The following is a 57671-nucleotide window of genomic DNA, read 5'->3' as shown; positions in this document are numbered from 1 at the left end:
GATTATGAATTACTGTTTACCGTTCGGCCGCAGGCGTTTGAGAAGCTGGCCACCAATGCCCGGATCACCGCTATCGGCTACCTGACGGCCGATCCAGCGCAGGTTGTTCTGGCCACGAAGGCGGGGCAGCAGACGCCGATCCGTGCTCAGGGCTGGCAAAATGCAGCGCAGCAGTAATGGCGATGGCATAAGGTTGCTACCGGACGCGTAACAGTTTCAGGTAGTAGCCTTCGTCGCATTGTCCTTCGGCACAGCGGGGCAAAATGACCAGCGTATCCTTTCTGAATGCTATCGTCTGGCGGAACGGGACATTGGCCCGATTGGTACTGATGAACAACGTAACACCCAGCCCATCGAGACTGGTTGAATCGACTCGGAAGTACCGGATTGGGTAATAATAGGTCATTTCGGAGCCGGATGCAGCCAACTTACCGTCTGCGCTGAACGTTAGGGTTTGCGCATTGATGGGCGTATACCGTTTGAGGGCGTAAAAGCTGGTGTCGCGCGGGGTGTTCAAGCTATCGACCCGAACCGTGTAGGTCGAGTCTTTAATGAACCGGCGTTCCAGAAGCTGCCATGTACCGGTAATGCGCGGATCACCCGCTCCGGGCGAAAATTCAGCCTGATCATCTTTGCAGCTGGCGAGTAAACCAGCCGTGAGTACCGATGCTAAAAGGTAAAGGAAAACGTTCTTCACGGGTTATGCCACCAATTCATACAGCCAACGAATATACGGCTTCGTAGATTGTCCTCCTACGTAAGCTTATGGGGCCAGCCTTCTTAAACAGATGGGCTAGCCCCATAAAGGCTACACAAATTGTGTGCCCTGTTCTTTCGCATCGGCCACAAACGCCTTCACTTTCTGCTCGTCTTCTTTGCGGCAGATCATGAGTACGTTGTCATATTCGGCGACAATAAACCCATCGAGCCCGTTGATGGCTACTAACCGATCTTTCGGGGTTTTGATGATGCAGTTTTTAGTGTCGTACAGCAGGACGTGCCCATCAACTACGTTCTGATCGCTATTTTTGGTTGATACTTCATACAGCGATTTCCACGTACCCAAATCCGACCAGCCGAAATCACTCAGTACGACGTAGACATTGTCGGCTTTTTCCATAACCCCATTGTCGATCGAAATACTTTTCGTGAGTGAATACGCTTTCTCAATAAAGGCCTCTTCGCGGTCGGTATAATAGGCGCCCTTACCTTCTTCGAAAATTTCGGCTACTTCGGGCAGATAGGCTTCAAACGCTTTGATAATGGCCTGCACATTCCAGACGAAGATACCGGCGTTCCAGACAAACTCACCACTCTCGACAAACTGCTGCGCCAATTCAAGATGAGGCTTCTCAGTAAAGGTTTTTACCCGCAGTGGAGCCTGACGTAGCGATTGCTGGCTTTTGCCTTTTTTATCCTCTTCGGGAATGTACTGAATATAGCCATAGCCCGTATCGGGGCGGCTCGGCTGAATACCAAGCGTTACCAGAATATCCTGCCCGTTTGTTGCGTCGAGGGCAACCTGGATGGTCCGTTTGAACTCGTCTTCCTTTAAAATGATATGGTCGGCCGGGGCCACAACGACGTTTGCCTCCGGATCACGCTGCGCAATTTTGTAGCAGGCGTAGGCGATGCAGGGCGCCGTGTTACGGGCAATCGGTTCACATAAAACCTGATCGTCGGTGAGCTGAGGTAATTGCTGCTGACAAAGGTCTTTGTAAAGTGCACTGGTAACGATAAAGATATTTTCGGGCGGGCAAACCCCGTCAAACCGATCGGCCGTTTGTTGGAGCAGGGTCCGGCCGGTACCCAATACATCGTGAAACTGCTTGGGGTAACTCGTCCGGCTGAACGGCCAGAATCGCGTTCCAACCCCTCCAGCCATTATAATAACATACGTGTGATTCATTGGCATTAATCAAGTAGAATAGAGAATGCTACAGCAAAGTTGCCATATTCTTACTGATTTAAGCCAGAAAAGTTCAGGAAAGCTATCGAGCTGTAGCCTAATTTTAGCACCTAGTTTACTGACATCCAGCTTTACTTAATAATCGCCCCCAATTGCCCGAAGCAGAGCGACAGCGTACTGCGCTTCCTGGCTGCGAAGCTGCACCAACTGCTGTTCGGTGGTCAGGATGGTTCGCTGGGCGTCGAGCACTTCCAGGTACGTAGCCAGTCCCCGCACATACAGCTCCCGGTTATACTGCTCCGTCCGGCGGGCCAACGCCAATGTCTGCTGCTGGAGATCGATCTGCTGACGTAATAGCGTGAGGTTATCCAGAGCGGTTTCGGCGTCGCGCTGGGCCAGTTGTATGGCCTGCTGATACGTTTGCTGGCTCGTTTGGGCCAGTTGTTTCGACAAGGCAATGTTCTGACGAGCCCGGTGTCCTTCATAAAGCGGCACCGAGGCATTAACGCCTACGATGTACGTAGCACTACTTGGCGTAAACCAGGGCCCGATACGTCCCGACAGGACGCCCCCCGATCCAACCAGCGTTACTCTGGGCTGGGTGCTGGCCTGCTGGAGGGTAACCTGAGCCGCAGCAATCTGATTTTGGCGAATGAACTGAACCAGATCCGGCCGACGCTGGAGCTGCTCAACCGATACGCTGGCATAAGGATACGTTAATCCGGCGGTTGGCAGCGTTCCGGATGGTACGTTGAACTGAGTCGGGTCCTGAGCGCAGAGTTGCGCGAGTCCGTTTACCAGTTCTACGCGGGAGCGTTCAAGCCCTTTCAGAGTAACCTGTAACCCGGCATAATCGGTTTCCGCGCGCTGTACGTCAATCTGATTGATAAGTCCAACCCGAAAGCGTTCGCGAAGAATCGACAGCGTAGTGTCTCTGGCTTGGATATTCCGCCGAAATACGGCCTGCTCAGCGTCGTTACCCCGTATTAGCAGATACGTACGGGCAATGTCAGACGCGAGTGTCAGCCGAAACGACTGAAAATCGGCATCACTGGCCTGCGCCTGTAGGTCGGCCACCGCAATGCTGCTCCGAATGCGTTTGAACAGATCAAGCTCGTAGCTGGCGTCGATCGGCAAAAACTGGAACGTATTCAATTGAAATCGGGGCAGTAAATCGGCCTGGTTCGGCACGGACAAGGGTCGGCGCTCCGACAGGCTCTGCGTGGTTACCAGCACCGAGCTACGTAGCGATGGCGACAGGAACGACTGCGCTACCCGCACGCGGATGCGGGCTTCTTCCAGCCGACTCAGCGCGGCTTTTAGGTTCGGACTGTTAGCAAGCCCAAGCTGAATCAGTGATTCAAGCATGGGATCGCCAAAGCGTCGGAAACCACTAATGGTCAGGGCCGGAGTTGATTCGTTTGGGTTAACGGCTGCGCCTGTTACAGTAGTCGGCGATGAACTCGTTCGGGATGGCTGCGGCTGAACCGTACCTGTTGCCCCAGTCGGAGCAGCTCCCGGCTGAACCGTTACGGCTCCCCCCTGCGCATTCAGTGGGGTCGTCTGCGCCATAGCGCATACGCTAAGAAACAGGAAAAAGGCACTCGATACTATACGGTGTTTCATCGTTGAGCTACGGTTTTCTGGGCATTCACCTGACGGATACGCACTTTCTGCCCATCGCGCAGGCGATCAATCGGATTGGTTACAACGCGCTCCTGACCAGTCAGGCCCGTCGACGCTTCGAGGGTTGTGCCATAGTCGCGGCCAATGGTGATGGGAACGAATTGAATCCGCTCATCCGCTTTGACAACCACAACGCGCGGTCCCTGGGGGGTTATCTGTAAGGCATTGGCCGGTATCAGCACCGGAGCGTTCACAGCAATCATGTTGAATTTAACCTGGCTGTACAGACCAGAAGGTATTTCCTGTTTAGGGTTCGGAATGGCGACTTCGGCGAGTAACGTCCGCGATTCACTCCGCAAGGTACCAGAGGTCCTGACAACTTTGCCAGTAAATAGTCGATTTTTCAACTCAGGCACCACCACGGTAGCCGGTAAGCCAATTTTTACGTATTGAAAATACGTTTGCGGTACGTCGACAAACACACGTAACGTGCCCAGTTCGGAGATGGTGAACAAAGGCTGACCCGAACCGGGCGACACCAGCGCGCCGTTCTCCGCCGTACGACTCGTAATGACGCCACTAAACGGAGCCCGGATCTGCTGTAGGTCTTTTAGGGCAGCCAGTCGACCCAGATTCGCCTTAGCGACAGTTAAGGCGGACTGCCGCGTATCGATATCCTGTCTGGCCACGGCACCCGGCAACTGAACACTTTGCAGCCGGTCGAGATTCGTTTGCGCCAACTGGACATCGGCCTTAGCACGCGCAATGTCCTGATCCAGTTCCGGGGCATCAATCGTAGCCAGTAATTGACCCTGCTTTACCTGAGCGCCGATATCGACGTACCAACGACGCAAAAATCCCTGCGTGCGGGCATAGAGCGGGGTTTGGCGATACGGCTGAATCTGACCGGGCAGCGTTAGACCCGTTGTATCCGATGCGTATTTCAGTGGAACGGCATTCACTATGGGCAGGCGGTTCCGTTCGCGGTCAGCAGCCGCTTTTAGCTCCTGCGTGTTTTTGATGCGCGGCAACACGCCAAAAAATACGAATAGCGCAATCAGCAGCCCAATTGGAATGATCACTCGAAGCGATTTCATAGTAATGCTCTAAAATCAGTTAAGTCAAACGTTGTACCGCCACCACGGCGTCTTTATTGATGGGTCCGTACAGGTGCGGGAATCGCTCGTTGTTCGTTGCCACTTCGTATATTAGTTCGGGGGTTAATGTATCCGCGTCAATGTGAAGCAGCAACAAATCCGGTACACCTTGATAATACCGGCTTAGGACGCCTTCGATCTGTTCGTGCCGGGAGAGGTGGATAAAGCCCTCGGTCTGTAAACTCCCGGCTTCATAATAGGCCTGTTCATTAAACTTTTCCCAGTCGGCATCCGGGACTATGTGATAAATGATGTCCATTATACGACTTCAACAGGTTGATGATCAATCTTCTTTTCGCGGGCCAGGTAGCTGAACACAACTGGTACGAACAACAGAGTCGTAAATGTCGCTAACAGCAATCCGCCGATTACAGCCCGGCCGAGGGGTGCGTTCTGTTCACCGCCTTCGCCCAGCCCTAACGACATAGGCAACATACCGATAATCATGGCAATGGCGGTCATCAGAATGGGGCGCAGGCGCGTTCGACCTGCTTCGAGGGCAGCTTCATACGCGTTGCCACCCACCTCGGGCAGATGATCTTTGGCAAAGCTGACCAGCAGAATGCTGTTTGCCGTAGCTACGCCTACGCTCATAATGGCACCCATCAACGACGGAATACTGAACGTAGTACCCGTCAGGAATAGCATCCACACCATCCCGCATAAAGCACCGGGCAAAGCCGTGATAATAATAAACGGATACCGGAAGGACTGAAAGTTCACGACCATCAGCAGGTACACCAGCAGCGCGGCAAAGGCGATGCCTACCCCCAATCGATTAAAGGCGCTCTCCATGCTGGCGACTTGTCCGCGAATCGAGATTACATTACCCGGCTTCAGCTGATCTTTGTATTCAGCCGTCAGCTTTTCCAGCGCTTTAGCCACCGAGCCCAAATCCGTCCGCTCCACGGAGGCATAAATATCATAGCTCGGCTGCGTATTAACCCGGTTAATGATTACCGGCGCGGTGGTTCGTTTTACGGTCGTTACGTTGCTCAGCAACTGGGGGGTGACCTGACCCGGCACAATGGGGGTACGTAACAGTTTGTCGTATGAATCAAGCTTGTAGGGTGGTGTCTGAACGGCGATCAGGTACGGAAAACCGGTTACCGGATCAGGCCAGAAATTCGGCCGCGTTTGGCCAGTTCCGCTCAGCGAGATGTTCATGTTCGTCGCCACCCGCTGCTCGGTCAGGCCGAACTGGGCAGCCCGTTCCCGGTTAATGTCCAGAAACAGCTCTGGTGCATCGAGTACCTGATGCAGGTGCACATCAACAGCCCCTGGAATCTGCGCCATTTTATCCCGCAGTTCCCGGGCAACGTTGAGGTTGTTGGCCCGGTCGAAACCCGACACCTGTACATCAATAGCCGAGGTCAGGCCGAAGTTGAGAATCTGACTCACAATGTCGGCTGGCAGAAAGAAATACGTAACGTCGGGCATTTCCTCCTGCAACCGCGCCCGAAGCTCCCGAATGTAATCGTCGGTTGGGTGCGACCGTTCTTCGTTCAGCGAAATGAGCAGTTCCGCATCAGCAATACCGGCGGCAGAATTATCGGTGAAAAAGAAGTTATACCGCTCCGAGGTTAACCCGATGTTGCTGATAATCGAGCCGACCTCTTCTTCGGGAATCACCTCGCGGATAATTTCAGCAGTTTGGGCCGCTACTTGTTCGGTAGCTTCCACCCGCGAACCCACGGGTGCCCGCAGGTGCAATTTGATCTGTCCGGCATCGACCCGCGGGAAGAAGTCACGACCAACAAACGGCACTAGTCCAGCCGTAAATACAATAATAACCAGGACCCCCCCCAGCACTACCCGCCGGTGGTTGAGCACCCACTCCAGCGCCCGGACGTATCGAGCCTGAAACCGGTCAAAAACGGCATTAAAACGCGCATACAGCGAAGGCCGCGACGTATGTGAAGTAACCTCGGTGTTATGCTGTCCCTCGCCTTTCAGCATTAAATCGGCCAGCGTCGGCACGAGCGTTCTGGACAGCAGATAAGACGCCAGCATGGCAAACACCACCGCTTCGGCTAAGGGACCGAACAGAAACCGGGCCGGGCCTTCCAGAAACAACACGGACGTAAATACGATACAGATGGTTAATGTCGACACCAAGGTTGGGGTCGCGATCTGCTGAGCCCCTTCCAGAATGGCCCGCCGGAGCGGCATACCCAGCTCTTCGTTGCGGTGGATGTTCTCAATTGTCACTGTGGCATCATCGACCAGAATACCGATGGCCAGGGCCAACCCATCCAGCGTTTGAATGTTGAGGGTTTCTCCCAACAAATACAAAATGGTTAGCGACGCCAGAATCGACAGCGGAATAGATATGGCCACAATCAACGTACTGCGCCAGCTTCCTAGAAACAGCAGAATCATGGCGGCCGTCAGCAAGGCGGCAATCAAACCTTCAACCAATACGCCTTTGATCGAAGCCCGTACAAACACCGACTGATCAAATAACTCCTGAATCCGGAGATTGGAAGGCGCAGCAGCTCTAACTGTAGGTAATATCTGATTACGTATCTTATCGACAATTTCCGTAGTCGACGCATTCCCCGTTTTCACAATGCTCATCAACACACCTTTACTACCGTCCTGCTTTACGATATTGGTTTGCACCGCTGACCCGTCGTGCACATTAGCTACGTCGCGCATGTGCACGGTGGTGCCACCGACCGTTTTGATCGGTACGTCGTTTAACGTAGTAATAACATCGGGTTTGGAGTTCAGCCGGACGTTGTATTCACGCTCGGCCAGGCGCAGGGCTCCGCTCGGTAAGGTCAGGTTCTGGGCGGTAACGGCATTGAGGACTTCCTCGGGCGTAACGTTATAGGCCACCAACTGCTCTGGCTCCAGGTCCACTGTAATCTGGCGGGTTTTTCCGCCAAACGCCTGCGACAGCCGACTACCCGGTACGGTGGAAATCTGCGGACGAACGCGCGTCTGGGCGTAGTCGGTTATCTGAGGTTCGGTCAGGCTATCGGACGATAACCCTAGCTGCAACACGGGTACGTCCGTCGCATTGTAGCGAACAATCAAGGGCGGCTGCGTACCGGGCGGCATCCGGGTCAGAATAGTCTGCGAAATCGCCGTCACCTGTGCAATGGCTTCTTCGATCCGTACACTCGGTTGAAAGAAGATTTTCAAGACGGCGGTGCCGTTATAGGTCTGGGATTCGAGCCGCTGGATGTCGCCAACGTTGTTGATGATCGACGTTTCGGAGAAGTTGGTAATCATTTTCTCCATCTCGTTCGTCGAAAGCCCGGTATAACCCCAGATGACGGAAACGACCGGGATATTAATACGCGGGAAAATATCGGTTGGCATCTGCGATACCGACAACCCGCCCATAATCATAATGAGAAGGGCCATTACAGCAATCGTATATTTCTTCTCAAGCGCTAAGCGAACAATCCACATGATGAGCGTGGTAAGTAGTTAATAGCTACAGATTTACACGTTGACAAATCAGGCTAACGTGTCAAAATTAGAAAGCTATTCAGCGCTGGAACAGGTACGTTTTAGAGATTCACTGGTAGAAAGTGCAGATTACGTAAATAAGTATGTAAAAATTACCAGTTCTTTTTGACTTGTTGAGATTCATGCTGCCAAAGCGAACAGCTGATCGCGGTACGCGCGGGGAGTCACTCCCGTCATGCTTTTAAAGAACTTAGTGAAATTGGATGGGTCCTCGAAATGCAGCAGGTAGCCAACCTCCGCTACGGTCAACTCCGTATTTCGAAGCAGGTTCTGGGCTTCCATCGCCGTTCGTTCGCGGATGTGCTGGAGTGCGGTCTTACCCGTGTATTTCTTAAGAATGTCGCTCAGGTAGTGCGGATGAATCCGTAACCGTTCGGCGGCTTCGTGAACTGTCAGTAAAGTCAGCGTCTGCTGCGCATCTGCCAGGTAGTACGTTTGCAGCAGACTCTGAAAGCGCTCAACCAGCGATACGGGTTGCGAGTATTCGGTAGCCGACAAGGTCTGGCGGTAAACTGTTCGGCCTTTTATGAGCAGGGCCTGGAGTAAATGGTACGTTAGGTCCAGCCGGTCGGCTTTTGACCGGGTCGGGTGCGCAAATTCAGTGGCAATCAGTTCAAACTGCTTATGCAGCTCACTTACCTCTTCCGGCCGGATATGAATGAGGGGCTGCGCGCCTTTCCGATAAAACGGGTACTCACGCATCGGATCCGAAAGAACCGAACGCTTGGTCACGTACTCCGCCGTAAACATGAGAATAAACCCTTTCCATTGATCTTGTTTATGCAGCGCCCGCACTGTCCAGGGCCGCAGGAAATACAACGTTCCCGGACGAACCTGGTACGGTACGCCATCCAGATCAATCGTGCCGCAGCCTTCAGTAACTAAAGCCGCTACGTACATACTGCTTCGAAAGGGCGGTATCAGCTCACCGGGGCCACCGAACTGCTCAAAGGCGAAAATGGCAAAGCAACGGTTTGTGGCATCAATAGACTTCACCGCCTTCAGAAAGTCGGGCAGGTTATCGTAGTAGGGAATTGCTTGATTTTCCACGGTGACAAGACGTAAAGGGCGACTATTCGGCGTAACAACGGGTAAGTTAGGAAAGGTTTCGATACGTCTTTCAAGGCCTCTTCGCGCTATTATCGGTCCCTGTGCCTAAGTCTTAGCTGACCTTTGCCGTAAATCGTCGTAATTTTGTATCCATACTCAAATCGAGCGGACAGTCGCTGCTGCCCGCTCAAAAAACAAGTCAGCTATGCCAAAGGCACAAATGAACACCGATAAGGGCACAATGCTCATCGAATTTTTCGACAAAGACGCGCCAAAAGCGGTTGAGAACTTTATTTCACTCGCCAAAAAAGGCTTTTACAACGGGATCAGCTTTCACCGCGTGATTCCGAATTTCATGATCCAGGGTGGTGACCCGACCGGAACCGGTGCGGGTGGCCCAGGCTATACCATTGATTGCGAATTGACCGGCGATAATCAGTACCACGACCGGGGTGTGTTGTCGATGGCGCACCGCGGCCGTAACACGGGCGGGTCTCAGTTCTTTATCTGCCACAACCGCCAGAATACGCAGCACCTCGACCGCAACCACACGGTTTTCGGAAAAGTCGTTGAAGGTTTGGACGTGATCGATCAAATCCGCCAGGGCGATAAGATCAACAGCATCACAGTACTGGAAGACGAAGCGTAATACCAGCTTCACCTTAACGTAACGCGTCAACGAGGGGATCTATGCACAATCCAGGATTGTGCATAGATCCCCTCGTCAAGTTTATGCCATCTACGAATAAGCTGGCGTCTTGCGCGCTATGAAACCACTAATTGCCAGCAATACAGCAACAATGGCTCCGGCACCGGCAATCACCTGTATCTGGCTATACCCCTGGTGTTCGACCGCAATGGCTACGTAAGCCCAGGCAAATGCAAGAATATAAGCAACGCTGCGGTACCGATTAAACACGAAAGCAGCCACCATCAGCCCAACAACCAGAACGGCCATCGCCCAGGTTGGTTCACTTAATCCCATCAGGCTAAAGTTGGTCGCTTTCAGATAAACCGATGCGTTCAGAATAGTGGCCACGGTTACCCAACCGAAGTAAATGGAGAACGGAATACGTGCCAGCCAGGTCTCGGTTGCCGTAGTTGGCGACTCGGGTAACGTAGCGTCCAAATCCGGCGCAACGACGGGCACATGGCGCTGAGCCAGCAACCGCTGCTCAATAATAACCAGTGTAAACAACATCAGCAGGATCACGAGCAGGGCTAAGCCGATCTGTTCGTTATTGAAAATCGGGCTCCAGATTGCGTTACAAACCGCATTTGCGACCACCCACCACCCGACAGCCCGAAAACGCGGATTTGTTCGTTGCGAAGGCAGGGCCTGGTACACGGCGAAGGCTAGCAATCCCAGAAAAATAATTCCCCAGATAGAAAAGGCATAACCGGCTGGCGTAACCAACGTATGGTATTTGTCGGATATATCGCCGTTCGTTCGGCCACCAAACGCACCTGCGTTCGACAGGTAGTTCATTACTATCAGTGATACAACGCCGAAAACGACGAAGAACTGGCGCAATTTGTCATTGTTCATATATACAAAAAGGCTTGGTGTCTCTTCAACAACCAAGCCCATTCGTATAGTGTTTTCGCGCGATCAGTCCGTTAGCAAATTACTGACTGCCAGCTGCACTCTTATAGCTCAAGAATCTTAAATTCGGTACGTCGGTTCCGCTGGTGCTCTTCCTCCGTCTTCGCGTTTTTAACAATCAACTGCGTTTCGCCGTATCCTTTAGCCACAAGTCGGCTGGCATCAACGCCCTTCGAGGCAATGTACTCGACGGCTGATTTAGCCCGGTTTTGTGATAGACGCATGTTATACGCATCCGGAGCCCGAACGTCGGTATGGGAGCTTAGCTCTATTTTCAACGTCGGATTGTCTTTCAGAATAGTGACCAGTTTGTCCAGCTCTTCGGCCGCATCCGGACGAATGTTAAACTTATCGAGATCATAGTAGATGTTCTCCAGCACGAACGTCTTGTTGAGGGTTGCTCTATCCAGCAAAATGGCCACATTGAACGTAGTATCCGTTTGGGATTTCGTCAGGAAAATCTGTGGAATGCTTTTACCCTGCATCGTGAATGGTTCCCGACGCGTCAGGTAACCTTTCCGCTCGGCCAGAATTGTATAGTCTTTACCTTCCTGTAAGGGGTATTTGCCGAATGTACCCGGCTGGCCCGTCGTTACCTCGGCAATCGGCTGACCGCTTGCATCGTCAATGATCCGCACTCTGGCCGAATCAAGCGGAGCCACAGGCGTTTCGTTGGCCGAAACCGTTCCGGCTAAGAAATACCGGACTGTCTTGGGTGCATCTTTTGGCGTATTCTGCGCAATCGTTGTTGTATCGCTGGCGGGGCCTTCCTGGAAGAAGTAAATGTCATCGTCGCCTTTACCACCCGGACGGTTCGAGGCCAGATAGCCTTCGTTAGGCTTCGTATAGATCAGCCCAAAATCGTCGGCCGGGGAGTTGATCGGTTGACCCATGTTCGCTACCCGCGTAACGCCACCTGAGCGCGTCGCCACAAATACGTCCAGCTTACCCAGACCCGGATGCCCATCGGAAGCGAAGTAAAGCTTAGCATCAGGTGCTACGTAGGGAAACATCTCGTCGCCGGGTGTATTGATATCACGACCCATATTCACTGGACGGCTAAAGCGGCCCGACGCATCGATACTCGTCCGATACAAGTCAATGCCCCCCGCTCCACCAGCGCGGTTCGAGGCAAAGTACAAGGTTTTGCCATCACCCGAGAAGGCCGGAGACCCGTCCCAGGCCGTTGAATCGCTGATCGGCAACCGCAGTGGCTGGCTCCATACATTTCCTTCGCCCAGTCGGCTGAGATACAAATCGACATCCAGACCACCTTTGCGCTTCCCGTTGTTGCCGCGGGCAAACACCATCATCTTCCCGTCCTTCGAGAAAGCCGGTGTTCCTTCGTTCACATCTCCCTGAAAAACGTTGGTACTAAACGGCTCAGGCGGTCCGGCGCTACCGGTTTCGTCCGGAGTCTGGTTCAGCTTGGTCTTGTATAAACCGAGCATCGGTAAGCCGTTATTCTTATAAACCTGTTCTTTGCGCGAGGCCGTAAAGACAAGCTCCTCCCCTTTTATCACCGGCGCAAATTCGGTTCCGGGCGAGTTCAGGTTGCTCATGTTTTTCAACGTAATGAGCGCCTTATTCTTCGCAATGACGTCGATTGCTTTCAGCGTTTCAATCTCGCGACGAGCTTTGTCCAGCACGGTCTTAGGCGTCGTTTTGGGCGCACTGGCTACGTACTGCTGAAGCTGGTCGAGCGCCCCGGCATAGTTTCCCTGCGATTTTAGGGCGTAGGCATAATTAAAATGCGCATCAACTTCTTTCGTATCAGCCTCAATGGCTTTTTGATAATAGGGGGCCGCTTCAGCGAACCGATTCGATAAGCGGTAGGATTCAGCAACGTAATAGTTTAAACGGGCGGGGTCGATGTCGCCCTTGGTAGCTTTCTGAAACTGGCCAAGGGCCATATTGTACTCCCCGGCGTCGAAGTGACGAACTCCTTTTTTGTACGCCTGCATGGCCGAGTTACAGCCCGAGAGTCCAAGGGCTACACTCAATACCACCAGCAGCGCAGACGACGTATTGATTTTCATAGATAGTAATGAGCAGAAACCGACATGACCGCCAAGATATGAAGTTTTTTGGCGGGTCTAATTTTTAACGAATACAATTCGTTTTTATTGAGGATTGTTTAAACGTAAAGTGGACGGTTAGCTAAGCCGACCGTCCACTTTATAAATTCACAAATGGCTGCTACGCCTGCTGTTCCATACCCGCTTCCTCGGCCACTTCCGTTGCATAGGCATCGGTTGGCACACAGGCACAAACGAGGTTACGATCGCCGTAAGCAGAGTCAATCCGACTGACACTCGGCCAGAATTTACGGGCACGAACGTAAGGCAGCGGATAGACTGCCTTCTCACGGCTGTACGGCCGATCCCAGGCGTCGGACAAGGCTATATTGGCGGTGTGAGGAGCGTGCTTCAATACGTTATTAGCCCGATCAGCTTCGCCGTTCTCAATCTCACGAATTTCGTTCCGAATCGCAATCAGGGCGTCGCAGAAACGGTCAAGCTCAGCTTTCGATTCTGACTCGGTTGGCTCGATCATCATCGTTCCGGCTACGGGGAATGAAACGGTCGGCGCGTGGAAACCATAGTCCATCAACCGCTTGGCAAGGTCTTCAACCTCAATGCCAACCGATTGCTTGAACGGGCGGCAGTCAATAATCATTTCGTGCGCGCAACGACCGTTCGTACCGGTGTACAACGTATCATAATGCCCTTCCAGCCGCGCTTTGATGTAGTTCGCATTCAGAATTGCCCGCTTCGTTGCGTTCGTCAAGCCTTCGCCCCCCATCATGGCTATGTATGCGTAGGAGATGGTCAGGATGCTGGCCGAACCGTACGGAGCCGCCGAAATAGCATGAATAGCCTGCTCACCGCCCGTTGACACGAGTGCGTGCCCCGGCAGAAACGGAACCAACTGCGGAGCGACGCCGATAGGTCCCATACCTGGGCCACCGCCACCGTGCGGGATACAGAACGTTTTGTGCAAATTCAGGTGACACACATCAGCCCCAATGTTAGCGGGAGAAGTCAGTCCAACCTGTGCGTTCATGTTCGCGCCATCCATGTAAACTTGTCCGCCGTGCTGGTGGATGATGTCACAAATTTCTTTAATGCTTTCTTCGAACACACCGTGCGTTGATGGATACGTTACCATCAGGCATGACAAGTCGTTGCTGTACTGCTCGGCTTTAGCTTTCAAATCTGCTACGTCGATGTTACCCCGTTCATCGCACTTTACGATAACCACCTTCATACCGGCCATAACAGCACTGGCGGGGTTTGTTCCGTGTGCCGACTGCGGAATCAGCGAAACATTCCGGTGATGATCACCGCGGCTTTCATGATATGCCCGGATAACCATTAAGCCCGCGTATTCACCCTGTGCGCCGGAGTTCGGCTGAAGCGACATAGCCGCGAAGCCCGTAATTTCACAAAGCCAGTTGTTGAGGTCAGTAAATAACTGCTGATAACCACCCGTCTGGTCTTTCGGTGCAAAGGGATGAATTTTACCAAACTCCGGCCACGTTACCGGAATCATCTCGGCCGTAGCGTTTAGTTTCATCGTACAGCTACCCAGCGGAATCATTGAATGAACCAGCGACAAGTCTTTCTCTTCCAATGATTTGAGGTAGCGCAGCATTTCATGTTCCGTATGGTGCGTATTGAACACCGGATGCGTCATGTACTCAGACTGACGAACGAGCCGCTCAGGCCACGTAATTTCCAGTTCTTCAATGATCGTATCGAGATCCGTCTTTACGTTAAAAACGGTCAGCAGTTCCGATACGTCGTGGAGCGATTTAGCTTCGTCGAACGAAACGCCAACATGTTCGCCATCGGGCAGGTACCGCAGGTTAACCTGAGCGGCCTTAGCCGACTTTTTTAGGGATTCGGTATCGTTAACCTTAACTGTTACAGTATCGAAGTAATTTTCAGTGCTAACCTCGTAGCCACACCGACGTAACGCCGTAGTAAATACTTTGGTCAGACCATGCACTTGTTCGCCGATAGTACGAAGCCGCTGGGGGCCATGATACACCGCGTAGCTGCTCGCCATAACCGCCAGCAGTACTTGCGCCGTACAAATATTCGATGTCGCTTTCTCACGTCGAATGTGCTGCTCACGCGTTTGGAGCGCCATGCGTAGAGCTGGTTTGCCTTCCGAATCAACCGATACCCCAATGATACGTCCCGGAATTTGGCGTTTGAAGGCATCGCGGGTAGCAAAGTAAGCTGCGTGCGGACCACCAAAGCCCATGGGTACACCAAACCGCTGTGCTGATCCAACCACTACGTCAGCGCCCATTTCACCTGGAGAGGTTAACAGGGTCAACGCTAACAGGTCAGCGGCCACCGCTACGGTAATGTTTAGTTCGTGCGCAGCAGCGATAAGGTCGGTATAGTCAAATACTTCACCGTCCGAAGCCGGGTATTGCAGCAACATGCCGAAAACCGCCCCGCTGGTCAGATCAACCGTACGGTGATCACCGATCAGTAACGTAATGCCGATGGGTGTAGCCCGCGTTTGCAGCAGATCAATCGTTTGCGGGTGACACCGTTCAGACACAAAAAACGTATTCGCCGATTTCTTCGCGGCCGGGCGCATAGCGTACAACATGTGCATCGCTTCGGCTCCAGCAGTCGCTTCATCCAGCAGGGACGCATTGGCCAGATCCATACCTGTCAGGTCAGACACCACAGTCTGGAAATTCAGGAGTGCTTCTAGCCGTCCCTGTGCAATCTCGGCCTGATAAGGCGTATAAGCCGTATACCAGGCTGGATTTTCTAGAATATTCCGGAGAATTACATTCGGGGTAATGGTATCGTAATAACCAGTTCCGATGTACGATTTAACGACTTTGTTCTGCTCGGCTAGCTTTTTGAAGTCAGTTAGAAACTGCATCTCTGACTTAGGAGCCGGTAAGTTTAGCGGATGATCGAGCCGGATCGCTTCCGGCACAGTCTGATCAATCAGTTCGTCAACGCTGGTAACGCCTATAGTTTGAAGCATCTCGGCCTGAGCCGCTTCTGTCTGACCGTGATGACGGTCTTCAAATAAGTCTGTTGGGTGAAGATTGAGTTTCATGCCGGGATTAACCCACGTTTCGTTTTTTTTAGAAACTCAAATTTACGGCAGAAGGTGCGATATTGAGTAAAAGTTACGAGTATTATGGCCTGATAATTGTCCAATCTACAGTGATGGTTAACTCTATTACTCCACTTGTATCCGTAATCATGCCTGTTTACAATGGGGAGCGGTATTTGGCGGAAGCAGTTGAGAGTATATTGACACAGACATACACTCATCTAGAACTTATCATACTCAACAATGGCTCTACGGATAGAACAGCTGCAATTCTGAATGAGTATGCCCAACGCGATAAACGAGTCAAAATTATTTTTTTTCCTGAGCCATTGGGTCACGCTGGAGAAGCTGCTTCTAACGTAGCTTGTCGCCATGCTACAGGTAAGTATATTGCCAAACTAGATGCAGACGATGTAGCCATGCCTGATAGGATCGCGAAACAGGTGAATTTCTTGGAACTTAATCCGTCTGTGTTTTTAGTTGGGAGCTATTTGGGGCTTATCGACACTAATGGTCAGAGTAAAGGCGTCAGGACGTATCCTTTGTCAAACGAAGCAATCTACCGTGAATTTTATTTGCGTTTTCCAGTGGCCAATCCAGCTATCATGTATCGCAATGGCCTTATTAAAGGCGACTTTTATATATTAAGACATAAGTTATTCACAGATGATTATTATAGCCTGTTTATCCACATTCATAATGGTTTAGTCTTTGCCAATCTGCCGGAGCCTCTTACTCGCTACCGGATTCATGACAGCAACACTGTCTTTACTAATTTACGGAAAAAGTGGGCTATCAATATGGAAGTTAAGCAGATTTTCGTTCGTGACTTTGCCTATACGCCCTCTATTTTTCATAAGCTAATGATATGGTCTATTTCCACTGCAATTAGATATGTTCCAGAATCGACCCTAATCTACTTTATGAATAGAATGCGCAAAATTTTAAAAGCTTAATCATTTATGATTGGACGTATCATTAAAATTGGTTTACAAATCGTTTGGGGAGGTATAAAGGCAACACCTGACTACATAAACGACTATTTTACGCTCAAAAATCAGTTAAATGGCCATTCTGATTTTCCAATCCGAAGTTATTACCCCGCTATTTTTGACCGCTATGCAGAAAGCGGTGAATTAGTAAAGCACTATTTCCTTCAAGATTTATATGTAGCCCAGCGCATTTTTAAAAACAATCCGATTAAGCATGTAGATATTGGTTCTCGTATTGACGGTTTCGTTGGTCATGTTGCTTCATACAGACCTATCGAAATTATTGATATTAGACCTTTGTCCCGATTAATTCCTAATGTTAGCTTTCGTCAGGCGGATTTGATGAATCTACCAGCGGATCTTGTTCATTCAACTGACTCTATTTCTGCCCTACACGCTATTGAGCATTTTGGCCTCGGTCGTTATGGAGATCCAATCGATGCTAATGGCCATATCAAAGCCTTAGATAACATTCGACAAATCATTAAACCGGGTGGCACATTTTACTTTTCGTCTCCGATTGGTCCTCAAGGAATCGTATATAATGCTCATCGAGTATTCTCAATTAACTACTTAGTTAATTTGTTTACTCCAGACTATGCCATAAAACGTTTCTCATATATTGATGACAATGAGCAATTTATAGAAAATGCAGATTGGTGCTCAGAGGCAGCTCAAGCTAACTTTGGCTGTAACTATGGATGCGGTATTTTTGAAATGGTTAGGCGATCTGATTAAAAGCATGCAGAAGTCTTCTAGATAATAACAGCTTTTAAATGTGAATAAAAGGTTGATTCACATTCTTAAGACCGGTTTACGAGAATACAAGCCAGCCGTTTGGTATGGAGAAGCAAACAATTCAGACGTTGGCATTTAAACTATCCACTCGGATTCGAAGTATAAGCACTTATGGTTATCTCTGTACTTGCGGGAGGGTTAGGTAATCAATTATTTCAATACGCCTTAGGTTTTAAAGTGTCCCAACAGCTACAAACCGAGCTACGATTGGAGCACCGCCTTCTAGAAAGTCAGATTGTAGCCAGACTCCGAAACTATACGCCTAGGCAATACGAATTAGACATTTTTGGCATACCACCTATAAAAGCTTCCGTGTACGACACACTCCGATGCCTAAGCCGCACCTTACTACCTGGCCGACAAGCTGTTTTACTACATGAGTCTGCTCGATCAACCCAAATGTATTTTGACGAGCAAACAAAGGACGCTTTGTGCTTCGGCTACTGGCAATCTGAAGAGTATTTTAAGCCAGAAGCAGATGCCTTACGAAAACAATTAATTTTCAAGAAACCGCTCACCAACCAGACTGTAGCTGTTGCCGAAAGCATCATGAGGGGCAACAATGCCACATTTGTACACATACGTCGGGGGGATTACGTAACCAACCTTAAGGCGAATCAACACCACGGCGTTTGTGATAAGACGTATTACCAGCGCTCAGTCGAACACGTCCGCCAACGGGTATCAGGGCCTCAATTCTTTGTGTTCTCGGATGACCTCGATTGGGTCAAACAGGAGTTAGGAGATTTATTTCCCGCAGCGACGTTCGTTAATCACAATAAGGGGGCTGATAGCTGGCAGGATATGTATCTGATGAGCTTATGTCGCCATGCCATTGTAGCAAACAGCTCCTTTAGCTGGTGGGGTGCCTGGCTCAATCCAGTAACCGATCGTGTCGTTACCGCCCCTCGGCAGTGGTTTGCAAATCAGTCTCCTTCCAACGAGCGGATTGCGCCTTCCTTTTGGACTCGTTTGTAGGATTAAATATTTTATCTCGCAGATCACAGGAATTTTACTTCGCTCTCCCTTCAGTGCTTACTAGTTTGGCGTGGGCTTTTGTGGTTCTTAATCGCGTTTTGTCGTATAATTTGTGTGAGAATGACGTCGTGTTGCAGAAGCCGGCGATACAACACGGCAATCAAGAGCAAGAAACCGGTGAAAAGCAAATAGAATACCAAGTCAACACCACGGCCAACTCCTAATCGATTCGCTAGGTAATATGGCAACTCGGGGACAGCGACAAACAGAATACCCGTTAATACAATAGCGACAAAAAATAACCGATAAAGCAGGCGATTTCTAAAAAGCCTCAATGAAGCTACGGCTACAACCAGCAACAATACAGACAGCAGCAGCTGAATTGGTGTGAAAGTGATATGAAGGTCCGTAAACATTAGCGGAAGTATTTATTAATAAACACATCAATTAAAATATCGATCGCCCCCTGCCAACGCTGCCCTTTCACCTGCGAGTATTCGGTGTATACTATGTGGGTCGGGTATTCAATATATCGTAATTGTTGCCGTCTGATCTGCATTAATATTTCGGTAGCGTGAGCCATCCTATTTTCTTTTAACTGGATAACCCGCAACGCCTGTCGGTTCATAACCCGAAAGCCGTTATGAGCGTCAGACAGCCATAGCCCCGTGAGCAACCCGTTGATAATTCGCGCAATACGTAACAACAAGCGCCGTAAACGTGGTATAGCTAGCAAATCCTCTTGACGCATGAATCGAGAGCCTAATACAACGTCGACTTTCTGAGTTTCTAAAATAGTAATGAACCGGTCAATGTCAGCTGCATTATGTTGTCCATCGGCGTCGAAATGCACTACAACGTCAGCCCCTTGCTGAAGGGCAAAATCCATTCCAGTTTGTAGAGCGGCCCCCTGGCCAAGATTGATGTCGTGACGCAGATAATAAATAGGTAGATCACGTACGGCTCCGGCAGTGTCATCAGTAGAGGCATCATCAATGAGTACAATAGAATATTGCTCCCCTAACGACCGGATTGTCTGGCGAATGACTTTACCTTCATTGAAAGAAGGAATCAGAATGAAAACTTTATTAGTCATTAGTCCGATAAATTTCGATGCTACCCAATTTTGCAACTTGCTTCATGCATCGGATTTCAACCGGCTGAGGAGTACGATCAAACATGACATATCGTACGTTCAGCTTCCTGAGTTTCGGAGAACAAGGGTCGAGTGCTACCTGGTAACCATCCTCAAATCCGTTTTGTATAATAACAGTATCAGGATGAACAGGATCTATGTATGTATTATATACCGTATGAGCATACCGGTTGTAGGCCGAATCGCGTTTAGCCGTTGGGTCTAATACACGCATGGTCTTAAAATCGGGTTGATTCTTTACACCACTTAATTGATTAACCCCCGTTGCTGTCACCAGATACGTAATGTACTGGTTACCAAGCACTACCCACCGAGCCTCAGGTTCTTGTAAGTGTAATTCCCGTACTTTCTGGTACAGTACATTTTCTGTGATAGGAGCCATGCCTTTACCAACCGGATTGATCTTTAAGTTGGGCAGTGTAAAAAGCGCTATTGCGCCAGCAACAGCCACTTCTTTATACTGAAAGTTAACAATCGGCAACAGCATAAAATTTAACCCCATGAAAAAAAGTGTAGGCAGAAACAGCTGGTGAGATTTATAGAAGCCTTGTGCATCTTCTAGATTTAACCAGGCTGCATAGACCATAAACCCAACAACGCCCACACTAAGGGAAGCTGCCACGGTTCCACTAACCTTGATCTTTTTAGAATGTATATAGCCTAGATACAGAACTGCCAGCACTACGTTACCAATACCAAAAGGAATTTGAGTACGGCGCGTTGGACTAACGTCGAGTAAGGTTGCTTTTGCCAGGAAAGCCGGAAAGCCAACTTCAATCCAAACCAGCAAAATCAAAACATAGCCTAGGGTAATAGCTAATAGCGGATCAACTTTTCGGGTACTGACAAAATAGATTAGTGTGCAAACAGCAATGACGGGCGTGAACGTAATAAAATGTGATAATTCACATATATTAAGCCAGCTTTTCGGGAACAGTTGATCATTGAGCAGCCAGCCTGAATAATACTCCGAGAACCAGTTTGCAATAAACCCAGTACCACCTGTTTCACTACGTTTACCGGGATAAACGGTATTAGACATGACGTCGATCGTTGATTTTGCATCCAGGTAATAAGCATAAAAAATAGCACCCATTGCTAAAAAAGCCACCGCAAAAACGCCCAGCTTCAACCACAATTTATTTAACAGAAGCTGTTTGTTAAAGTGCTGCCAAGTATACCCAGTCAACAGAAACAAGAGCAGATAACCCAAGGGTACCTGATAAGGCGGGTACAGCGTTAAAGCAAACATAGCAAAGCACCAGAAAAACAGGACACCCGCAATGAGGATGCTTTTAGTTTTAGTAGAAAAAAACATGTAAGCCGAAGCGACTAACATGCCAAACCCGGAGTAAATACTTGTCAGGAAGAAGAACGACCACCACGCTAGACCCGGCGAAAAAACTAACCAGAAGGCCCCCAGCACAGAAAGCCAGAACTGATTGCGAGTTAGAAGCATAAAAGCCAGCATAACGGAAACTAGTCCAAAACACAGAATGAAGTTCCAGCGCCAGGCAAAGCCGTGTTCAACATCAAATAGATAAAATCCCCAATAGTCAGGTCTGAAAAAGGAGACAAAGTGCTTTATTGGAAAATAACCAACTAAGGCCACTTTTTCGCCACCAATCGCCGGGTTCTCAAGTGGAAAGCCTTGGTGCGCTTGTGATAACATAAATGGGGTAAGGACCCCCCATTCATCAATCCGTATAGGCCTCGGTTTACCTGATATTATACCACGTTTGGCGTCTGAACCATCAGGCATAACGGTATTCCACATACCTATTGACGAGTAATTGATCTTGAGCAACGTCAGCACCACAAACAATCCTACACAAATACCAATAAACCACTTGACTCGTCTATCAAAGTGAATTAATTCGAATAATTCTTTGGTCTCAGATTTATCGTTTTGTTCAAGCTTAGCTGCCAATAAGGTCGAAGCGGAAGCTGATTGCTTTTTTTCTATACTGGATGTTATAACTGTAGGCTCGCCTTTCTTTTTCTTTGACATGATTGAGGCTATGGGTAAACTATTTATGGGTCAGTATTTGCTCGATGATCTACTCAATCAAACTTACTAATACCGTGCCAGTCTGGCAAGGCAAGGTGGTTTCATTTCTAAATTTAGTTAATTTGCCCGTATGAATAAGGTGTTTGCCCGACAGGCCCTGCCGATTCTATTGGCGATTGGACTGTTATGGTACGTACTGAAAGACGTACCTCTAACTCAACTCGCAGGGCAGTTTCGTCGGGCAAATTACCGCTGGCTATTCATTGTCGCGGGTCTTACATGCCTATACTTTATCGTTCGGCCCATTCGCTGGCGGCTTACTCTTCAAGCGCTTGGCTATCGCCCGTCTCTTTTTCGTACGACCGTTGCCCTGCTGGCTGGCACGATGGCTAGTATGATCGTGCCAGGCGCTGGTGAGTTAACGCGTTGCGGTACGTTACAGCGTACCGATGGCGTTCCATTAGCCCAAAGCCTTGGTTCGGTTGTAGCCGAACGCGTCATTGATGTAATAATGTTAATTGTTCTGGTTGGCTTAACTTTTTTATTTGAGTTTAAACGCGTTGGTCAGTACATCACAAACCTTCTCACTCCGGTTGCGAGCAGGTTTATACCTGAAGGCAAGTCAGGTGCGCTGCTTATAAGCGGCTTACTTCTGTTGGCAATCAGTATTGGCCTTGTATCCTGGCTACTAAAAACTAAAGCGTTTCAAGAACACCGATGGGTTATACGTGCAGTAGCCATTGGACGTAATATTGGGAAAGGTTTTTTAAGCATTCGTCAGCTCAATCAACCGAAGTTGTTTATAGCGCTAACGATAAGTAGCTATGTCTTATCGTTTAGTATTACCTACGCGTTGTTCTTTGCATCGGCTCAAACGGTTTTTTTACCGCCAACAGCCGCGTTGACCGTTCTGACAGTTAGCTCCCTGGGCGGTTTGGCCGTACCGACACAAGGTGGCTTAGGTACGTATCATTTCTTAGTCAGCCGGGTATTGATCCTGTATGGAATGAAAGAAACGGATAGCGTTATTGTAGCTACATTTATGCACGCTATTGGCTTTGGTATAAACCTACTATTGAGCAGCGTCAGTTTTTTGATTATCCCCTTTTTGCTTAAACACCGGGCTGCGCAACTCGATAAGCAAACAGCCTAAACTACCCTACTAAATAGCTTGTGCTATTCGTTATTTGATTAGGGCTTAATATTACTTCCAAAGAAAATAGACAAACTAAAAACAGTTTAATAATCTGATTCATTACCTAAATGAGATTTTCAAAACTAGTGGGCATAGCAGGTTTAGTTAGCCTGCCTTTAGTAAGCCATGCACAACAGAAGTTTGCCGAAACCATTACGGCCACTGATCTTGAAAAACACCTTCGCATTTTGGCTGCCGATGACATGCAGGGCCGCGAAACCGGGACACCCGGTCAGCGTAAAGCGGCAGAGTACATCTCGGCGCAGTTTGCTGCCAATGGCCTAAAACCGATCGTTAAAACCGCCGATGGCAAAACAGGCTATCAGCAGCCCTTTACACTTTACAGGAAAACATGGGGCGATTTTTACGTTACCGCAGGTGGTAAACGCTTTTCCTATCTGAAAGATTTTACGACCAACGGCCTGCTAAACGTACCAACGGAGACCGCCTACGAAACGGTGTTCGTTGGCTATGGTATCGGTGACGCGAATTATGACGATTACGCCAATCTGGACGTAAAAGGCAAAGCGGTCGTTATGCTGGAGGGTGAACCTACAGCCCTCAGCAGCTCGGGAGCAAATTCAAAGTGGAGCGGCCCGAACGGCTGGCGGGCCAAGTCTACACTGGCGAAAGAAAAAGGAGCCGCCCAGATTTTTATTGTTTCGCCTGAATCCGAAGAAAATTTTAAGCGCTTACTCTCCGAACGGAGTGCGTTACAAGGCCGGTTTAACCGACTTGGGTTAAAATCAGGGAATGAAAACGTTGGGTCGGTTGGCATTTTCCTGATCAACAATGAAACCGCTGCGGCTTTATTGAACACGCAGGCCGCTACGTTGAAACAGACCGCAGATCAACTTGCCCAGGCCGCCAAACCAACGCCATCGTCACTAACGGGTAAGGTCAGCGTAAAAGCCGAACGTACTGAAGATCAGGTGCAGTCCTCCAACGTTCTGGCCTACATTGAAGGCACCGACAAAAAAGATGAGGTGATGATTATATCGGCTCATTACGATCACATCGGTGTCAATCCGGATGGTCAAGTCAATAACGGTGCTAATGACGATGGCTCTGGTACAGTCTCGGTGCTGGAGATCGCCCAGGCGTTTTCCAGAGCGAAAGCCGCAGGTCAGGGTCCGCGCCGGTCTATCTTGTTTCTGACCGTAACCGGCGAAGAAAAAGGCTTGCTAGGCTCAGAATATTACGCCGACATAAACCCGGTTTTACCACTGGCGAATACGGTCTGTGACCTTAACATCGATATGGTAGGTCGCGTAGACGATTTGCATCAGGGAAAGTCAGATAACTATATCTACGTAATCGGCTCTGACAAACTTTCTTCGGAACTGCATAAGATTAGCGAGGATGTGAACCAAAAACACATCAAAATGGAGCTGGATTATAAGTACAACGATCCGCAAGATCCACAGCGAATCTATTACCGGTCGGACCATTACAACTTTGCGAAGCACCGCATTCCCATCATCTTCTATTTCAACGGACTGCACGCCGATTACCATAAACCGACCGACGATGTCGAGAAGATTGATTTCAAGTTAGCTGAACGTAGCGCCCGGCTGGTATTTTACACCGCCTGGGAGGTCGCCAACCGCGAACAGCGACTAGTGGTGGACAGCAACAAGCAATAAGAAATGTGTACAGAAAGAGGCCGGACATTACGTAATGTCCGGCCTCTTTCTGTGTATAAGCTCATCGTTGATGAAGCTTACATTGCGGATTAGTTTCCTCCGCCAACTTTACCGGCTTTTGGCGCAACGCCCGGCTGAGTGATCTCAAAATTTTCCTTCTGCTTTGCGTCGGCGACAAGTTTACGAACATCGGCTAACAGCTTTTTAGCCTCGTAGACAACCCCATCCTTCACCGTATACGTTACGCCACCTACCCGTTCAACCTGGTTTTTCTCATTCAGGTGAATAGCGCCCGTCCCGTACAGCACTTTCAGATTCGCCAGCGGATTCTGATCAACAATGACAAAATCGGCCAGTTTGCCCACCTCAACCGAGCCGATCTGATCCGACATTCCGAGGGCTTCAGCCCCTTTTAGCGTTGCCGCCCGAATTACCTCTAGCGGATGAAAACCAGCTTCGCGCAGCAGCTCCAGCTCACGAATGTACGCGAAGCCATAAAGCTGATAGATAAAACCTGAATCTGACCCGGCTGTAACGCGCCCTCCCCGATTCTTGTATTCATTGATGAAGGCCATCCAAAGCTGATAGTTCTTTTTCCAGGCTACCTCCTGCTCAGTACCCCAGTTGTGCCAATAGGATCCGTGCGAAATTCGGCTGGGGCCGTAGAATCGCCAGAGGCTGGGCAGGGTGTAATCGTCATGCCACTCGGCCCGTCTGGCCAGCATCAGCTCCCGGTTCGCTTCGTAGATATTAAAGGTTGGATCGAGCGTAAAATCCAGTGCGATCAACTCGTCCATCACCTTATTCCAACGATCGGTACCCGGTTTAGCCGCCTGCTGCCAGAGATTGCCCGCTTCCTCGAATCGGTTCTGCTCATTATTGTAATTATAGTTTGCCGGATAGTTTTGAATGGTTTTATCCTCGAACAAGGCTTCGGGCAAACCATACCAGTGCTCCATGGTGGTCAAACCCGCTTTAGCCGTAGCCAGCGCATTCATTCGGGCCACCTCAAGCTGGGCATGATGGCAAGCCGACCGCAGACCTGCCTTTTTATTCTCGTCTAAAGCCGCCCGAAATACGGTGGGTTCGGCCCCGAAAAACTTAATGCCGTCGGCTCCTTTCTTGGCATTCTGCTGAACCCAGGCCCGCGCTTGCTCTGGCGTATTGATCGGCTCTTTTGCGCCTTGACCGAACACCGTATACGCTTTGATTCGCGGAGCTGTAATTTCATTCCGTTCGCTTTTGGCCCGGTGTTCCAGCACCCAATCCAATCCGTTCCCACACGACGGATCACGAATGGTGGTGATGCCGTGACCGAGCCAAAGTTTGAATACATACTCAGCGTTCGCGCCCTGCGCCTGGCCGCCAATATGGCCATGCATGTCGACAAAGCCGGGCATCAGATACATCCCTTCACAGTTGAGTTCTTTATCGCCAGCGGCAGCCTTTGGGCGGCTTTGCGGATCGATAGCCACACCGGGATAGCCAACCTGCCGAATCTGGGCAATGCGGTTTTTCTCGACTACAATATCGACGGGACCGATTGGTGGTGCCCCGGTGCTGTTAATCAACGTAACACCCCGAATGATCAGCTGCCCAAACGGCCCTTCGCCTTCATGGCGCAGGGGCGCTTTCTCAACCTGAGCGGTTGCCAGGCTACAGCACGTAATCAGGAAGAACCAAATAAAAGGTAATCGTAAATGCATCGTAAGAAGATCTGGGTGCTAAATAGTTGTAAGATAAATGAAACTGCCTGACTTTTGTCCGGTTGAATTTGCAAGCGCTCTATGTTTATCCAAAAAAATTTCCTGCTCATCGTGTTGGCTCTCGCTACGGTGTTTGCGTTCGCTCTGAAAGCAACCGTCTTTCAGAACAACTCATCCGCAGCGTCGACTACGCAGGCGCCCGCCCCGGCCAAGTTCGCCAAGTACTGGTTCACGGGAAAAGCGGAAGTAAATACGTATACGCTTGCACAATCTGAGTCTGGTACCTTACATTCCGGCGAAGCTATACTAATCTTTGCCACCGAAGATTTCCGAACCGATAAGCAGGTAAAAGCTCAAACACCAGAAGGCCGCGACCGATCAATACCCGTTATGAAGGCCAACATTTCTAAAAAATTCACCGCTGGCCTCTCCGATTACTCGCTCTTCACCTCTGTGTTTACGCCCATCAGTATTGGTCAATCGGCATTATATTCAAATACGTTGAAAGTTAGTACGTCGGGACAGGATTGGGATGGCCACAGCTACATACAGCTTAATTACCGTAATAATGGCTACCAGGTAAGCAGTAAGTCGTATGCTGAGAACGAAGCGGAAGAAGCGTACACGCTGGAAAAGGCAACGCTGGAAGACGAACTCTGGAACCGCATTCGACTCAACCCCGACAAATTACCCACGGGCGAAATTCAATTAATTCCGGGTACTATAACGGCCCGGTTACGTCACAAACCGCTTCATCCATTGGTGGCGAACGCTAAAGTAGGCCCCTACCAGGGGATCTTGTATCCGGGTAAAAAACTTAGGGCCTACACCATCTCGTACCCTTCCGACGACCGTACACTGATGATTGTCTTTGACGATCAATTTCCACACAAGATTGTGGGCTGGGAAGAAACCTATCGGAGCAAAGACAACCTTCTGACCTCGCGCGCGGTTTTAAAGAAAACGCTTATAACCGACGATTGGAATCACAACGCGCCTACGGACAGTATGTTACGGGCGAAAGTAGTGAAGTAAACGTATGCAACTATTCCATCTAATATCGAAAAATCCAGCAACGTATCGTTCAGCGAACCACGTTCATTCGCTAAGGGCGGTGTGCGTCTTCGGCATGCTGCTGTGCAGTATTCTTCTGCAATCCTGCTCATCTGATAAGGACAAGTCCGCAGCAGCCGACGAACCAACCTACACACTAATCTTCCTGGATAAGACACGTAGCGTGAATGTCAACAAAGCGTTCGTTGCGCAGAAATATCAGCAGGCTATTACGGATATTATTGAGCAGAATATCCGGCAGAAAGGCGATAAGCTGGACGTCTATTTCATCCACGAAAACACCTCGAAAGCGCGGGCGTTGAACGTAACAACACGTACTGAACTGGAGGACGTCAGCGCAGCCAGCCCAACCGACCGCGAAGCCGCCGAAACAGAATTCAATCTGATGTTAAGTCGGGAGAAAGCGCAGATTCGGCAACGGGTACTGCAGCAATTAGTGGCCCAGAATACGGGGGCATCGAATCAGGAGACGGATATATGGGCCAGTCTGCCCGTCATTGCCAAGGCGAACGAATCTGGGGCTACGGTAAAAGTATATTACCTAAGCGACATGATCGAGAGTGTTAAAGGAACCGACCGCCGGGATTTTCAGGTAAAGCCACCGAAAGATAACCCCCAGGCTGATGAATGGGCGAAGGCCGACGCCGAACAACTTAAGCGGTATACCATTGGGAGCCCTGAGATTACTCTCGTTTTACCGTTTGAGCCAAACGCATCGGTAAAAGAGAATAACCCGGCTGTAACCCAATACTGGCAGACCCTATTTTCGGAACTTGGCGCGGGCACTATCGACGAACAATAATGCCGCGCGTAAACATCAGAGGTTAGTAACCGGAACCGATTTTTTGGTCAGGTAATACTCAGCCTCCTGCAAAGCTCTCTTGATGTGTCTATTGAGGTAGATACGTTGCTTGTCCACGAAAAAAGCAACCTCCCCATCGTGGTCAACCGTAAAGAACACGCCATTGGCGAAATAACCCGTGCCTGCGTTATGATAGCAATTAAACTGGCTTATGGAACCGGTATTCAGGGCATTTTTCTCAGCAGTAAGTTGCTCGTTCAAGCCGTGTACCAGCGACGTAATGTCCTGAATTTTACCGTTTACGCCAACCTCTTTTGTGAAGTCGATCCGTTGCCCAGCCGCTTCTGACTGCATTAAAACATCATCCAATAAAGGAATAATTTCGACAAAGGCTCGTTCGCAGGCACCGTCATCGACACGATTTTCGTCAAATACGTCCGACTCCAGTAACTGATGCAGGCGATTTAGACGCGACTTGCGCTGTTCATTCGGGGGCGTAGTCATAAACCGGCGCTCCGTTTAGCAGACGACCTCAGAAAAATAGGCTGTAGTTGGTTCTCGTCCTGTATGGGCTGGTGAATCACAGCCGGATATAAACGCTCCTGTTCGGTAACCATAGGCCGAAACATAGGAACGAAATACGTACCGATGTCTGTCGCCCGAAACAGTACGTCGAGCTTGTTAAAAAAACGTTTGATTTTTTTCATCGGCATAAGGTAGTCAATTAATTACGTAGTCTCTGTACTTTGTATATAAAAGACCAACATTACCGATAAAGTTTAAACAAAGGCAAAATAAATCACTAAAAATCAGAAAGTTAATTCTCTTCTATATACCTGTCTACTACCGTGCCGCTCAACTCCCCTGACTCGCCACCTCAGTAGTCGTAGCGATTTGGTAACTATACCCTTCTTTGAAGCCCGAGAAGTCGTTTTTCAGACAGTATGAAGTCAAGGCCAGTCCATCGCCTTCGCGCCGAACTGATAGGTAGTGAAACAGAGGTTTGTAGGTGGTAGCCAGATCAGGCAACCGACTGGGCGACATGTTCAGCGGCTGCCGTAATCCCCCTCCTCCGCCAATCACCAGAAACTCTTTATTCTCGAATCGGTAGCGCTCAAACGCGTGTGAGTGACCGGTAATGAACAGTTGCGCTTTGGCCGATCTGATATAAGGCGGCACAAACCGCTGCTGTACCAGCTTCGATGAACCCACTAATTTACTATTCGAATAGGGAGCATGGTGGCAGGTTACAATCACAACCGCAATAGCGGGGTCAGCATCAAGATCAGCCAGTGTTTGCTCATACCAGGTTTGCTGCTTCACCAGATTAGCCGCCGAAAGCGTATGGAAATTTGAATTCAGCATCACCACCGCCACATCGCCCGTTTTCTGTAAATAACCCGTTGGGCTGTGATCTGGGAACCGCTTTTGAAAGTTGCGGGCACCCTTACGGGGCCTGCCCATTACGTCGTGGTTACCCATTATGGCGTACACCGCCGTACCTACTTCGGTACAGTTTGCCAGAAACTGGTCGATTATTCGCCATTTATTGTTCCGATAGCCCAGCGAAACGATGTCGCCAAGCCAATACAGCACCGGAGGCTTTAACCGGATAATCTCGGAAAAAATAGCCATCGTTGCTTTGGTGTTCTGATGCGCCCGTAGCACCAAACGCTCAACCCACATGGGGGCCTGCGTATCGCTTAGGAACAGGATATCTGTTTTTTTGTCGTCTTCCATCATACTCTAACACACTTACCATGAAAATGCCCGCCATACCAATTGCAGTTGTAATGAAAAGTTGGCGTCGTCAGTAGCCGTAGCATTGAGCCATTTTACTTCAGTAGCCAACCGAAACTGGCGGCTGATGGGCTGTGTGTAAGCCGCAGCCGCCATCCAGCCAACGCTTAACCGATTCGATGTCACACGTCCTTCATAATTTAACTCCGACTGAATCAGGTAAGCCCCTGGTCCGCCCGTTACCGACAGTCGCCGGGCAAGGCTACGTTCCGTACCACTTAACCAGGCTAACGGCATCGAGAATACAAGTAACACCGGTATTGCCGACACCGATACGCCTGCTGGCTGGTTAGCCGATGCACCCTGGTACGAATACATAGGCGTCCAGCCCGTTTCCAGGCCAATCCGTAGCCGATGATCAGGGTACCACATCGCCCGAAACGTAAGCGGAGTGCCAAAGCGTTTAAAAATCACCCGATCGAGCGTAGAGGGAACACCCAGTTGCGCTCCATAATAGGCAACGCCACATCCACCTATCAGTACAAGATTATACGGGTCCCGTTTTGGTTTGGTCGTTAATGAATCGGTTACGGTGGCCGTTTGCCCTTTTGCACCCGCGCCAGTTCCGATCAACAGGATCAAGTAGCCGAGTATGCGTAAATAGCTTGCCATAGAGTTATTGACCGACATAATGATAATACGCAACAACCGGTGAATAATTTGACAATATTCCGTTGAAACGGCCCTGATTAATAAACTCCTCGATGAACTTTGGTTCGTCGAGTGTCCAGACAAATACCGTACGGCCATCTTCCTGCATAGCTTCAACTTCGCTCGTCTGTGGACCAAGCGTCCAGCGAGGGGCCCAGATACGAGCGCCCAGCGACCGGGTGATAGAGGTATCCAACTCACATAGAATAGGCGTATCTTCTTTATTAACCAGTGCTCGGTACGAGTCAACCGCTTCCTGGCTCGGCAATCCAATTACAATCTGCACGTTACGTCCGGCAGCCAACGCCCACTGCCGGTATTTTTTTTGAATGGCCTGCACTTTATCCATTGGTCCAATGTACTTGGTATCGAGCCATACAAATTCGAGTGGCGTACTGTTGACAACTGTTTCTAATGCTTCTTCCAACGTGGGTATCTTTTCTCCGTTGATGAGCCGGACAAACGTTTGCAGTTGCTGATATGTGTATGACTCAACAGATCCCTCCAACCCATTTTTCTGAATAAGCCGCAGATTGAGTGTGTTGTCATGATACAGGATCGGAACGCCGTCTTTGGTATAACGTACATCAAGTTCAATACCCGTTGCACCCAGCCTGGAGGCTAACTTGATAATTTCCAGCGAGTTCTCAGAGGCAGGCAGCAAATCGGATGTGCGCCCGCCCGACCGGTGCGCCATAATCGAAAATGGCTTTGGATTTAACGGGCGCTGGTAAGTCAATGTAAGCTTTTGAGAAGGACTAGCGGTCTGCTCACCAAATGCGCCATCTAGCACAAGTGTATCGTTATCAGCCAAGCTATCTGCAAAAGCTATAAATTGTCCATTCCGTTTGGTTCGGAGAGTAAAGCGAGCCTGACCGGTTTCTGTATTTACGAGTTTCCGCCAATAACCGCTGATTACCAAACTATCCTCTGATCGCTGTCCTTCGAGGTTAAAGAACGTAGCGTCTACACCCGAGAAAATGGATACGTAATGCGTAGTATCGGTTCCATTCAGCAAGTACGTCCATTTCAGAGCCACCTGGCTACCGAAGCGGGTCGATCCATCCGAAACAGCGTACACTCCTTCCATCCTGGTACGAATAGGCGTGGTGAAGTTTCCCGCCCCGGACTTATCCAGGAACGCATACGGCACTGGAGCTTCGTATTCTTTCCGGCATCCTCCTACCAGTAGCCACAGGCAACATATAACCAGATAATACGTCTGTTTCACAGAATAAATGCGAAAAAAAGTTGGGGATAAAACAAGTCCCGATCAAACGTATCGTAGAGTGACCAGAACTGCCAGTTGAAATTTGAGTAGGCCGCTCGCAACCCGAGTGTTACGTGTCGTTTATCGTAAAACGGCTGTTCAAGTATAAACGAGAAAGCAACGCCATTAAAGCTTACCCGTTTATCTTCCACAGCTAACGTACCTACACTCGACCGGTAGTACATATCAATGATTGCTTCCGACCGAACAGTCAACTGTAAATCTTTGGTTAGTCGGTAGCCTACAGATGCATTAGGAAAGCTTTGCACACCATACGCCTGGCTATTAAAAACGTCTTTGATTTTCAATGCCCCAAACCAACCTGATACATCGTAACCCGCCGACGCAAATAACTTGGTCGTAATAGGCGTAGCCCAGCGAGCACCAACTGTTACGTTGCTCTGTAAAATCTGGGTTTGCACCCGCCCCGCTATAAACAGATGCTTCGATAGGCCCCGTTGAAGATTAAAGTCAATGGCCGGTACGCTTACCCGAACTTCCTCGGTTAGTTCAGGTGGTGTCGTGGTGAAGATTAACCCTATTGATTTACGCCACTCACCCGGTTGAGGAGCCTGCGGAAAGTAGATACCCGGTTGCTCAGGTACGGGTGCCTCAGCCTCGGTTTGAGCAAAAGCGCTGGAGGCTGCTATTGCCAAACAGGAGATGAACAGGTAAGCCCGATTGGATATAAGTTGAAAGATGATCACCTAACGTTGAATGGTGGTAGTTAGATGATGTAAACCGGATTGGTACGGGTTATGTTGGGTCTAGCGAAATAAACAAAAAAAGCCACTGGTAACCAGTGGCTTTACTTTAGTAGCGGGAGCTGGACTCGAACCAGCGACCTTTGGGTTATGAGCCCAACGAGCTACCAACTGCTCCATCCCGCGATGTTTGGACTGCAAAAGTACGGCGACTTTCTAAATAAACAACTACCTTTGTCAAAAAAAGTTTTACTCCCTGCCGGAAACGTTTTTTTTCAGCAGGGAGTTGTTTTCTAAAGCCACTGAAAATCAATTAGTGGGATCACCTACACATGAACACAAAATCTGTAGAAAATTTTCCGGCCGATCATAAGGCCGGCTTCGTCAGCATCGTTGGTAAACCGAATGTCGGTAAGTCAACGCTGATGAACCAACTGGTTGGCGAACGATTATCAATCATCACTTCCAAAGCGCAGACCACTCGCCACCGCATTATGGGTATTCTGAACGGAACCCATAATGGTCAGGAATTCCAACTCGTTTACTCCGATACGCCCGGCATCATAAAGCCCCAGTACAAGCTCCACGAATCCATGATGAGCTTTGTACGTGGCTCACTGGAAGATGCCGATGTGGTGCTATTTGTTACGGACATTTTTGAGCAGCACGACGAAAACGACGTTATTCAGCGGCTTCAAAAATCGGAAGTGCCCATTCTGTTGCTGATTAATAAGATTGATCAGGCCACGCAGGAGCAGGTGGAAGAAAAAATTGCGTACTGGCAGGAGCATTTCAACGCGCAGGAAATCATTCCTATTTCTGCCTTGAACGGCTTCAACATCGATCGCGTATTTGAGGGCATTATCAACCGTCTACCTCAGCACCCGCCTTACTTCCCGAAAGATGAATTGACGGATAAGCCGGAGCGTTTTTTTGCGTCGGAAATCATCCGGGAAAAGATATTTCTCAATTACAAGAAGGAAGTTCCTTACAGCAGTGAAGTTGTAGTAATGGGCTTTAAGGAGAAAGAAGACATCATTGTGATCCAGGCCGAAATCCTGGTAGAACGCGCTACCCAGCGCGCAATTCTGCTGGGCGAAGGCGGTAAGATGATCAAGAAAACGGGCATCATGGCCCGTGAAGAACTGGAACGCTTCTTCGGCAAAAAAGTATTTTTAGAGCAATTCGTTAAAGTTGAACCCGACTGGCGCCAGAAAGAGCGTATGCTCAAGCGCTTAGGGTACGATGAATAAAAAGAGGAAGGAGGAAAGGGAAGAGGGGGAATAGGATTAGAATATACCCCACCCAACCAGTTGCCCCTTCTTCCCTTTCCTTCCGCTCCTCCTTTCTCCTTTTTAAAATCATGGCAAATATTGTTGCAATAGTTGGCCGCCCAAATGTGGGCAAGTCCACGCTGTTTAACCGGTTAACGGAACAGCGGCAGGCCATTATGGATAATCAGAGTGGTGTTACCCGCGACCGGCACTACGGTACGGCCGAATGGAACGACAAATATTTCACCGTTATCGACACCGGTGGCTACGTGGTTGGCTCAGAAGATGTGTTTGAAGAGTCGATTCGGGAGCAGGTAGAAATCGCGATCCAGGAGTCGACCGTTCTGCTGTTTGTTGTTGATACACAAACCGGTATAACCGGCTTAGACGAGGATTTTGCGGACGTATTACGTCGGACCAAGAAGCCGGTTTACGTAGTGGCGAATAAAGCCGAAACTTCGGAACGAACCCATAGTGCTGTCGAATTTTATGGGCTGGGCTTAGGTGACCCGTATCCAATTTCGTCGATGACCGGCAGCGGTACCGGAGACTTGCTGGATGAAGTGGTTAAGCACTTCCAGATACAGGGGGTAGAAGACCCTGACGCGGGTATTCCCCGCATCGCAATTATAGGCCGACCTAATGTTGGGAAATCATCGTTCCTGAACGTATTAACGGGGCAGGAACGTAGCATCGTAACCGACATTGCCGGTACCACCCGCGACGCGATCAACACCCGCTACAGAGCGTATGGGAAAGATTTTATTCTAACGGATACGGCCGGTATTCGACGCAAAGCCCGAATTCAGGACAATATTGAGTTTTACTCCACGCTACGGTCGATTAAGGCTATGGAAGAGTCTGATGTGTGCATCGTTATGCTCGATGCTACGCGTGGTTTGGAAGCTCAGGATCTGAACATTATTGGTCAGGCGGTTAAGGCGAAAAAAGGCGTAGTCATCATGGTTAACAAATGGGACGCCGTTGAAAAGGACCACCGTACCGCTGATGTGCTGCGGAAAGCCATGATCGAGCGGATGATGCCGATTGACTATCTGCCCATCGTCTTCGCGTCGGTTCACGAAAAGCAGCGCATTTTTCAGGTTATGGAAAAGGCAATGGAGGTTTACGAAAACAAGAGTAAGAAAGTAGCCACCTCAAAACTGAACGAAGCGTTACAACCTGAAATCGAAAATTATCCTCCACCTTCTATGAAAGGTAAGATGATCAAGATCAAGTACATGCTTCAATTGCCCACTCCTGCGCCAACATTTGTGTTTTTCTGTAATCTGCCGCAGTACGTTCAGGAGTCTTATCAGCGCTTTCTGGAAAATAAAATTCGGGCCCATTTTGACTTTACGGGTGTTCCGCTAACCTTATTTTTCCGCCAGAAATAAATGTTCCGTTCAGTCAGTGCTGATCTAGATCAGCACTGACTGAATAAACTCGTTCATGTTGCCGCAATCTACTCGTACCCGATACTGGCTTGGTGCCTTTCTGGTGTTTTTAGCGGCTTTCTGCTTTGCTACGAAAGGTATTCTGATTAAGCTGGCGTATCAGTACGAAATCGATACGATTTCGCTGCTCACGTTACGCATGCTTTTTGCCCTGCCGTTTTACATCGGTATCGCGCTAAACCTTGCCCGTAAGTTTCCCCCTGTTCAGCTTACTATCCGGCAATGGTTGACCTTAGCAGCGCTGGGCATTACGGGTTATTATTTTGCCAGCTTCTTTAACTTCCTGGGTTTGGTTTACATTACGGCCAGCCTGGAACGGATTCTGCTGTTTACGTATCCTACCTTCGTGCTGCTCATGAATGCCTTTGGTTTCGGGCGACGCGTTACGCGGTTGCAGCTGCTGGCGCTTGGCCTGACTTATGCTGGTATATTCATCGCTTTCATCGGCAATATTGAAACCTCGTCTCAACGAGACATTGTCCTGGGTGCCTTTTGGGTTATCCTAAGTGGTTTGGTATATGCGGTTTATCTGGTCGGCAGCGATCGCATGATCGCTCACGTCGGTTCCCAGCGCTATACCTGTTACGCCATGATGGCGGCTACAATACCGACGGTTATTCATTGCCTGATCCAGAATGGCTTGCAAATCGGCAACTATCCGATGCCCGTCTATGCGCTGGGATTGGGCATGGGTATTTTTGTAACGGTGATTCCTACGTTCATGATTACCGAAGGCATCAAACGGGTTGGCTCCGGTAATGCGTCCATCATCGGCAGCGTGGGGCCAATATTTACAATCGTGTTATCGAGTACGATCCTTCATGAGCGCATCAGTACAGAACAGATTGTGGGGACTTTGCTGGTGCTTACCGGCGTATTTCTGATCGGATGGCGCGGCAACCGGTCAGGTAATTCAGCGGCTCGATAGCTGACTGACTCTTCGCGGTTATTGATATCAATTATGAGTAAATCTTACTAATATATTTATTATAAACCAAATCTATTAACAAGTTTACATGCCCTGATAGGATACAAATTTACCTTTAAATAAGAAAGCTCACTTTCAGCATGTTAGTCCATAAACTATGAGACTTTTTAACTTATCTTGCCTAAGTATCACACCTGACAATCACATTTTCGTATGGCTACTGATAAGGTTATGGACGACGATAAACGTATTGACAAAGCGGCTTATGTACTTAAAGCCGTAGCCCACCCGTTACGTATCAAAATCATTCAAATGCTGAATGACAATAAAGAACTGAACGTATCAACGATTTATAAAAATCTGAATGCGGAACAGTCACTAATCTCTCACCATCTGATTAACATGCGTGACAAGGGCATATTGGATATTAGACGTAGTGGCAAAAATATTTACTATTATCTTGTCGACTCGGCCGTGTCCGAGATAATTGACTGTATCTATAAGAGCAAGATTCTTAACTAAGAACATAAAACCCGTTACCTGTCAACGGCCAACAAAAAAGCCCTCTACGTAGAGGGCTTTTTTATTAACCGAATAACTCTCCGGTTTTATAATGTGGCACAATGCCTAAGTGCATATATGCTTTTTCGGTCGCTTCGCGACCACGCGAGGTACGTTTTAAAAAGCCCTCCTGAATAAGAAATGGCTCGTATACCTCCTCGATCGTTTCGGCTTCTTCACCACAGGCGGTGGCAATCGTGGTCAGCCCTACCGGCCCGCCCTTGAACTTGTCGATGATGGTCAGCAGAATCCGGTTATCCATGTCATCTAACCCATTCTGATCCACATCGAGTGCACTCAGGGCAATTTCGGCAATGTCGACGTTGATGTACCCATTTCCTTTCACCTGCGCAAAGTCACGGGTTCGACGCAGCAGGTTATTGGCGATACGTGGTGTACCCCGGCTCCGACGGGCAATCTCGTAAGCGCCCGACTCGTCGATAGGCGTACCGAGAATGGCAGCTGACCGTTGTACGATGCTCGTCAGAAGCTGGGCATCGTAATACTCCAACCGGCAGCTAATACCAAACCGCGCCCGCAGCGGAGACGTCAGCATACCGGCCCGCGTCGTGGCGCCAATCAACGTAAACGGATTAAGCTTAATTTGTACCGTCCGGGCATTCGGTCCAGAATCGAGCATGATGTCGATCTTGTAATCCTCCATAGCTGAGTACAGATACTCTTCCACAATGGGGTTGAGCCGGTGAATCTCATCGATGAACAAGACGTCGTTCGGTTGCAGATTCGTCAGCAGCCCGGCCAGATCGCTCGGCTTGTCCAACACCGGCCCAGAGGTCATCTTGATGTTGGCGTTGAGTTCATTCGCTATAATGTGCGACAGCGTTGTTTTGCCCAGGCCGGGAGGTCCATGAAGCAGTACGTGGTCGAGCGCTTCGCCCCGTTGCATAGCTGCCCGCACGAATACTTCGAGGTTCTCGAGCACTTTTGCCTGGCCCGTAAAGTCTTCGAACGACAGCGGCCGGAGCGCCCGTTCGATCTCTTTATCGGTAGTGGTCATTCCGTCGTTCGTTCCCTTCAGAAAGTCGTTTCGCATGGTATTGATTTTGTGCAATCCTACCCGAATAAAGCCTGTTTTTCAGACAAATCCGGGCAGATCGTTTCCATCAAATTTACAAAAAAAACAGGAGAAAACCGCTACCTAATTAGCATTACCGTACCCCGTTTTGTGACCTGACCACGCTCTGGAAACGACTCACTTTTGTAGGTTACGACGTACGGATACGTCATGGCTGGGTACGTACTTCCTTTGTAGGTTCCGTCCCATTTCTGCTCGGGATTTGTGCTCACAAATATCACTTCGCCCCATCGGTTGTAAATCCTGAACTCGTAATCCGTAATGTAGGCAGTAAACACCTGGAGCAGATCATTCTGGCCATCGTTGTTCGGCGTAAACGCATCCGGTACGTTGACGCGCGGCTCACATAGATTAATGACTCGTGCAGTAGCCGTAGCTGTACATCCCTGCGGATCAGTAGCCTGCACAACAAAGTCGCCGGTCTGATTTACCGTCACGATTGCATTAGTTTCGTTCAGCGAAGGCCAGAAGAAGCTTAGGTTACTGCCCCCACTCGCCACCAGTTGCGCCTTACCCGCATCGCCTACGCATAGATACGCGTCTTTGGTGAGATTGAACGTAGGAGCGCTTGGCTGTTTCAGCGTAAATGACGTATCGGTCTCACAGAAATAGGCGGAATCGGTAACGGTTACCGAGTACGAACCGGGTGGGATAGCCAACTGTCTATTAGCGGTACCCGAAAGCGGTCCTGAGGCATCCGCCCAGACGTACGCGTATCGGCCAGCAGCGCTGGGTGTTACTTCTATGGCCCCATCCGCGGATGTGCAGGACTTAGGATCGGTTAGCGCAGCACGCAGATTCAGCTTTGGCAGTTCATTTACCTGAATGGTATCGGCATTCTCGCAGACGCCACCGTCTGGCTCGTTGAATCGGGCGGTAACGCTGTACGATCCACCTTTCGATACCGAGATGTCGCGCGTGGTTTCGCCGTTACTCCACTGAAACTCTTTCCAGGTGAGTTGGGGAACGGTCAGCTTAACCGACGCCCGGTAACACACAACCGTATCAGGCCCAAGATCCAGCGCTGGTACCGGCTTGATAAGCACCTGAATCGTATCGCTCTTAAAGCACCCGCCATTGGCGGCTATACCAATAACCTGGTAGTAACCGATTCGGGTAATCGTGACGGTCTTTTGCCTACTGACTACCCTCCCATTCACAATCCATGCATAGATTTTGGCGTCAACTTTCAAATCAAGCGTAATGCCCTTCTTATTACAAATGGATGTATCAGCGCCGAATTTTACATCGGGTGGCGTTTCAACGATGGTGATCGTGTCCTTGATAATAGTGTCTTTACAGATTCCCCCATTGCTGGTTCGGGTCACGATCCGCAGGCTGACTGTATAGTCCCTCGGCTGCTTATACGTATGCTGTATGGGATTTAGCGCCGTTGTTGAGGTAGGTGCGCTACCGTCACCAAAATCCCAAGTGTAAGTTTCTTTTAGCTTCGGACAGTTCGGACTAGCCTGGAACGTAGTGGGCTGGTTAGCGCACGTATCGGCGTAGGTAAAGCCCGGCCCGCTTGAGTTATCGTTAAAGTTCGCAACCAGGTTCGGCAACCCTAACTGGCTGGTTTTACCCCCAAGCGACTGTCCGTTTGGATTAAACTGCAGGCTGTCCAATATACCGCCGGCATTCGGATTTTCGATCGTAGCCAACGAATTGCTTCCTTTTACGGCCACATAGATTCGGCCGTCGGGGCCGATCTGGACTGACCCATACTGCCGAGTTGTACTGCTATCCACCACCGTTCGGGAGGCCGTGAGCAAGGAGTCTTTCTGACTTAAATTGTATTTTAGAATATAAGACGATCCCTTCAGGCTACCATCCGCGTTGGTATCAGCCAGCATCGTTACGTACAGATTATTACCATCGGGCGAAAACTCAACCCCGTACGCCTTGGGGGGCGCAGGTCCTAAGTCAAGCGTTCGATTAAACGTCATTATCCCGGTTGAATCATTGAAAGTGTATAAATCAACTGAGTTCTTCGGTGGACCTGGAATAACAACCGCCATGGGTCGATTTCCTTTGTTACCGCCCGTCGTATCAGCTGGCCCAATTTTAATGTAACCTTCCGCCTGCTGGAGCGAGTCAATAGTTTGTCCACCACTGTACGTAGTGGTTGTAGGTGTTTCGGCGCGGGTCAGGTGCCGGATTTCAAATGTGTTCGTACCGTATACCCGGGAGATAACCCAATACGTAGAATCGCGATCATTACGCACTGACGCTGACTGTTCAGTACCTTGCCCAGGTTGGCTGACAGGAATGTTTTTCTCAACAATAGCGCCTTTACCGCCGTTCTGTCGCATATCAACAATGCTATACGTCAGCTGTTTCTGCCCACGAATCTCAGACGTAGTATACACGTAGTACAGGTATTCGCAACCCCGACACGTTGGCTTTGGAACAATTAAGGCGGACTGTGTCGATTTCTGGTTACCCCCTAACGGAATAGGCGTTGCGGTTGCCGCCGAGTCGCGCGGGTCAAGCGATTTCAACGGTTTTCCATCTTTATCGTAAATGATAATCCCGTCGGTATAGAACAGCAGAATTCCTTTGCTATTGGCAATGGATGATGATCCTTCAATGGTGTTCAATTTAGCGTCGTCAATGGGTTTAGGCGTACCACCTCCGCTAAAATCCAGCCCCGCATTAGCTCCGAAATACCACTTTACCCCCTGCGACTCTTTCTTTTCACCACACACATCGACGTTGATACGATCTTGATAGGAGCAGCCATTCGGCCCGATAGCCTCCACGGAATAACACCCTGAACTGTCGACTTCAATACTTTGTGTCGTCTGTCCTTTAGGGTACCACAAAAAGGTTACCCCCTGCGGAGCGGAACCGCCCTGGTATGGATCAAGCGTGATCTTTTCGCCTTTACAGATGGTTGTATCGGTTCGCCAGTTAGCAAATGGCGACGGTGGCGTACCAATCGTAATTTTACGTTCCGAAACTAGAGACGTTCCATTAACTGTACGTGTTAATCGAACTGTATACGTGCCAGGCTGCTGATAAACATGTCGAGCTACCGAATCGTTTTGTTTGGTAACGATGCTGTTATCACCAAAATCCCAAACTCGCGTCGTTACGCCCGCCTGTATACTGTCTGTAAGGACGAGTGAATCGGCTTTACACTCCTGATCCGGTACGCAAGCTTTACCCCTAATCCTGATTCCCTGTGATGATACCTGTGCCTGAGCGGTGGAAAGCCCAATCAAGGCAATCAGCACGGTCCAGAGCGCAAGTAAACGTGTATAATTAATAAAAGTTAGCATGTATAAACGCTGAATAAGCCCTCCACTCAAATTCGTCCCTCGGCATAACAACAACGGGGGCATTACGTTAGTATAAACGAAGCTGTTCTGCTAAAATTTTATTACCCGACAGTCTCCAAAGCACTCGCATTCCGTCTAAATTTAGAGAGTATTACGTTGTATATACTTCGTTTCACTTCGCAACGTTGCAACAATGAATTTGGCCCAGTCTTTGCCACGATTAAGTCATTATGATTAAGAAATATATACTGACGATTTTGACGCTAGCCATTAGCCGCGCGGCCTTTGCGCAAGACCCTCAGTTTACTCAGTTTTATGCAGCTCCGTTGTACCTGAACCCCGCGTTTGTCGGGTCGGCGCTGGCCCCGCGTATCACGGCGAACTATCGGAACCAGTGGCCAGCCATTACCAACTACGTAACGACCATGATCGGCCTCGATCATTACTTCGACCGGGTCAATAGTGGCGTTGGCCTTTTGATTCAAAATGACAACCAGGGTCAGGGTAGGATTCAGTCAACAGAGATAGGGTTGCAATACTCTTATCAATTTCAGGTTGGCGAAGAATCGTTTGTACGGTTAGGCTTGCAGGGCTCTTATGTAAACCGAAATGTGAATTACTTTGGCCTGACTACGGGTGATCAATTTACCGACCGGGGTTTCATTACGGGCAGTGTTACGTCTGACCCAACGTTGCTGGCGGGTTCACCAAAAAATAAATACCTGGACTTTTCGACTGGTGGCCTGTTCTACTCCGACTGGTTCTGGATTGGCGCATCAGCGCACCACATCAACCGGCCTAATCAGGGTTTTTTCGTTGGCAACAACGAACGGTTACCGGTTAAAGGTAGCATTCAGGCTGGTTTACGGATTCCGCTCATGGGCTTTACGGGTCTGGCCGATGAAACGGATCGGGAAATCAGTTTCTCGCCGGTGGTTCTTTACAAGTTTCAGGGCAAGTACGACCAGTTGGATTTAGGTGCTTATCTGACGTACGCACCGTTGACCGTTGGTGCTTACTACCGGGGTATTCCGTTTAAGAAGTACGATCAGACCATCAACAACCACGATGCCATTGCCTTGTTGGCTGGCTACCGAGTGGATAAGTTTTCGATCGGCTATAGCTACGATTTCACGGTATCGACACTCGGTAACAGTGGAGGGTCGCACGAGTTATCGTTATCCTATATTTTCGAAAAACCCGAAGGTCGTCGGGCCGGAGTGCGCAGACGGGATAAGAAACTGCCCTGCCCTAAGTTTTAAGCCTGTTTAACGGACTGGTTCAACCAATTACTGAACAGCGCCCAGATCTCGTACGACCAGCTGGACTGTATAGCGGCTTTTTTGCTCCAGCAGCAGTTTCTTGTTCACCAGCACCCGGTCGATTGTTCCCTGGTCGTAGTAGCGAATAGTAATCAGCTCCAGGCCGTCGTTGTAAGTGACCCGAAAGCCCTGTTTCAACTCCTCCAGCAAAGCCGGAATACGGTCTGAATTGTTGTCCACTACCACCGAGAAGCTGATGGCGGTGTTCTGCATCAGGTTAATTTTGACGCCCAGTTGAGCAAATCGGCCAAAGATTCGACTCAGGTTATCTTCGGCTATAAACGAAAAATCATTCGGGTGCAGCGAAATCAAGACTTGGTTGATCTTGAAAATGAATGAGGGAATAGACAAATGCTGCTGAAAATCGCCGATCACCGTACCGGGCTTCTGCGGATCGATGAATGATCGAACGTAAAGCGGTATCCCTTTATTCTGTAGCGGCTTGATTGTCTTCGGATGAATGACCGTTGCCCCGTAATACGCCAGTTCAATCGCGTCCTGATACGTAATCCGATCCAGCAGCACCGTTTCGTCAAACCACTTCGGATCAGCGTTCAGTACGCCCGGCACATCTTTCCAGATCGTAACGCTTTCGGCATCTAAGCAATACGCAAAAATAGCCGCTGTATAGTCGGAGCCTTCACGGCCAAGCGTTGTGGTACGGCCGTCAATAGTCTGACCGATAAAGCCCTGCGTGATCGTGATCACATTCGGGTCGATTTTATTCTTACTACGTTGCTCGGTTACAGTCCAGTCTACGCGTCCTTCGCGAAATGTCGCATCCGTTCGGATTAGCTGCCGCGCATCGACCCATTGAATAGGTAAGCCAAGGTGCTGTAAGTAAGCCGCTACAATTTGGGTAGAAAGGAGCTCGCCTACTGAAACGATCTGGTCGTACCATTCATCGTAAGCGCCTACTGACGGCTGACGCAGAAAATCGGCTAGCTGAGCGAAGGTTTGGTGAACAGCCGAGAAATCGCCCGCCAGCTCGCCCAGCATCTCTTCATGGTAAGCACGTATCGTTTGCAACTGGCTTTCCAGCAAGTCCTTCTGCTGATCAGCGTAAGCCCTGGCTAAAACTTCCAGCGCATTGGTTGTCTTTCCCATGGCCGATATGACCACAATCACCTGCTGCCCTTGCTGTTGAATAATGTTCGCCAGGTTACGCACACCAGCCACATCTTTAACCGATGCTCCTCCAAACTTGTAAACTTTCATTGGGTACTCAAAAAATTGTCATTCTGATCAGAGAAGACCTTCACCGCTGATTAGCTAAGGTGAAAGCGTATTCTCTGATCAGAATGACAAGAAAAAACGAATCAATTAAACAGCGACTGCGCTGCGGGTAAAGAGAAGCTCACGAACGGCATCGGCAATACCCTGCGGATCGAAACCGCACTCGTGGTGTAATTCAATTTGTTCGCCGTGTTCTATAACAGCATCGGGAATACCCAGCCGCTTGACGCGAGCCATGTAGCCATGGTTAGCCATAAACTCAAGCACAGCGCTTCCAAAGCCCCCCATGACGCAACCATCTTCAACGGTTAGCACCCGATCGAAACGGCTAAAAATCTGATGCAGCATTTCTTCGTCGAGCGGTTTTACGTAACGCATATCGAAATGAGCCGGGCGAATACCTTCTTTGGCTAACAATCGGGATGCTTCGACGGCGTAGTTGCCAATATGTCCAATCGTCAGAATCGCTACGTCTTCACCATCGGCGATCATCCGTCCTTTGCCAATCACCTGCTTTTCGAGCGGAGTGCGCCAATTCGGCAGCACACCTTCTCCCCGCGGGTAGCGAATGGTAAACGCCTGTTTGCCTTGCTGCACCTCGTCTGACTGCGCTGTGAACATCATGTTCCGAAGTTCCTGCTCATCCATTGGAGCCGCGACAATCATATTCGGGATGCAACGCATATAAGCCAGATCATACGCGCCGTGGTGCGTAGGTCCGTCGGCTCCGGCAAAACCAGCCCGATCCAGACAGAAAATCACGGGGAGTTCCTGAATGCAAACGTCATGAATCACCTGATCGTAGGCCCGCTGCATGAAGGTTGAATAGATATTACAGAACACGACCTCACCCTGCGTAGCCATACCAGCCGAGAACGTAACGGCATGCTGCTCGGCAATACCAACGTCAAAAGCCCGCGTTGGCATGGCTTTCATCATGATATTCATGGATGAGCCCGATGGCATAGCGGGCGTAACGCCTACGACACGCGGGTTTTGCTCAGCCAGCTCAACCAATGTGTGTCCGAATACATCCTGGTATTTCGGCGGCTGGGGCGTATCGTATACCTTCTTTTTGATGACCCCGGTTACCTTATCGAATAGACCCGGAGCGTGCCACTTGGTTTGATCTTTTTCGGCTGGTCCATACCCTTTTCCTTTAACGGTCAGAATGTGCAGCAGCTTAGGACCTGGTATGTGCTTAAGATCGTCCAGAACGCTTACCAGATGATCAATATCGTGCCCATCAATGGGACCGAAGTAGCGGAGATGCAGCGACTCGAACAGGTTGCTTTGCTCCAGCAACGACGATTTGATGCCCGACTGCACCTGCGATACTAACTCCTGAGCCGTTTTGCCGAGCTTATCCATCTTGCCCAGCAGATTCCAGACCTCATCCTTTACTTTGTTGTAGGTTTGTGAGGTAGTGATATCCGTCAGGTATTCCCGGAGCGCACCGACGTTCGGATCGATGCTCATGCAATTATCGTTCAGGACGATCAGCAGATTGGAGTCGGTGGCCCCGGCATGGTTCATGCCCTCAAAGGCTTCACCGGCCGTCATAGCACCATCGCCAATCACAGCAATATGGTGCCGCTCTGTATTGCCCTGTAACTGCGAGGCTACAGCCATACCCAAAGCGGCCGAGATAGACGTAGACGAGTGACCAACACCAAATGCATCGTACTCGCTTTCCTTACGTTTTGGAAAGCCTGACAGCCCTTTATAGAACCGCTGAGTGTGAAATTGGTCTCTTCGCCCCGTTAAAATTTTGTGCCCGTACGCCTGGTGACCTACATCCCACACAAGCTGGTCGTCGGGCGTATTGAATACGTAGTGTAAAGCCACCGTTAGCTCAACCACACCGAGGCTGGCCCCAAAATGACCGCCGTATACCGATACATCGTCAATAATAAACTGACGAAGTTCATCGGCAACCTGGGGCAATCGAGATTTGTCGAGTTTACGAAGATCGTCGGGAGTGTTGATGGTAGCCAAAAGACTGCCGGGAGTAATCAGCATGTTCGTAGCAGAAAAGCGTCCGTATTACAACAGACGTATAAAGTACAATGTTTACTTCGGTATTTTTCCCGTTGCTTTATACAGCGAATGTACTTGATTTTTCGTATATTATTAAAAAGTTAAGCCCCGACTGTCGTGAAAATCATTTCGGACAGTCAAGGCTTAACTTTTTAGGTACTTGAAAAAATAGCGCTGTCAGACAAGCCTAATTACGTTGGCTGGCCCGAAATAGTTTTTGCTTTTCTTCGCGGGTTAGACTTTCGTAGCCTGAGCGGGATATTTTGTCTAGAATTGTATCGACTTCGTCCTGATCGGGCGTTGAAATCGCCGATGAAGTACTTCCTGCCGTAGCATACGTACTAGCCTGCGTGCTGGCACTACTCCGTTGCCGATACGACACTTTTACGGCTGGCTTGGGCTTAAGCAGGCTGCTCCACCCATCCACAATCCAGTAAATTGGTCGCCCCAGATCGGTGCCACTTTGCAAAAGCTTAACATAGCAGAAGCCCATGATTGCGCCCCCCAAGTGAGCCAGATTACCACCGGCATTGGCACCCGCTGATTGGGCAATAGACAGAATGACAAAGAAGAAGACGATATATTTGATTCGTACGGGACCAAAGAACAACAGATGGAACGTATAGTTGGGCAGCAACGTAGCGGCTCCCACGGCTACTGAAAACGCAGCGGCCGACGCCCCGAGCATCTGTGCTAATTGAACGCGACTTTCGAAGTAAGGGACCAAATTATACATAGCCAGGAACAGCAACCCGCCGGCTAACCCACCCATAATGTACAGTCCGATCAAACGACGACTACCCAGATATTCATCGATCAACCGGCCAAACCAGTATAGGAAAAGCATGTTATAAAGAATGTGGAATATCTCTTGGTGGGAAAAGAAATAAGTAACGAGCGTCCACGGCCGATGCAAAAAATCAGTGATCGATCCGGGAATCGTTAACTGTTTTAAGATTAAACCATAAACAGCATCTTTCTCGGCCATTTGCAGACTAACCCTAGCCAACAACAGCACTAGAAAGACAACGGTATTGATCAATATAAGCTGAACCAACGTATTGTTGGGCTTATTGAATTCGCTTCGAAAATCATCTAACAACCCGCTCATCACTAATAAAACGTTTTTCGTTGTGAACCCCAGTATTTAACCAGTATATATGCAAACAGCATGCCGCCTATATGAGCAAAGTGAGCTACGTTGTCAGCCTGCGACTGATAGATACCTGAATAAACTTCCATGGCCCCGTAAAAGATAACGAGGTATTTTGCCTTAACCGGTATAGGTGGAAACAATAAAAATAACTGAGTGTTTGGAAACAATAATCCGAACCCCATTATAACTCCAAATATAGCACCAGATGCGCCAACCATCGGTTGGTTTACCTGCTCGGTGTAGATTCCGTTTACGATACGGACCGTGTACTCCTGAATTTTGGCATCTCCCGGAAACTGCTGGTACTGCTCAATTACCGTATTCAGCCTGTCGTACAGAGACGATGCGTGCGTATCAACAAAATTTAAGAAACCGTCGGGTGTCGGGTTCATTCGATACTCACGAACAGCTTCATATACGCCACTAACCTCGAAATAGTTTATGCCCGAAAACAACAGGGCAGCGCCCAGCCCGGTAAAGAAATAAAAGAACGTAAACCGGCGCGGCCCCCAAAATCGCTCCAGCATTGGCCCGAACACCAGTAACCCGATCATATTGCTGAATATGTGGCCAAAACCACCATGCAGAAACATGTGCGTCAATAATTGGATCGGATTAAATCGTTCTGACAAAAATGAGTGCAACCCAAATTGTTGAATAATAGTCTCATTCGTAAAAAAAAATACCAGTACGTTTAGTAACAGTAACGTGCGAACAACCGGAGTAAGATCAAACATTCGTAGAGGACAATTTACCCCGAATAACTTAATTTTTAGCGAAAAAGTCCCGCAATCTTATCCAACGTCAATACAACCGTTATGGGCTCGCCGGTTGGTGTATAGCTTGGATTGTCCGACGCAAACAGCTGATCCACCAGCGCTTTACACTCCGTTGAGCTCAAACGCACGGCATGGCGACCAGCCGAACGACGGGACAAAGAACGAGCCAGTAATTCAATCCGATCCAGTTTCAGCCGCCCGGTGTCGGCTCGTAGCTGAGCCAGCAAATTAGCAAATAGTTCTTCTTCGTTTTCGCCCGTTGTTAACGCGGGCACGCCCCGAATCACAAAGGTATTCTGCCCTAATTCGTCGAATTCGAAGCCTAGACTGGCTAAGTCATCCCGCAATTCAAGAGCGAGTTGAAAATCAACCGGCGTTAAAACAACCGTTTTCGGAAACAAAAGCTGCTGCGACGAACCGCTACGTTTAGTCAGGGCCGAATGGAACTGGTCGTACAGTATTCGCTCGTAGGCACGTCGCTGATCGATCAGCATCATGCCCGATTTAACCGGAGCCAGCAAATACCGATTCTGCAATTGAACGATTGTTCCTTCGCCAACTTGTGGGGTTTCGTGCTCCTGCGTTTCAACAACTTGCAACTGATTGGCGCGGCTTCCCAACGTAACAGGCTCCATTTCAGAAGTGGATTGATCGGCCGCCGGAGCCGGTACTGGTTTAGAACTCCCTAACCAGTCGTCTTCTGTTGGCTTATCCTCTCGCGTCGGACTACTGCCTGGGCTGACTCCTTCAAATAAAGCTTGCCAGTTATTCACTGACGGCTTCTTAGGCATATCAAAGCTAGTACCAGCCGCTTTGTCCAGCGAACTTGTTCGAGACGAACTCCGCTCATTTGTGGGCTTCGCTACCGGGTCAGGGCTGCGTTCAGGTTGGCTGCCAGTAGCCCACGAAGCGGTGATCGGTCGGGCCGCATCGGGCTTATCCATTCCCGCGGGCTTGGCAGCGCCGGCTCCCCGGCCACCTGACAGGAAGTTGACATCTGAATCAAAATCGAGTGAGGGAGCCAGATTATAAACGCCAACCGCTTTCCGAACGGCTGCCATCATAATCGCATAGACTGAGCGTTCGTCGTCGAACTTTATTTCTGTTTTCGTCGGGTGAATATTGATATCAATGTGCGACGGGTCAATATCAATGAACAAGACATAGAACGGATGACTTCCTTCCGGCAAGGTTCCTTCATACGCTCCAATTACTGCATGATGCAGATAATTGTGCTTTATGTACCGGTTGTTTACAAAGAAGAACTGCTCATTACGTGCTTTTTTAGCCGACTCAGGCTTTCCTATGTACCCGTGCACAGTAACGTAGGGCGTCTGCTCTTCGCAAAAGTTTAGCTGCTCGCGGTAGCTCTTGCCAAACATATCAATGATCCGGCGACTTAGTTTGCCAGCCGGCAGATTGTAAATCTCCTGATCGTTGTGGAACAGTGAAAAGCTTACTTCGGGATTAGCCAGAGCCACGCGTTGAAACTCATCGAGGATGTGCCGCATCTCAACCGAGTTTGACTTTAAGAAATTTCGGCGAGCTGGTACGTTAAAAAACAGGTTTTTTATAAGAAGATTAGTCCCTGGCAGGCATGAAATGGCCTCCTGCGCTTTCACATCGGAGCCCTCAATACGTATGAGTGTACCCAGTTCATCTTCGGCCCGCCGAGTTCGCATTTCGACCTGCGCTACGGCCGCAATAGAAGCCAGGGCCTCACCCCGGAACCCCATAGTGCGAATCCGGAACAAGTCATCTGACGACCGTATTTTAGACGTAGCGTGCCGTTCAAAACTCATCCGGGCGTCGGTTTCAGTCATACCTGCCCCGTCGTCCACGATCTGGATCAAGTTTCGGCCAGCCTCCCGAATTATTACCTGTATCGATTTAGCTTTTGCATCCACTGAGTTTTCAAGCAGTTCTTTCACGACCGAAGCAGGTCGCTGAACTACCTCACCAGCAGCAATCTGGTTGGCTATCGAGTCCGGTAAGAGCTGTATTACATTTAACATAACGAATTATAGCAGCCTTACGTGGCGTTTTGTCATACTCTACAATATACAAAGAAAACAGGTGGCTAGTGCCTATAATTTAGATAAAATATAAACCGACCAAGGCATTAGTAACCAGACGAAACCGAAAATGCCGCAAGCACAAAACAGGGTAGTTTCATACTTGCGGCATTGATAGCCATTAGCTAGGAGTCGTTAGACTTTGATTTCTACGTCAACACCGCTTGGCAATTCAAGCTTCATCAACGCGTCAACCGTTTTCGCACTGCTGCTATAGATATCAACCAGACGCTTGTAGGTGCAAAGTTGAAACTGCTCCCGCGCTTTCTTGTTGACGTGGGGCGACCGCAGTACGGTGTAAATTTCTTTGTCAGTTGGCAGCGGGATCGGACCGCTTACAACCGCACCTGTTGATTTGACCGCTTTTACGATCTTTTCTGCCGACTTGTCAACCAGCATGTGGTCGAACGACTTCAGCTTAATGCGAATTTTTTGGCTCATTGTGTTTTGGTTCGTTATTTAGAAACAGGACCGTCGAAAGAACCATTTACTCCGACCGTCCTAGAATTGGCCTGCAAAGGTACGAAATAGTGCTGGCTTTTAAGCCTTTACTTTTACTTTTTTCTCTGTAATTGTGTTAAATGTAAAGGCTCACTGATCTCATATATTTGAGCAAACGTTGAACCTGATAGCGACGAACGACGCGCCCCGACGTAACGCTTCTGGTAGGTGCTAAGGCTGCGTCAGACATGGTAATCAAAAAGGGCACCCAACGTTGGGTGCCCTTTTAATCTATAACGTGCGTTGAAATTACGCTTTCACCGTTCCTTTTTCTTTAGCGACTACAGCTTCCGAAATGTTCTGTGGCACAACTTCGTAGTGCGAGAACGTCAGGTTAGCTGTAGCACGACCCGATGACATGGTCCGAAGGTCAGTTACGTAACCGAACAACTCTGACAGAGGAACGTCAGCTTTGATCACTTGCGAACCCGCTTTCGTATCCATACCCTTCATCACACCCCGGCGACGGTTTAAGTCACCCGTGATCGGACCGGTATATTCTTCTGGTGTTAATACTTCGACAGCCATGATTGGTTCGAGCAGTTTCGGACCAGCCTGACGGGCAGCCTCACGGAAGCCCAGACGAGCGGCCATTTCGAACGATAGCGAGTCGGAGTCAACGTCGTGGTACGAGCCGTGGAACAACCGAACTTTCATGCTTTCGAGCGGGAAACCAGCTAACGGACCGTTTTTCAGCGATTCGTCAAAACCTTTTTGTACAGCAGGAATAAATTCGCGAGGAATTACACCACCGACAATACCGTTTACAAACTCAAGGCCAGGCTGAACAACACCCGTTTCGTCTTCACCGCGTGGTCCAAGTTCAAACACGATGTCGGCAAACTTACCGCGACCACCCGTTTGTTTCTTGTATACTTCACGGTGTTCAACATTCTTGGTTAGCTTCTCTTTGTAAGCAACCTGTGGCGCACCCTGGTTTACTTCTACCTTAAATTCACGACGCATCCGGTCGATGATGATTTCGAGGTGAAGCTCACCCATACCACGAATAATGGTCTGGCCGGTTTCTTCGTTCGACTCAACTTTGAGGGTTGGGTCTTCTTCGATCAGCTTACCAATTGCTTTCGAGAAGTTATCCTGATCGGCCGTTTTCTTCGGCTCGATCGCGTAACCGATAACGGGATCGGGGAACACCATCGACTCAAGAACGATTGGGTTCTTCTCATCCGACAACGTATCACCGGTTTTGATGTCTTTAAAACCAACTACAGCACCGATGTCACCTGCTTCCAGACGCTCAATCTGGTTCTGCTTGTTAGCGTGCATCTGGAAAATCCGCGAAATCCGCTCTTTATTACCCGAACGGTTGTTCAGGATGTAAGAACCTGATTCCAGCACACCTGAGTACGAACGTACGAAGCAAAGACGACCTACGTAAGGATCAGTCGCGATTTTGAACGCCAGGGCCGAGAATGGCTCAGCCGACGAAGGCTTCCGCGAGATCTCTTCGCCTGTATTTGGGTTCGTGCCTTTAATGCTCTCTTTGTCCAACGGCGATGGCAACAGAGCCATCACGTAGTCGAGCATGGTTTGTACACCTTTGTTCTTAAACGACGAACCGCAAAGCATCGGCACGATTTTCATACTGATGGTCGCCTTACGAAGAGCCGCCAGGATTTCATCTTCCGAGATCGACTCAGGATCTTCGAAATACTTCTCCATCAGCGAATCGTCGAATTCGGCAACGGCTTCGAGAAGTTTCTCGCGCCATTCGGTAGCTTCCTCGAGCATATCATCCGGAATAGGAACAACCTCGAAGGTCATGCCTTTGTCAGATTCATTCCAAACGATACCCCGGAAGTTAACCAGGTCAACTACACCTTTAAAGTTATCTTCTTCACCAATCGGCAATTGAAGTGGAACAGCATAGCTGCCCAGCATTTCTTTCACCTGCTTGCACACATTCAGGAAGTCAGCACCCGAACGGTCCATTTTATTCACGAAGCCCAAACGAGCTACGTTGTAATTGTTAGCCAGACGCCAGTTGGTTTCTGACTGAGGTTCTACACCATCAACGGCGCTGAACAGGAACACCAGGCCATCAAGAACGCGCAGCGAGCGGTTTACTTCAACGGTGAAGTCAACGTGGCCCGGTGTGTCGATGATGTTGATGTGGTACTTTTTGTCCCGGTAGGTCCAATCGACAGTTGTAGCGGCCGAGGTAATGGTGATACCCCGTTCCTGCTCCTGCTCCATCCAGTCCATTGTGGCGGCACCGTCGTGAACCTCACCGATCTTGTGGCTTACCCCGGCGTAATAGAGAATACGTTCGGTAGTAGTTGTCTTACCCGCATCAATGTGGGCAGCGATACCGATGTTTCTCGTGAAATTTAAATCGCGAGCCATTAGCTTGTTATACTGAGAGTTATTTAATTCTAAAACAGCAGGAAGGGGCCGATGAGTTCGCCAAACGGCACCTTTTCAAATCAGGTCGCAAAATTACTGAAAGCCAATAAGAAAACAAATACAAATGCGAAAAATAGGCCGGACGCGTGTTCAGTCCCTTTCTATCTTTTGTCCAATATTACCAGGCCTTAAACGGGATTCGTCGGCTATTGCAAAACCAGGCGTGACTTTACTACGTATTGGATACCTGAAAGGCGATTATCTATTAGAGTAGGTCTATATATTTTAAGAAATTTCAGGTGCGTAGCGAACCTATTTTTCTTTGTTTTTGTCAACTTTGCATTCTGATTCCAGCCTGGAATCTTTACCGTAACTTACATCATGCAAAATCCTTACCTGTCCCTGCTCCGCACGGCTTGGCGGTATGCACGGCAGGAAAAACGACAATACGTATTCGTTTACGTTTTGTTTGTGCTGGCCAACATCGTGGCAGCCTTACACCCCTTGTTATTTGGTTGGTTTGTTGAGTCCATTCAGCGCAAAGACACCGCAGTTCTGGACGTTGTCTATTGGTACGCCGGTGGATTTATAGGGCTAAAAGTGCTGGAATGGGCGTTCCACGGCCCGGCGCGTGTACTTGAGCGACGACTCGCGTTTAACCTAAGTCGAAACTTTCTGGAAGAGTTATACCACCAGACCCTGCATTTACCCGTTAGCTGGCACAAGGATCACCACAGCGGCTCGACCATTAACCGTATCCGAAAAGCGTATGACGCGTTAAAATCGTTTTTTCAGAACGGATTCATGTACCTGCACGCGCTTTCGAAGTTTTTGTTTTCGTTCGGAGCGATGTTGTATTTCTCGCCCATCTTCGGGCTGATCGGGGTTGCTTTGGGGGCATTGACCATATACGTTATTCTTCGCTTCGATCGGCCGTTTATCAAGGCGCTCGACGAAACGAATGAACGCGAACACCTGGCTTCCTCAACGCTATTCGACAGCCTGTCAAATATTGTTACGGTAATTACGCTCCGGCTTGAGAAGCGTATCGAAGAAAGCTTTGCGGGTAAAATCAGCGCTATTTTTCAGCCGTTTATGCGTCAGGTAAAAATAAACGAGTGGAAATGGTTCGTTGCCAGTATGCTCGTTGCCCTGATCTACGTTGTGATTGCGACGGGTTACGTATATCAGCATTACGTGCCTGGCCAGGTTTTCTACATCGGTGGTCTGGTGACCTTGCTCGGCTTTGTGAACCAATTCACTAGTGTGTTCAACGACGTAGCGTATCAATACACGCAAATCGTACAGTATAATACTGATGTTCAGACGGCACGCGGAATCAGCCGGGCTTACGAACAGCATACACAAGTCAGCGAACAGCCGACGCTACCCGGAAACTGGCAGCGCATTACGTTATCATCCCTAAATTTCTCGCATACCCGCGTGGGGAGCACCTAACGTAACGTACCGGCGTTGCGCGATGTGCGTATTCAATTGAATCGCGGGAAACGTATTGCGTTTATTGGGGAAAGCGGCTCGGGCAAAAGTACGTTGCTGACCCTGCTCCGGGGCTTGTATGCGACCGAGCCAGGTTTGTCTGTACAGATAGATGATAGTAACTATACCGATCTGAATGTGCTGGCGAACTCAGTCACGCTGTTTCCGCAGGAACCCGAGATTTTTGAAAACACAATCGGTTATAACATCACACTGGGCCTGCCATTCGATGATGCGGAAGTAATGGACGTTTGTCAGACCGCTCATTTTGCCGACATTGTCAAGCATCTTCCGCAGGGTCTGGAGACGAATATTCAGGAGAAAGGCCTGAATTTATCAGGTGGCCAGCGGCAGCGACTGGCTCTGGCGAGAGGAGTACTGGCGGCACGTACCAGCGACATTATCTTACTGGATGAACCGACCAGCAGCGTAGACCCGAAGACGGAATTTGAGATTTACCACAAAATGCTCCGTCAGTTTTCTAACAAGGCCGTTGTCTCTACCTTGCACCGACTGCACCTGCTGCCGATGTTCGATTATATTTATATTCTCCGCGATGGACGAATTGTAGATGAAGGCAGCTTTGTCAATCTCCGCCAACGTAGCGTTTTGTTTCAGGAGATGTGGGCGCATCAGAAAGAAGCCCTACAAACCGAAGAACGCGTGGAAGCGTAATTTAGCCCCTGCTCTAAAACAAAATAGCCCCGCCAGTACGTCTAGCGGGGCTATTTTGCATATAGTGGTTTCCTTACTCGACCGGAGCCTCGACAATGGTTACGATTTTCCAGAGGCCCCGAATATCCTGAAGCGGTACCGTTACGTTGCCACCGTTCGGATTATCGGAGTGAAGCGTCAGGTATTTGCGGGTCAAGAGCTCGTTGTCGCGGATGCGTTTCACCACGAAGTAATCCCGATACATTACCGCGTACACTCCGCCTGACTGGTATTCCCAGTCGCTTTCGCTGACCGGTACAGCCAGCACTTTTGCGCCGTGCGCTAACTGAGGGCTCATACTGTTTCCGGAAATTTCCAGGACAACCGCCCGCTTATGTCCTTTCATCACGGGCTTCCGGATTCGGAACATTTCCATATCAGTATTATTAATACCATCCGCGTAGCTCTCCACGAAGCTAGCGTAAAAACGTACCGGCACAAACGGAACTTCGAGTGTGTCCTCGTCGGAAGTCATCAACGTAGCGTTCGCTTCCGGTGAGTTCAAAACGGGCATGATACCCCGAATCAGGTAATCGGCGCTGATCTGAGGATAGCAAGCCAGCAAGCTCATGATCGTATCGTACGAAGGCTTAGCGCGTCCATTCAAAATGTTATAAAATTTCGACGGATTCTCGCCTAATTCTTTGGCTATCTGGTAAATCGTTATGCCCAATGCATCGAATATATGCTTCAGTCGATCCTGTATGCTCATGGCTTCATTAATTTTTTCTGAACATTTCTCCATTGAGTGAGTATGGATAGGTAGTAAATATAATATAAGTAAAATATATTGCACTTGTATTAGCCCAAAACTACAATAATTACTGATCATTCGCGCGAATATCGACGGCTTTTTATCTAATAATCCGATGAACCGAAATCGACTTGGAAACCATACTCAGCCAACTATCCTGTTTGTCGACATGAATAGCTTTTTTGCTTCTTGTGAACAACAGGATAATTACTGGCTGCGCGGCCGTCCCGTTGGCGTCTGCGTGTATACAGGTCGGCAGGGATGCGTTATATCGCCTTCTGTAGAGGCTAAGCGACGGGGCGTTAAAACAGGCATGCGCCTGGACGAAGCGATGAGCCTGTGTCCTGAACTAGTTCCTGTTGAAACCCATCCGTCCCGTTACCGGGAGTATCACGTCAAAATCATTAACGAACTCCGCACATTTGCCGATGATGTTGTTCCAAAAAGCATCGATGAAGCCGTCATTGATTTGACCAACTATCAACAAGCTTACCCCGATATGCGGCAGGTTGCGCTGGCCATAAAAGCTGCCATTCGGAACAAAGTTGGCGATTGGCTACGCTGTTCAATCGGGATTGCCCCAAACGTGTTTCTAGCGAAAGTGGCATCGGATATTCAGAAGCCCGATGGGTTGACGATTATAACGCCGGAGACGATTGACGACGTATTACGTTCACTACGGCTTACCGATCTACCCGGCATTGGCCATCGCATGCTGGCCCGGCTTGAAGCGGGCGGTATCTACACGCCGTTGGATCTGCGGTATGCGTCTCCCGAGCACTTGCGGGCCGTTTGCAAGAGTATTATTGGCTGGCACTGGCACCTGCGCTTGAACTTTGGCGGAGAGGTTGACCTCGAAGCGAATGACGAATATAAAAGTATGTCGGCCATGCGTACAATCTCCGCGGAACAACGGAACACACCCGACCGATTAGACGAATTGCTTCAATCGCTTTGCCTGACTCTCGAACGGCGTATGGTGCAAAAAGAGGTGTTTTGTCAGGATTTATCATTCTCGTGCCGATACCATACGGGTAAAACATATAATTATGAAGTACGCTTCCCGGAACCCAAACAGGATGGCCCTGAACTCTACCAGATCATCCGTCAGCGACTCGACAAATTTCAGGAAACACACCAGTGCGAACCGGTTCTGAATGAGCACTTACGGAGCATGTGCGTTGCCGTTTTCCGATTCATTCCCGCCGAAGTGGTACCCCTTAGCTTATTCGAGAACTCGTTACGTAAAGACAAATTCCGGCAAACGCTTTACGACGTAAAAGCTAAGTTCGGCGCCGACAAGCTGATGCGCGCCACCGAGCTACGCGACAACCCTGCTTACCGCGACGTAATTGGGTTTGGCAACATCAAAGACTTATAAGTTTGTCTGCTCCTTTGGACAAAAGAACGTCGTGCGTCCGCCAACAACAGTCCGTTCAATGCGGGTGGCGCAGCGCGGACAAAACTTATGGGCTTCTACATCATCGTACGGCGAATCGTCCCACTCGCGAACGTGGATCAGAAAGCTGTTCGGAAAGTCGCGGTACATTGCTTCGTAGCGGATGGCCGTTTCCAGAACCAGTCGGATCGCTTCGTGCAATTGAACCAACTGACTGTCCGTTAAGGTATCCGCCCGCTGCTCTGGGTGGATGAACGCCTGAAACAGCACTTCGTCAACAATCCAGTTCCCCAAGCCTGCCACTACACTCTGATCGAGCAAAACAGGTTTGATCAGGGCTTTTTTCCGCCGAATGCGCTCCGATAACTCCATGAGTGAAATATCCAGAGCGTCTTCGCCGATTTTCTTACGCTGAAGGAACGTATCGATATCGTCGACCAACCCCACCCGTTCGAACTTACGCGGACACAGAAAACCCAGGTTAAACCCACTGCCGAATTCAAACACAATC

General features: G+C 49.3%; 46 protein-coding genes, 1 tRNA gene and 1 pseudogene (2 of these 48 running past the window's edge). 16 read left to right on the top strand and 32 right to left on the bottom strand.

Annotated elements, in window-relative coordinates:
* Positions 1-177 carry the 3' end of a thiamine-phosphate kinase gene (gene thiL, locus ACYVIY_RS13335; RefSeq protein ID WP_460976845.1) on the top strand. 855 nt of this gene lie to the left of the window's left edge, so the window shows 177 of its 1032 coding nt (coding positions 856-1032); its start codon lies off the left edge, out of view; it ends in the stop codon at positions 175-177.
* A 19-nt stretch (positions 178-196) separates the two neighbouring features.
* Here the strand turns inward: thiL and ACYVIY_RS13330 are convergent, their stop codons facing one another.
* The 7 genes from ACYVIY_RS13330 to ACYVIY_RS13300 all read right to left on the bottom strand — a co-directional run bounded on the left by ACYVIY_RS13330 (position 197) and on the right by ACYVIY_RS13300 (position 9228).
* Entirely contained in the window at positions 197-697 is a 501-nt protein-coding gene (locus tag ACYVIY_RS13330; RefSeq protein WP_460976844.1) for a hypothetical protein, read from the bottom strand.
* Between the two features lie 111 nt (positions 698-808).
* The gene (locus ACYVIY_RS13325) at positions 809-1909 is read right to left on the bottom strand and encodes a mannose-1-phosphate guanylyltransferase (protein WP_460976843.1); all 1101 of its coding nucleotides are present in this window, start codon (positions 1907-1909) and stop codon (positions 809-811) included.
* 135 nt (positions 1910-2044) lie between these two features.
* The gene (locus ACYVIY_RS13320; RefSeq protein WP_460976842.1) at positions 2045-3535 is read right to left on the bottom strand and encodes an efflux transporter outer membrane subunit; all 1491 of its coding nucleotides are present in this window, start codon (positions 3533-3535) and stop codon (positions 2045-2047) included.
* Complete coding sequence (locus tag ACYVIY_RS13315; protein WP_460976841.1) at positions 3532-4632, bottom strand: efflux RND transporter periplasmic adaptor subunit; 1101 nt, start codon at positions 4630-4632, stop codon at positions 3532-3534. Before ACYVIY_RS13315 ends, ACYVIY_RS13320 begins: the two co-directional genes overlap by 4 nt.
* Before the next feature lie 19 nt (positions 4633-4651).
* A complete protein-coding gene (locus tag ACYVIY_RS13310) occupies positions 4652-4951 on the bottom strand; it encodes a DUF952 domain-containing protein (protein WP_460976840.1) in 300 nt (99 codons plus the stop codon).
* Complete coding sequence (locus ACYVIY_RS13305; protein ID WP_460976839.1) at positions 4951-8118, bottom strand: efflux RND transporter permease subunit; 3168 nt, start codon at positions 8116-8118, stop codon at positions 4951-4953. Before ACYVIY_RS13305 ends, ACYVIY_RS13310 begins: the two co-directional genes overlap by 1 nt.
* 180 nt (positions 8119-8298) lie before the next feature.
* A complete protein-coding gene (locus tag ACYVIY_RS13300) occupies positions 8299-9228 on the bottom strand; it encodes a helix-turn-helix domain-containing protein (RefSeq protein ID WP_460976838.1) in 930 nt (309 codons plus the stop codon).
* 205 nt (positions 9229-9433) lie between these two features.
* Between ACYVIY_RS13300 and ACYVIY_RS13295 the strand changes: the two genes are divergently transcribed.
* Positions 9434-9877: a peptidylprolyl isomerase gene (locus ACYVIY_RS13295; RefSeq protein ID WP_460976837.1), complete on the top strand. Its 444-nt coding sequence runs from the start codon at positions 9434-9436 to the stop codon at positions 9875-9877.
* Between the two features lie 90 nt (positions 9878-9967).
* Here ACYVIY_RS13295 and ACYVIY_RS13290 read toward each other — a convergent pair whose 3' ends face one another.
* The 3 genes from ACYVIY_RS13290 to gcvP all read right to left on the bottom strand — a co-directional run bounded on the left by ACYVIY_RS13290 (position 9968) and on the right by gcvP (position 15937).
* Entirely contained in the window at positions 9968-10777 is an 810-nt protein-coding gene (locus tag ACYVIY_RS13290; protein WP_460976836.1) for a tryptophan-rich sensory protein, read from the bottom strand.
* A gap of 101 nt (positions 10778-10878) precedes the next feature.
* A complete protein-coding gene (locus tag ACYVIY_RS13285; RefSeq protein ID WP_460976835.1) occupies positions 10879-12873 on the bottom strand; it encodes an OmpA family protein in 1995 nt (664 codons plus the stop codon).
* A gap of 160 nt (positions 12874-13033) precedes the next feature.
* Complete coding sequence (gene gcvP / locus ACYVIY_RS13280) at positions 13034-15937, bottom strand: aminomethyl-transferring glycine dehydrogenase (RefSeq protein WP_460976834.1); 2904 nt, start codon at positions 15935-15937, stop codon at positions 13034-13036.
* A gap of 149 nt (positions 15938-16086) precedes the next feature.
* On the opposite strand from gcvP, the gene ACYVIY_RS13275 reads away from it, so the two are divergent.
* From ACYVIY_RS13275 to ACYVIY_RS13265, 3 genes are all read left to right on the top strand, one after another.
* Complete coding sequence (locus ACYVIY_RS13275) at positions 16087-16893, top strand: glycosyltransferase family 2 protein (RefSeq protein WP_460976833.1); 807 nt, start codon at positions 16087-16089, stop codon at positions 16891-16893.
* Between the two features lie 6 nt (positions 16894-16899).
* Positions 16900-17667: a DUF268 domain-containing protein gene (locus ACYVIY_RS13270; RefSeq protein WP_460976832.1), complete on the top strand. Its 768-nt coding sequence runs from the start codon at positions 16900-16902 to the stop codon at positions 17665-17667.
* Between the two features lie 459 nt (positions 17668-18126).
* Positions 18127-18705 (top strand): alpha-1,2-fucosyltransferase, encoded by a 579-nt coding sequence (locus ACYVIY_RS13265; RefSeq protein WP_460976831.1) that lies wholly within the window; start codon positions 18127-18129, stop codon positions 18703-18705.
* Between the two features lie 50 nt (positions 18706-18755).
* Here ACYVIY_RS13265 and ACYVIY_RS13260 read toward each other — a convergent pair whose 3' ends face one another.
* The 3 genes from ACYVIY_RS13260 to ACYVIY_RS13250 are packed head-to-tail and all read right to left on the bottom strand — an operon-like array spanning position 18756 to position 21872.
* On the bottom strand, positions 18756-19121 hold the full coding sequence (locus ACYVIY_RS13260; RefSeq protein ID WP_460976830.1) for a DUF2304 family protein: 366 nt from the start codon (positions 19119-19121) through the stop codon (positions 18756-18758).
* Positions 19121-19801: a glycosyltransferase family 2 protein gene (locus tag ACYVIY_RS13255; protein ID WP_460976829.1), complete on the bottom strand. Its 681-nt coding sequence runs from the start codon at positions 19799-19801 to the stop codon at positions 19121-19123. Before ACYVIY_RS13255 ends, ACYVIY_RS13260 begins: the two co-directional genes overlap by 1 nt.
* Complete coding sequence (locus ACYVIY_RS13250) at positions 19794-21872, bottom strand: DUF7657 domain-containing protein (RefSeq protein ID WP_460976828.1); 2079 nt, start codon at positions 21870-21872, stop codon at positions 19794-19796. The genes ACYVIY_RS13255 and ACYVIY_RS13250 overlap by 8 nt, the downstream gene beginning before the upstream one ends.
* Positions 21873-22002: 130 nt before the next feature.
* Between ACYVIY_RS13250 and ACYVIY_RS13245 the strand changes: the two genes are divergently transcribed.
* Together ACYVIY_RS13245 and ACYVIY_RS13240 are read left to right on the top strand one after the other, a co-directional pair.
* Positions 22003-23025, top strand: coding sequence for a lysylphosphatidylglycerol synthase transmembrane domain-containing protein (locus ACYVIY_RS13245; RefSeq protein ID WP_460976827.1), 1023 nt, complete (start codon positions 22003-22005; stop codon positions 23023-23025).
* Between the two features lie 110 nt (positions 23026-23135).
* On the top strand, positions 23136-24713 hold the full coding sequence (locus tag ACYVIY_RS13240; RefSeq protein WP_460976826.1) for a M28 family peptidase: 1578 nt from the start codon (positions 23136-23138) through the stop codon (positions 24711-24713).
* Between the two features lie 89 nt (positions 24714-24802).
* Here the strand turns inward: ACYVIY_RS13240 and ACYVIY_RS13235 are convergent, their stop codons facing one another.
* Entirely contained in the window at positions 24803-26419 is a 1617-nt protein-coding gene (locus tag ACYVIY_RS13235) for an amidohydrolase family protein (protein ID WP_460976825.1), read from the bottom strand.
* Positions 26420-26500: 81 nt separating this feature from the next.
* On the opposite strand from ACYVIY_RS13235, the gene ACYVIY_RS13230 reads away from it, so the two are divergent.
* Together ACYVIY_RS13230 and ACYVIY_RS13225 are read left to right on the top strand one after the other, a co-directional pair.
* On the top strand, positions 26501-27454 hold the full coding sequence (locus ACYVIY_RS13230) for a hypothetical protein (RefSeq protein WP_460976824.1): 954 nt from the start codon (positions 26501-26503) through the stop codon (positions 27452-27454).
* Between the two features lie 94 nt (positions 27455-27548).
* Positions 27549-28295, top strand: a complete 747-nt coding sequence (locus ACYVIY_RS13225) for a hypothetical protein (protein WP_460976991.1) — start codon at positions 27549-27551, stop codon at positions 28293-28295.
* A 15-nt stretch (positions 28296-28310) separates the two neighbouring features.
* Here the strand turns inward: ACYVIY_RS13225 and ACYVIY_RS13220 are convergent, their stop codons facing one another.
* From ACYVIY_RS13220 to ACYVIY_RS13190, 7 genes are all read right to left on the bottom strand, one after another.
* Positions 28311-28799: a hypothetical protein gene (locus ACYVIY_RS13220; protein ID WP_460976823.1), complete on the bottom strand. Its 489-nt coding sequence runs from the start codon at positions 28797-28799 to the stop codon at positions 28311-28313.
* Positions 28796-29002: a hypothetical protein gene (locus tag ACYVIY_RS13215; protein WP_460976822.1), complete on the bottom strand. Its 207-nt coding sequence runs from the start codon at positions 29000-29002 to the stop codon at positions 28796-28798. The genes ACYVIY_RS13220 and ACYVIY_RS13215 overlap by 4 nt, the downstream gene beginning before the upstream one ends.
* Before the next feature lie 148 nt (positions 29003-29150).
* On the bottom strand, positions 29151-30038 hold the full coding sequence (locus tag ACYVIY_RS13210; protein ID WP_460976821.1) for a metallophosphoesterase family protein: 888 nt from the start codon (positions 30036-30038) through the stop codon (positions 29151-29153).
* Positions 30039-30050: 12 nt separating this feature from the next.
* The gene (locus ACYVIY_RS13205; RefSeq protein ID WP_460976820.1) at positions 30051-30707 is read right to left on the bottom strand and encodes a hypothetical protein; all 657 of its coding nucleotides are present in this window, start codon (positions 30705-30707) and stop codon (positions 30051-30053) included.
* Between the two features lie 4 nt (positions 30708-30711).
* Positions 30712-31977: a glycerophosphodiester phosphodiesterase gene (locus ACYVIY_RS13200; protein ID WP_460976819.1), complete on the bottom strand. Its 1266-nt coding sequence runs from the start codon at positions 31975-31977 to the stop codon at positions 30712-30714.
* A complete protein-coding gene (locus ACYVIY_RS13195; protein ID WP_460976818.1) occupies positions 31974-32672 on the bottom strand; it encodes a hypothetical protein in 699 nt (232 codons plus the stop codon). Before ACYVIY_RS13195 ends, ACYVIY_RS13200 begins: the two co-directional genes overlap by 4 nt.
* A gap of 161 nt (positions 32673-32833) precedes the next feature.
* Positions 32834-32906 (bottom strand) — tRNA-Met (locus tag ACYVIY_RS13190).
* A gap of 146 nt (positions 32907-33052) precedes the next feature.
* Here ACYVIY_RS13190 and era point away from each other — a divergent pair.
* From era to ACYVIY_RS13170, 4 genes are all read left to right on the top strand, one after another.
* A complete protein-coding gene (era, locus tag ACYVIY_RS13185) occupies positions 33053-33973 on the top strand; it encodes a GTPase Era (RefSeq protein WP_460976817.1) in 921 nt (306 codons plus the stop codon).
* A 110-nt stretch (positions 33974-34083) separates the two neighbouring features.
* On the top strand, positions 34084-35391 hold the full coding sequence (der, locus tag ACYVIY_RS13180) for a ribosome biogenesis GTPase Der (RefSeq protein WP_460976816.1): 1308 nt from the start codon (positions 34084-34086) through the stop codon (positions 35389-35391).
* A 55-nt stretch (positions 35392-35446) separates the two neighbouring features.
* Positions 35447-36379 carry a DMT family transporter gene (locus ACYVIY_RS13175; protein ID WP_460976815.1) on the top strand — a complete coding sequence of 311 codons (933 nt, stop codon included), beginning with the start codon at positions 35447-35449 and terminating at the stop codon, positions 36377-36379.
* 213 nt (positions 36380-36592) lie between these two features.
* A complete protein-coding gene (locus ACYVIY_RS13170; protein ID WP_460976814.1) occupies positions 36593-36901 on the top strand; it encodes an ArsR/SmtB family transcription factor in 309 nt (102 codons plus the stop codon).
* Between the two features lie 64 nt (positions 36902-36965).
* Here ACYVIY_RS13170 and ruvB read toward each other — a convergent pair whose 3' ends face one another.
* Together ruvB and ACYVIY_RS13160 are read right to left on the bottom strand one after the other, a co-directional pair.
* Positions 36966-37994 (bottom strand): Holliday junction branch migration DNA helicase RuvB, encoded by a 1029-nt coding sequence (gene ruvB / locus ACYVIY_RS13165; protein WP_460976813.1) that lies wholly within the window; start codon positions 37992-37994, stop codon positions 36966-36968.
* Between the two features lie 101 nt (positions 37995-38095).
* Positions 38096-41320, bottom strand: coding sequence for a PKD domain-containing protein (locus tag ACYVIY_RS13160; RefSeq protein ID WP_460976812.1), 3225 nt, complete (start codon positions 41318-41320; stop codon positions 38096-38098).
* Positions 41321-41550: 230 nt separating this feature from the next.
* Between ACYVIY_RS13160 and ACYVIY_RS13155 the strand changes: the two genes are divergently transcribed.
* Positions 41551-42582: a PorP/SprF family type IX secretion system membrane protein gene (locus ACYVIY_RS13155; RefSeq protein ID WP_460976811.1), complete on the top strand. Its 1032-nt coding sequence runs from the start codon at positions 41551-41553 to the stop codon at positions 42580-42582.
* 27 nt (positions 42583-42609) lie between these two features.
* Here ACYVIY_RS13155 and ACYVIY_RS13150 read toward each other — a convergent pair whose 3' ends face one another.
* The 7 genes from ACYVIY_RS13150 to fusA form a co-directional block, all read right to left on the bottom strand.
* Positions 42610-43860, bottom strand: coding sequence for an aspartate kinase (locus tag ACYVIY_RS13150; RefSeq protein ID WP_460976810.1), 1251 nt, complete (start codon positions 43858-43860; stop codon positions 42610-42612).
* A gap of 105 nt (positions 43861-43965) precedes the next feature.
* On the bottom strand, positions 43966-45900 hold the full coding sequence (gene dxs, locus ACYVIY_RS13145; RefSeq protein ID WP_460976809.1) for a 1-deoxy-D-xylulose-5-phosphate synthase: 1935 nt from the start codon (positions 45898-45900) through the stop codon (positions 43966-43968).
* A 205-nt stretch (positions 45901-46105) separates the two neighbouring features.
* Positions 46106-47029: a rhomboid family intramembrane serine protease gene (locus tag ACYVIY_RS13140; protein WP_460976808.1), complete on the bottom strand. Its 924-nt coding sequence runs from the start codon at positions 47027-47029 to the stop codon at positions 46106-46108.
* Between the two features lie 2 nt (positions 47030-47031).
* On the bottom strand, positions 47032-47811 hold the full coding sequence (locus ACYVIY_RS13135) for a rhomboid family intramembrane serine protease (RefSeq protein ID WP_460976807.1): 780 nt from the start codon (positions 47809-47811) through the stop codon (positions 47032-47034).
* Between the two features lie 35 nt (positions 47812-47846).
* Complete coding sequence (mutL, locus tag ACYVIY_RS13130; RefSeq protein ID WP_460976806.1) at positions 47847-49868, bottom strand: DNA mismatch repair endonuclease MutL; 2022 nt, start codon at positions 49866-49868, stop codon at positions 47847-47849.
* Between the two features lie 195 nt (positions 49869-50063).
* The gene (rpsJ, locus tag ACYVIY_RS13125) at positions 50064-50369 is read right to left on the bottom strand and encodes a 30S ribosomal protein S10 (protein ID WP_077134125.1); all 306 of its coding nucleotides are present in this window, start codon (positions 50367-50369) and stop codon (positions 50064-50066) included.
* Between the two features lie 309 nt (positions 50370-50678).
* On the bottom strand, positions 50679-52796 hold the full coding sequence (gene fusA / locus ACYVIY_RS13120) for an elongation factor G (RefSeq protein WP_460976805.1): 2118 nt from the start codon (positions 52794-52796) through the stop codon (positions 50679-50681).
* Positions 52797-53177: 381 nt separating this feature from the next.
* On the opposite strand from fusA, the pseudogene ACYVIY_RS13115 reads away from it, so the two are divergent.
* Positions 53178-54968, top strand: a pseudogene (locus tag ACYVIY_RS13115) (ABC transporter ATP-binding protein).
* 73 nt (positions 54969-55041) lie between these two features.
* On the opposite strand, the gene ACYVIY_RS13110 reads toward ACYVIY_RS13115, so the two are convergent.
* Positions 55042-55752, bottom strand: coding sequence for a LexA family transcriptional regulator (locus tag ACYVIY_RS13110; protein WP_460976804.1), 711 nt, complete (start codon positions 55750-55752; stop codon positions 55042-55044).
* A gap of 124 nt (positions 55753-55876) precedes the next feature.
* Here ACYVIY_RS13110 and ACYVIY_RS13105 point away from each other — a divergent pair, with 124 nt between their 5' ends.
* Positions 55877-57142, top strand: coding sequence for a DNA polymerase Y family protein (locus tag ACYVIY_RS13105; protein WP_460976803.1), 1266 nt, complete (start codon positions 55877-55879; stop codon positions 57140-57142).
* Here ACYVIY_RS13105 and ACYVIY_RS13100 read toward each other — a convergent pair.
* Positions 57137-57671 carry the 3' portion of an Fpg/Nei family DNA glycosylase gene (locus tag ACYVIY_RS13100; RefSeq protein ID WP_460976802.1) on the bottom strand. 284 nt of this gene lie beyond the right edge of the window, so 535 of the gene's 819 nt are visible here — the last part of the coding sequence; its start codon lies beyond the right edge, outside the window; it ends in the stop codon at positions 57137-57139. The genes ACYVIY_RS13105 and ACYVIY_RS13100 overlap by 6 nt on opposite strands.

It is taken from the genome of Spirosoma knui, assembly GCF_054780635.1.
Note: the sequence above shows the minus strand (reverse complement) of the source record. Positions and strands in the feature narration are given on the sequence as shown.

What these genes read in the sequence shown, in the direction of transcription:
- ACYVIY_RS13325 (WP_460976843.1), bottom strand. Translation starts at nt 1,909, where the DNA reads ATGAATCACACGTATGTTATTATAATGGCTGGAGGGGTTGGAACGCGA.
- ACYVIY_RS13320 (WP_460976842.1), bottom strand. Translation starts at nt 3,535, where the DNA reads ATGAAACACCGTATAGTATCGAGTGCCTTTTTCCTGTTTCTTAGCGTA.
- ACYVIY_RS13315 (WP_460976841.1), bottom strand. Translation starts at nt 4,632, where the DNA reads ATGAAATCGCTTCGAGTGATCATTCCAATTGGGCTGCTGATTGCGCTA.
- ACYVIY_RS13310 (WP_460976840.1), bottom strand. Translation starts at nt 4,951, where the DNA reads ATGGACATCATTTATCACATAGTCCCGGATGCCGACTGGGAAAAGTTT.
- ACYVIY_RS13305 (WP_460976839.1), bottom strand. Translation starts at nt 8,118, where the DNA reads ATGTGGATTGTTCGCTTAGCGCTTGAGAAGAAATATACGATTGCTGTA.
- ACYVIY_RS13295 (WP_460976837.1), top strand. Translation starts at nt 9,434, where the DNA reads ATGCCAAAGGCACAAATGAACACCGATAAGGGCACAATGCTCATCGAA.
- ACYVIY_RS13290 (WP_460976836.1), bottom strand. Translation starts at nt 10,777, where the DNA reads ATGAACAATGACAAATTGCGCCAGTTCTTCGTCGTTTTCGGCGTTGTA.
- ACYVIY_RS13285 (WP_460976835.1), bottom strand. Translation starts at nt 12,873, where the DNA reads ATGAAAATCAATACGTCGTCTGCGCTGCTGGTGGTATTGAGTGTAGCC.
- gcvP (WP_460976834.1), bottom strand. Translation starts at nt 15,937, where the DNA reads ATGAAACTCAATCTTCACCCAACAGACTTATTTGAAGACCGTCATCAC.
- ACYVIY_RS13275 (WP_460976833.1), top strand. Translation starts at nt 16,087, where the DNA reads ATGCCTGTTTACAATGGGGAGCGGTATTTGGCGGAAGCAGTTGAGAGT.
- ACYVIY_RS13270 (WP_460976832.1), top strand. Translation starts at nt 16,900, where the DNA reads ATGATTGGACGTATCATTAAAATTGGTTTACAAATCGTTTGGGGAGGT.
- ACYVIY_RS13265 (WP_460976831.1), top strand. Translation starts at nt 18,127, where the DNA reads ATGTATTTTGACGAGCAAACAAAGGACGCTTTGTGCTTCGGCTACTGG.
- ACYVIY_RS13260 (WP_460976830.1), bottom strand. Translation starts at nt 19,121, where the DNA reads ATGTTTACGGACCTTCATATCACTTTCACACCAATTCAGCTGCTGCTG.
- ACYVIY_RS13255 (WP_460976829.1), bottom strand. Translation starts at nt 19,801, where the DNA reads ATGACTAATAAAGTTTTCATTCTGATTCCTTCTTTCAATGAAGGTAAA.
- ACYVIY_RS13250 (WP_460976828.1), bottom strand. Translation starts at nt 21,872, where the DNA reads ATGTCAAAGAAAAAGAAAGGCGAGCCTACAGTTATAACATCCAGTATA.
- ACYVIY_RS13245 (WP_460976827.1), top strand. Translation starts at nt 22,003, where the DNA reads ATGAATAAGGTGTTTGCCCGACAGGCCCTGCCGATTCTATTGGCGATT.
- ACYVIY_RS13240 (WP_460976826.1), top strand. Translation starts at nt 23,136, where the DNA reads ATGAGATTTTCAAAACTAGTGGGCATAGCAGGTTTAGTTAGCCTGCCT.
- ACYVIY_RS13235 (WP_460976825.1), bottom strand. Translation starts at nt 26,419, where the DNA reads ATGCATTTACGATTACCTTTTATTTGGTTCTTCCTGATTACGTGCTGT.
- ACYVIY_RS13230 (WP_460976824.1), top strand. Translation starts at nt 26,501, where the DNA reads ATGTTTATCCAAAAAAATTTCCTGCTCATCGTGTTGGCTCTCGCTACG.
- ACYVIY_RS13225 (WP_460976991.1), top strand. Translation starts at nt 27,549, where the DNA reads ATGCTGCTGTGCAGTATTCTTCTGCAATCCTGCTCATCTGATAAGGAC.
- ACYVIY_RS13220 (WP_460976823.1), bottom strand. Translation starts at nt 28,799, where the DNA reads ATGACTACGCCCCCGAATGAACAGCGCAAGTCGCGTCTAAATCGCCTG.
- ACYVIY_RS13215 (WP_460976822.1), bottom strand. Translation starts at nt 29,002, where the DNA reads ATGAAAAAAATCAAACGTTTTTTTAACAAGCTCGACGTACTGTTTCGG.
- ACYVIY_RS13210 (WP_460976821.1), bottom strand. Translation starts at nt 30,038, where the DNA reads ATGATGGAAGACGACAAAAAAACAGATATCCTGTTCCTAAGCGATACG.
- ACYVIY_RS13205 (WP_460976820.1), bottom strand. Translation starts at nt 30,707, where the DNA reads ATGGCAAGCTATTTACGCATACTCGGCTACTTGATCCTGTTGATCGGA.
- era (WP_460976817.1), top strand. Translation starts at nt 33,053, where the DNA reads ATGAACACAAAATCTGTAGAAAATTTTCCGGCCGATCATAAGGCCGGC.
- der (WP_460976816.1), top strand. Translation starts at nt 34,084, where the DNA reads ATGGCAAATATTGTTGCAATAGTTGGCCGCCCAAATGTGGGCAAGTCC.
- ACYVIY_RS13175 (WP_460976815.1), top strand. Translation starts at nt 35,447, where the DNA reads ATGTTGCCGCAATCTACTCGTACCCGATACTGGCTTGGTGCCTTTCTG.
- ACYVIY_RS13170 (WP_460976814.1), top strand. Translation starts at nt 36,593, where the DNA reads ATGGCTACTGATAAGGTTATGGACGACGATAAACGTATTGACAAAGCG.
- ruvB (WP_460976813.1), bottom strand. Translation starts at nt 37,994, where the DNA reads ATGCGAAACGACTTTCTGAAGGGAACGAACGACGGAATGACCACTACC.
- ACYVIY_RS13160 (WP_460976812.1), bottom strand. Translation starts at nt 41,320, where the DNA reads ATGCTAACTTTTATTAATTATACACGTTTACTTGCGCTCTGGACCGTG.
- ACYVIY_RS13155 (WP_460976811.1), top strand. Translation starts at nt 41,551, where the DNA reads ATGATTAAGAAATATATACTGACGATTTTGACGCTAGCCATTAGCCGC.
- ACYVIY_RS13150 (WP_460976810.1), bottom strand. Translation starts at nt 43,860, where the DNA reads ATGAAAGTTTACAAGTTTGGAGGAGCATCGGTTAAAGATGTGGCTGGT.
- dxs (WP_460976809.1), bottom strand. Translation starts at nt 45,900, where the DNA reads ATGCTGATTACTCCCGGCAGTCTTTTGGCTACCATCAACACTCCCGAC.
- ACYVIY_RS13140 (WP_460976808.1), bottom strand. Translation starts at nt 47,029, where the DNA reads ATGAGCGGGTTGTTAGATGATTTTCGAAGCGAATTCAATAAGCCCAAC.
- ACYVIY_RS13135 (WP_460976807.1), bottom strand. Translation starts at nt 47,811, where the DNA reads ATGTTTGATCTTACTCCGGTTGTTCGCACGTTACTGTTACTAAACGTA.
- mutL (WP_460976806.1), bottom strand. Translation starts at nt 49,868, where the DNA reads ATGTTAAATGTAATACAGCTCTTACCGGACTCGATAGCCAACCAGATT.
- rpsJ (WP_077134125.1), bottom strand. Translation starts at nt 50,369, where the DNA reads ATGAGCCAAAAAATTCGCATTAAGCTGAAGTCGTTCGACCACATGCTG.
- fusA (WP_460976805.1), bottom strand. Translation starts at nt 52,796, where the DNA reads ATGGCTCGCGATTTAAATTTCACGAGAAACATCGGTATCGCTGCCCAC.
- ACYVIY_RS13110 (WP_460976804.1), bottom strand. Translation starts at nt 55,752, where the DNA reads ATGGAGAAATGTTCAGAAAAAATTAATGAAGCCATGAGCATACAGGAT.
- ACYVIY_RS13105 (WP_460976803.1), top strand. Translation starts at nt 55,877, where the DNA reads ATGAACCGAAATCGACTTGGAAACCATACTCAGCCAACTATCCTGTTT.